At 56.6% G+C, this 42003-nt stretch carries 39 protein-coding genes and 1 pseudogene; 21 read left to right on the plus strand and 19 right to left on the minus strand.

The features are described from left to right. Window positions 1-26: 26 nt before the first annotated feature. A complete protein-coding gene (chaA, locus tag GS12_RS12630) occupies window positions 27-1115 on the minus strand; it encodes a sodium-potassium/proton antiporter ChaA (RefSeq protein ID WP_034947515.1) in 1089 nt (362 codons plus the stop codon). A 382-nt stretch (window positions 1116-1497) separates the two neighbouring features. On the opposite strand from chaA, the gene chaB reads away from it, so the two are divergent. Together chaB and GS12_RS12640 are read left to right on the plus strand one after the other, a co-directional pair. Beyond that, window positions 1498-1725: a putative cation transport regulator ChaB gene (gene chaB / locus GS12_RS12635; RefSeq protein WP_034914354.1), complete on the plus strand. Its 228-nt coding sequence runs from the start codon at window positions 1498-1500 to the stop codon at window positions 1723-1725. A gap of 273 nt (window positions 1726-1998) precedes the next feature. Then, window positions 1999-2676, plus strand: coding sequence for a gamma-glutamylcyclotransferase (locus GS12_RS12640; RefSeq protein WP_034914357.1), 678 nt, complete (start codon window positions 1999-2001; stop codon window positions 2674-2676). A gap of 14 nt (window positions 2677-2690) precedes the next feature. Here GS12_RS12640 and GS12_RS12645 read toward each other — a convergent pair whose 3' ends face one another. From GS12_RS12645 to GS12_RS12685, 9 genes are all read right to left on the minus strand, one after another. Beyond that, window positions 2691-4112: a serine/threonine protein kinase gene (locus GS12_RS12645; protein WP_034947518.1), complete on the minus strand. Its 1422-nt coding sequence runs from the start codon at window positions 4110-4112 to the stop codon at window positions 2691-2693. Between the two features lie 24 nt (window positions 4113-4136). Continuing rightward, entirely contained in the window at window positions 4137-5087 is a 951-nt protein-coding gene (locus tag GS12_RS12650) for a hypothetical protein (protein ID WP_034947520.1), read from the minus strand. A 14-nt stretch (window positions 5088-5101) separates the two neighbouring features. After that, a complete protein-coding gene (locus GS12_RS12655) occupies window positions 5102-5878 on the minus strand; it encodes a PP2C family protein-serine/threonine phosphatase (protein ID WP_034947522.1) in 777 nt (258 codons plus the stop codon). Next, window positions 5875-7026, minus strand: coding sequence for a type VI secretion system-associated FHA domain protein TagH (gene tagH, locus GS12_RS12660; protein WP_034947525.1), 1152 nt, complete (start codon window positions 7024-7026; stop codon window positions 5875-5877). The genes GS12_RS12655 and tagH overlap by 4 nt, the downstream gene beginning before the upstream one ends. Before the next feature lie 44 nt (window positions 7027-7070). Continuing rightward, window positions 7071-7769 (minus strand): type VI secretion system-associated protein TagF, encoded by a 699-nt coding sequence (gene tagF, locus GS12_RS12665; protein ID WP_034947528.1) that lies wholly within the window; start codon window positions 7767-7769, stop codon window positions 7071-7073. Between the two features lie 47 nt (window positions 7770-7816). Then, entirely contained in the window at window positions 7817-9880 is a 2064-nt protein-coding gene (tssM, locus tag GS12_RS12670) for a type VI secretion system membrane subunit TssM (RefSeq protein ID WP_052118447.1), read from the minus strand. Then, window positions 9880-11100: a type IVB secretion system protein IcmH/DotU gene (icmH, locus tag GS12_RS12675; protein ID WP_034947530.1), complete on the minus strand. Its 1221-nt coding sequence runs from the start codon at window positions 11098-11100 to the stop codon at window positions 9880-9882. The genes tssM and icmH overlap by 1 nt, the downstream gene beginning before the upstream one ends. A 102-nt stretch (window positions 11101-11202) precedes the next feature. Next, the gene (locus tag GS12_RS12680) at window positions 11203-11715 is read right to left on the minus strand and encodes an SH3 domain-containing protein (protein WP_034947533.1); all 513 of its coding nucleotides are present in this window, start codon (window positions 11713-11715) and stop codon (window positions 11203-11205) included. Window positions 11716-12086: 371 nt separating this feature from the next. Then, window positions 12087-12881, minus strand: a complete 795-nt coding sequence (locus tag GS12_RS12685) for a DeoR/GlpR family DNA-binding transcription regulator (protein ID WP_034947535.1) — start codon at window positions 12879-12881, stop codon at window positions 12087-12089. A gap of 358 nt (window positions 12882-13239) precedes the next feature. Here GS12_RS12685 and GS12_RS12690 point away from each other — a divergent pair, with 358 nt between their 5' ends. Genes GS12_RS12690 through GS12_RS12730 form a run of 9 tightly spaced genes read left to right on the plus strand, consistent with a single transcriptional unit; the run spans window position 13240 to window position 22386 of the window. Then, window positions 13240-14049: a transketolase gene (locus GS12_RS12690; RefSeq protein WP_034947592.1), complete on the plus strand. Its 810-nt coding sequence runs from the start codon at window positions 13240-13242 to the stop codon at window positions 14047-14049. Beyond that, the gene (locus tag GS12_RS12695) at window positions 14046-14963 is read left to right on the plus strand and encodes a transketolase family protein (protein WP_034914375.1); all 918 of its coding nucleotides are present in this window, start codon (window positions 14046-14048) and stop codon (window positions 14961-14963) included. Before GS12_RS12690 ends, GS12_RS12695 begins: the two co-directional genes overlap by 4 nt. 10 nt (window positions 14964-14973) lie before the next feature. Beyond that, window positions 14974-15771, plus strand: a complete 798-nt coding sequence (locus GS12_RS12700; RefSeq protein ID WP_034947538.1) for a GolD/DthD family dehydrogenase — start codon at window positions 14974-14976, stop codon at window positions 15769-15771. Window positions 15772-15817: 46 nt separating this feature from the next. Beyond that, entirely contained in the window at window positions 15818-16753 is a 936-nt protein-coding gene (locus GS12_RS12705) for a D-ribose ABC transporter substrate-binding protein (RefSeq protein ID WP_034947541.1), read from the plus strand. Window positions 16754-16797: 44 nt separating this feature from the next. Further along, the gene (locus GS12_RS12710; RefSeq protein ID WP_034947544.1) at window positions 16798-17409 is read left to right on the plus strand and encodes a DUF2291 family protein; all 612 of its coding nucleotides are present in this window, start codon (window positions 16798-16800) and stop codon (window positions 17407-17409) included. Between the two features lie 12 nt (window positions 17410-17421). Then, window positions 17422-18969 (plus strand): sugar ABC transporter ATP-binding protein, encoded by a 1548-nt coding sequence (locus GS12_RS12715; RefSeq protein ID WP_235421152.1) that lies wholly within the window; start codon window positions 17422-17424, stop codon window positions 18967-18969. Window positions 18970-19004: 35 nt separating this feature from the next. Further along, entirely contained in the window at window positions 19005-20072 is a 1068-nt protein-coding gene (locus GS12_RS12720) for an ABC transporter permease (RefSeq protein ID WP_034947547.1), read from the plus strand. Next, window positions 20065-21567, plus strand: a complete 1503-nt coding sequence (locus GS12_RS12725; protein WP_034947550.1) for an FGGY family carbohydrate kinase — start codon at window positions 20065-20067, stop codon at window positions 21565-21567. The genes GS12_RS12720 and GS12_RS12725 overlap by 8 nt, the downstream gene beginning before the upstream one ends. Window positions 21568-21588: 21 nt before the next feature. Next, complete coding sequence (locus GS12_RS12730) at window positions 21589-22386, plus strand: glucose 1-dehydrogenase (RefSeq protein ID WP_034947553.1); 798 nt, start codon at window positions 21589-21591, stop codon at window positions 22384-22386. Here GS12_RS12730 and GS12_RS12735 read toward each other — a convergent pair. Then, the gene (locus GS12_RS12735; RefSeq protein ID WP_034914390.1) at window positions 22383-22925 is read right to left on the minus strand and encodes a YbhB/YbcL family Raf kinase inhibitor-like protein; all 543 of its coding nucleotides are present in this window, start codon (window positions 22923-22925) and stop codon (window positions 22383-22385) included. The two genes, GS12_RS12730 and GS12_RS12735, sit on opposite strands and share 4 nt — an antisense overlap. 213 nt (window positions 22926-23138) lie before the next feature. Here GS12_RS12735 and GS12_RS12740 point away from each other — a divergent pair, with 213 nt between their 5' ends. Continuing rightward, on the plus strand, window positions 23139-24542 hold the full coding sequence (locus GS12_RS12740; RefSeq protein ID WP_052118448.1) for a YchO/YchP family invasin: 1404 nt from the start codon (window positions 23139-23141) through the stop codon (window positions 24540-24542). A gap of 97 nt (window positions 24543-24639) precedes the next feature. Here GS12_RS12740 and GS12_RS12745 read toward each other — a convergent pair whose 3' ends face one another. Both GS12_RS12745 and GS12_RS12750 read right to left on the minus strand, forming a co-directional pair. Continuing rightward, the gene (locus GS12_RS12745; protein ID WP_034914394.1) at window positions 24640-25719 is read right to left on the minus strand and encodes a porin; all 1080 of its coding nucleotides are present in this window, start codon (window positions 25717-25719) and stop codon (window positions 24640-24642) included. Between the two features lie 449 nt (window positions 25720-26168). Then, window positions 26169-27065 carry a LysR family transcriptional regulator gene (locus tag GS12_RS12750; RefSeq protein ID WP_034947556.1) on the minus strand — a complete coding sequence of 299 codons (897 nt, stop codon included), beginning with the start codon at window positions 27063-27065 and terminating at the stop codon, window positions 26169-26171. Between the two features lie 101 nt (window positions 27066-27166). Here GS12_RS12750 and GS12_RS12755 point away from each other — a divergent pair, with 101 nt between their 5' ends. The 7 genes from GS12_RS12755 (at window position 27167) to spy (ending at window position 34760) form a co-directional block, all read left to right on the plus strand. Continuing rightward, a complete protein-coding gene (locus GS12_RS12755; RefSeq protein ID WP_034947559.1) occupies window positions 27167-27496 on the plus strand; it encodes a YciI family protein in 330 nt (109 codons plus the stop codon). A 412-nt stretch (window positions 27497-27908) separates the two neighbouring features. Further along, window positions 27909-29129 (plus strand): aspartate aminotransferase family protein, encoded by a 1221-nt coding sequence (locus GS12_RS12760; RefSeq protein WP_034947561.1) that lies wholly within the window; start codon window positions 27909-27911, stop codon window positions 29127-29129. Continuing rightward, window positions 29126-30157 carry an arginine N-succinyltransferase gene (astA, locus tag GS12_RS12765; protein WP_034914404.1) on the plus strand — a complete coding sequence of 344 codons (1032 nt, stop codon included), beginning with the start codon at window positions 29126-29128 and terminating at the stop codon, window positions 30155-30157. The genes GS12_RS12760 and astA overlap by 4 nt, the downstream gene beginning before the upstream one ends. Further along, entirely contained in the window at window positions 30154-31623 is a 1470-nt protein-coding gene (gene astD / locus GS12_RS12770) for a succinylglutamate-semialdehyde dehydrogenase (RefSeq protein WP_034947563.1), read from the plus strand. The genes astA and astD overlap by 4 nt, the downstream gene beginning before the upstream one ends. Continuing rightward, window positions 31620-32948 (plus strand): N-succinylarginine dihydrolase, encoded by a 1329-nt coding sequence (gene astB, locus GS12_RS12775; protein ID WP_034947566.1) that lies wholly within the window; start codon window positions 31620-31622, stop codon window positions 32946-32948. The genes astD and astB overlap by 4 nt, the downstream gene beginning before the upstream one ends. A gap of 75 nt (window positions 32949-33023) precedes the next feature. Next, window positions 33024-34016 (plus strand): succinylglutamate desuccinylase, encoded by a 993-nt coding sequence (gene astE / locus GS12_RS12780; protein ID WP_034947569.1) that lies wholly within the window; start codon window positions 33024-33026, stop codon window positions 34014-34016. 255 nt (window positions 34017-34271) lie between these two features. Further along, a complete protein-coding gene (gene spy, locus GS12_RS12785) occupies window positions 34272-34760 on the plus strand; it encodes an ATP-independent periplasmic protein-refolding chaperone Spy (RefSeq protein WP_034947572.1) in 489 nt (162 codons plus the stop codon). Between the two features lie 69 nt (window positions 34761-34829). Here the strand turns inward: spy and cho are convergent, their stop codons facing one another. From cho to GS12_RS12800, 3 genes are all read right to left on the minus strand, one after another. Continuing rightward, on the minus strand, window positions 34830-35693 hold the full coding sequence (gene cho / locus GS12_RS12790; RefSeq protein WP_034947574.1) for an excinuclease Cho: 864 nt from the start codon (window positions 35691-35693) through the stop codon (window positions 34830-34832). A gap of 139 nt (window positions 35694-35832) precedes the next feature. Next, window positions 35833-36660: an ammonia-dependent NAD(+) synthetase gene (nadE, locus tag GS12_RS12795; protein ID WP_034914418.1), complete on the minus strand. Its 828-nt coding sequence runs from the start codon at window positions 36658-36660 to the stop codon at window positions 35833-35835. A gap of 185 nt (window positions 36661-36845) precedes the next feature. Further along, entirely contained in the window at window positions 36846-37616 is a 771-nt protein-coding gene (locus tag GS12_RS12800) for a helix-turn-helix transcriptional regulator (RefSeq protein ID WP_034947577.1), read from the minus strand. Window positions 37617-37710: 94 nt separating this feature from the next. Between GS12_RS12800 and GS12_RS12805 the strand changes: the two genes are divergently transcribed. Both GS12_RS12805 and osmE read left to right on the plus strand, forming a co-directional pair. Then, window positions 37711-38103, plus strand: a complete 393-nt coding sequence (locus GS12_RS12805; RefSeq protein WP_034947580.1) for a hypothetical protein — start codon at window positions 37711-37713, stop codon at window positions 38101-38103. A gap of 179 nt (window positions 38104-38282) precedes the next feature. Then, a complete protein-coding gene (gene osmE / locus GS12_RS12810; protein WP_034914428.1) occupies window positions 38283-38618 on the plus strand; it encodes an osmotically-inducible lipoprotein OsmE in 336 nt (111 codons plus the stop codon). 50 nt (window positions 38619-38668) lie between these two features. Here osmE and GS12_RS12815 read toward each other — a convergent pair. The 3 genes and pseudogenes from GS12_RS12815 to GS12_RS12825 form a co-directional block, all read right to left on the minus strand. After that, window positions 38669-39068 (minus strand): annotated as a pseudogene (locus GS12_RS12815) (DUF6515 family protein). A 184-nt stretch (window positions 39069-39252) separates the two neighbouring features. After that, on the minus strand, window positions 39253-41517 hold the full coding sequence (katE, locus tag GS12_RS12820; RefSeq protein WP_034947583.1) for a catalase HPII: 2265 nt from the start codon (window positions 41515-41517) through the stop codon (window positions 39253-39255). A 166-nt stretch (window positions 41518-41683) separates the two neighbouring features. Further along, window positions 41684-42003 (minus strand): cation:dicarboxylate symporter family transporter (locus GS12_RS12825; protein WP_152601406.1); only part of this gene is annotated, 320 nt, incomplete at its 5' end.

Genomic DNA, 42003 nt, shown 5'->3' on the forward strand with positions numbered 1-42003 from the left:
TTTCCCTTTCTGCACGATACCCTTCGCTACAGCATAATTGTCATCAGATAACCGATAAACAGCGCCAGATGCGCTGCGCCATTCAGCACGTTGGTTCTGCCCGTTGAGAAGGAGATCTGACACAGCAACAGCGCGGCGAGCATCACCACCATCTGCGGCGGCTCAAGACCAAAAATGAGCTGCTGACCGGTGAGGGTGGCGATAAGGGTAACGGCAGGCACGGTCAGCGAGATGGTGGCCAGCACCGAGCCAAAAAAGAGGTTCATTGCGCGCTGGACCTGATTGGCGAGCACTGCCTTAATGGCGCCCAGCCCTTCAGGGGAGAGAATGAGCAGCGCCACCAGGAAACCGGTAAACTGCGCGGGCGCATTCAGCTCGGTCAGCAGCGATTCCAGCGTCACAGCGTTCATTTTTGTCACGGCAATCACCGCAATCAGATGCACCAGCAGCCAGAGGGTGTGCCGCAGGCTGGAGTGCGCAGAGGGTTTGCCATGATGCGGATCGTCGCCATCGTCTTCATGCTCATAGACAAACAGGCTCTGATGGGTTTTGGTTTGGATCAACAGGAAAACGCCATACATCGCCGCCGAAATGGCGGAAATCAGCAGCGCCTGCATGGTGGTGAAGTTGCCGCCTGGCAATGCATTGGGGAAGATAAGCACCAGCACGCCCAGGGGAAATATCGCGATCAGATATTGCTTAACGCCCGCCAGGTTGACGTACTGCGTGGCAAACTTCTGGCCGCCCATCAGCAATGCCGCGCCCACCAGACCGCAGGTCACAATCATGATAATGGAGTACAGCGTGTCGCGCATCAGCGCGGGAGCGGCGTCGCCCGTTGCCATCAGCGCTGAAATCAGGCTGACTTCAAGAATGACAACCGAAAGACTTAAAATCAGAGAACCGTAAGGCTCGCCTAAACGATGGGCCAGCACGTCCGCATGACGCACCACGCTGAATGCGCTGCTCAGGATCGCCACCAGCGCCAGCAGGTTAATGCTGATGATGACCGGAAAAGAGCCGGAAGCGCCCCAGAACCACAGAATAGCCAGTGCGGCAAGGGGCAAAAAGAGAGAATACTCGGTGTGGCGCGTTTTGCCACCTTCATGCGTCATGGCGTATTTCCTTCTGTAGGGTCATCAGGTTGAGCGAAGCGATATTTACGTCCTGTAATAAAAGATAACAGTCGAATCGAATAAGGCATCTTACGGAAAGTCGTAAACAAATTCATTCATTTTTACGTAATTTTACGGCTTGGTTATTTTTCTTCTTCGAAAAGTGTTTAAATCACTTATTGTTATTTATATTATTGATTTTTAAGTTATTTATTAATATTTATTCATAATCAATACTGCTTTTATCAACTTTAAAATCCCTGAGAACGTGGTGAAATCAGCGTTATCACGATTTTTTTCACTGGAGTCCGGGTAAGGGATCGTTGGCGAACCAGGCATTTTTGCACCATGCTTTTATAAAGTCATTAATCCGGAGGTCACTATGCCGTACCGTTCCCGTTCATCCTTACCTGACAGCGTCACTAACGTCCTTCCCGCTCACGCGCAGGATATTTATAAAGAAGCGTTTAACAGCGCCTGGGATGAGTATAAAGAGAAGAAAGACCGCCGTGGCGATGAGTCACGAGAAGAAGTCGCCCACAAAGTTGCCTGGTCAGCGGTAAAAAGTAAATACCAGAAGGGCGACGACGACAAATGGCACCAAAAATAACGGATTAATGGGGCGCGTGGTGCGCCCTGTCAGACCATTTCTATACCCGCCTTGTGCGTTTACCTGCTTCTGCCTCCACACTCCCTGAAGTTTTCTCCAACGCTGCCGATGATCAATTAAGTAAAATTTTTACTTTTGTGACGCGTATCAAACTTGATTGACGGCCCGCGATCGCATAGGGTCGTTATTGATAACGAAGCGATAAATGTCATGCATTGATTACAGGGATGGGGAGTTTTGTCAGGGAACGCAGTGGGTAACGGGGGAAGGTCTATGTTGACACGAGATTTCTTATTAAAGGCGGACTGTAAAACGGCATTCGGCGCTATTGAGGAATCGTTGCTGTGGACCTGTGAACAACGCGCGGCTTCGCTGGCCGCAACGCTTGCCTGTCGTCCCGATAACAGTCCTGTATGGGTTTTTGGCTACGGTTCCCTGATGTGGAATCCCGTTTTTGAATCAGAAGAGGTGGCGGAAGGGACGCTGGATGGCTGGCACCGCGCATTTTGTCTGCGGCTGACAGCCGGACGCGGCACCGCGACCCGGCCGGGAAGAATGCTGGCGCTGAAAGAGGGCGGTAAAACCACCGGGTTGGCTTTCCGCCTTCCGGAAGCGCAGCTGTATGAAGAGCTGGAGCTTTTGTGGAAGCGGGAGATGGTCACCGGCTGCTACCTGCCGACGTGGTGCGATCTGGCGCTGGCCGATGGTCGAACGGTAACGGCGATGGTATTTGTGATGGACCCGCGTCATCCGCTCTATGAAGCCGATTCCTGCCCGAATACCATTGCGCCGCTGATTGCCCAGGCGAGTGGGCCGCTCGGCACCAATGCACATTATCTGTTTGCGCTGGAGCAGGCATTGCAGAAACGTGGACTGTATGACGACTGCCTGACCGATCTGGTGCAGCGCGTACGCGATCTTCAGCAGTGTCATAACGGCATGGTGGGATAGCCTCCCACTTTATATTACAGCCCCGGATTAATCAGCCAGGTGCCGGGTTTATTGATCTCCAGCTGCTGGCTGTAAATATCATTACCGGACTGTACCGCAATCTTGTAACTTCCCGCCGCCAGGTTCAGTGACGCATAGCCGCTGTTATTCGGTTTGACGTCTACCGGCGTGCCGTTGAGCAGCACCGTTTCTTCGTTAGTCAGTTTGAGATAAACCGTGGCCATCATGGGCGCAGTGCTGGTGGCGGGAGCCACCTCCGCCTGGCCGGAAGCGGCAGCGGGCGCCGTATCGGCAGACTGCTGCGCGTCCCGCTGGTTCAGTATCACCACCAGGCCAATAATGGCCAGCACGGCGATGCCGCTCAACAGCGCTAAAGGCATCGACAGCCTGCGCGCGCGGCGCGGCGTGACGAGTTCAGCGGTGCCCGCAGCGGGATTAACCGCCAGCGCAACCGGCTCATCAGGTTCGGGCGCGGGTTCCGGCACCTCTTCCCTGTGCAGCATGGCTGTGGTGCCAACCACCAGTTCCTCCACCGTTGAAACCGGCAGATCGATAAGGGCGGCGAGTTCATCAATGGACTGCGGACGATCGTGCGGCTTCATCATCAGCGACCGATCGATAGCGTTAAGCAGCGACAGCGAAAAGCCTTCCGGCCGAAGCTGGGTCAGCGGCTGATAGCGATCTTCGATACAGCGCACCACGCTCACCGGCGGCGGGCTGCCGGTGACCAGCGTATGCAGAACGGCACCCAGCGCATAGATGTCCGTCCACGGCCCCTGTTCGCTGTCGCTCTCTTCGCTGTACTGCTCAATGGGCGCATAGCCGGGCTTGAGCATGATTTCCGTTTGATCGGAAAGGTTGCCAATCTCTTTGCGTGCCGAGCCGAAATCCAGCAGCACCGGTAGCTGGTTCTCCTGAATCTGGATGTTGTCCAGCGAAATGTCCCGGTGCAGGTAGCCAGCCTGATGAATGGTGCCAATCGCGCCGAACAGCGGCGGCAGCAGCTGGCGGATCCAGGCGTCGTCAATCGGCTGCGCGCTGTTCTGTTGCCACTCTTTAAGCGTCATGCCGCTGTAATAGAGCGTACCCATGTACGCCGTGCCGTTCTCTTCCCAAAAACGCAGGACGTGCAGCAGACCGGGATGCGTGAAACGGGCCAGCAGGCGCGCCTCTTTAATAAAGCTGTTTTTGCCTGCGGAGAAGAGCCGCTGGTGACGTTCGCTTCGCAGCGTTATCGACATATCCTCCGCCCGCGAGGCCAGCGACACGGGAAGATATTCCTTGATGGCGATGGTGCGTTCGAGAAGGTGATCCCATGCGCGATAGACGATGCCAAAACCGCCACCGCCAATGACTTCTTTTATCTCAAACTCGTTAAAGCGATAGCCTGCCGGAAGGGTATTGGGCAGATTTTTTGCGTTGTCATTTGCCGACATAATAACCACTCTCTGTATGCAGGGCTAGTTAACGGTGCGCCAGGCGCCAATTGCCGGATCGGCCAAATCTTCATGAAGATCGTCTACCAGCAGCACGGTAATTTTTATTTGTGGGCTGACAACCGCAGACCAGACATTTCTCAGCGCTTCAATGCGGTTTTTTAGCGCGTCGGCGTCGGCGGCTTCGCTGCGGCTCATTTTCACCAGTAGCGTACCGTCAAAAGACCACACGTGCAGCGACGCGTTGAAGGGCAACACCAGCCAGCTCTCTTTGGCATCCGCTTTGGTCACCACAAGACGCTGATTATTCGCGGTGACGATCTCCAGCGCACCGGCTACCTGCTTAATATTGCGCAGTGGGTAGCCTTCGTAAAATTGTACCGCGACCGGCTGCGCTTTACCGTCCGTTGAGAGCGTCAATTCGGTGCTGCCTTCCAGCCAGCCTTCGGTAGAACAGCTCAGGCCTTTGCCTTCCGGAATAAACAGCGACTGGCCGTTTTTGTCCCACCAGGTGCGGAAATGGCAACCGCCCGGCAGGTCGAAATGCTGTAAAGGATCGCTGTTGGCCGGTTGAGAGAGGTCGAGAGGGGCCGCGTTGCTTTCCGTGGCGGCTGCCGTTGAGTCAGCGATAACAATCGGATGCCAGCGCTGCTCTTTGGCGGCGGTGCCCGTTGCCAGCACCGTTCCCTGGTCGTTGGTCATCTGCCAGGGAAGCTCCACCAGCTTACCGCACTGATTCAGGAGCAAATTGCCCACGCGAGGCAGGAAAGAGACCAGCACGCTGGACTCTTTACTTTTGCCGGAGACAATGCGCAGATGAATATTTTCCTGACACCAATCCTGCGGCGCTTTACTGCTGACGCCATCAATGAACACTTCCAGCGCCAGGCTGGGAGAGTAAACCACGCGATAATCTTCCGCCTGAACGGCAGAAGCAAACATCATGAGTGCAGTGGCGGGCAACCAGTATTTCATAAGGTTCCTTGGCGTTAATCCCGCGGCGGCAAAAAGCGAGCCGAATCCGCTGTGGATTGAAACAGAGTGGTCTCCTGTGGCGAGCCTACCCAAACCGCCACAGCACTTAAATTATCTTTTTTATCGCTACGATCGATCGCGTCCTGCATCAGCGCCAGCCACTCCTGCGGCGAGTTGACCATGCGCAGCGCCTGCTCCATCTCCTGCTCGCTGAGGCTGGACCAGAAGCCGTCGGTACAGACCAGAAAAGCGTCGCCGTCTTCCAGTTGAACCACGTCGCTGTAGCTGACGGACTGGCTTCCTTCCGCGCCGAGAGCAGTATAAAGTAAATTACTGTTAATTCCGGTATTTTCATATCCCGCATCGCGCATCTGCTGAGCAAGACTGTGGTCGCGGGTGACGGCATGAATAAACCCGCGGCGGAAGTGATAAACGCGGCTATCGCCAGCGTGGGCCCACCATGAGCGCTGTTCGTTGCGGTCAATAAACAGCGCCGCCAGGGTGGTGCTCATGCGCTTCAAATTCAGATTATTCCTCTGCATGTCACGGATGGCATTTTCCGCCACGGCGATCCATTTTGCCGTTTCGCCAGGTTCAATGGGCATATCGTCGTGCAGTTCGGCGAGCAGCGCATCGCGGGCAAGCTGGGCGGCCATGTCACCGCCGGCATCGCCCGCCACGCCGTCACACACCAGAAAACAGGCGCTGGCGTTGCCCAGCAGAGTACCGGTTCTGTCCTGATTACTTTCGCGCGCGCCAATTTGCGACGTTGAAGCAAAATTTATATTCATTCTTCATCCGGCCTGATTTGTGAGTCTTTGTACTGATGAACTTCCATATCGTAAGCCTTCAAAAAGGCCTCGCCGAAGAGCGTATGAAAATCGTCTTCAATTTCACCAGAGGTCTGCTGATAATGGCGCAAAAAATAGTCCCACAGCGCGGCCTTTTTACCCGCGCTGAACGCAAAACGCGGCAGAATTCCGTCACGCTTTGCGTTATCTTCCAGGCGCTGCGGGTTAAAAGATTGCAGCATGGCGGCGATAATGGCGCGAATACCGGCGATCATGCCTAACTGGTGCGCCTGCAAATCGACCATCGCGTCCCTGACAGCCTGTTCGGCAGGCATAAAACCAGGCATCTGGCTTTGATAGATCTGCATCAGCACCGTCTTGCCTGACGGTAATATTTTGAAGGGATTATTGGCCTCGTTCAGAATCATTGTCATTTCGGCTTTAACGCCGCGCTTCAGTATGGAGCGTGAAGAGAGCAGCGCGACGGTACCCTGTGAAAACAGGCTCAGCATGCGTCCGGTCATGCGCATTTGCTCTTCAGTCAGCGCGACGCCGCCATGTTCAAGGCCCATACCTTCCACCAGCGCCGCAATAAGACGGTGTTCATTTCCCTGTACCGCGACGCTATTCACGGTGGACACCTCAGAGTCGACAGGATCGATGCCCAGCCTGGCTTCATTTTGCCTGGCGGTACGCGCCTGCTGTTGCTCCGCGCTTACGCTCTCCATCGGCTGCACCAGGATTGGCGCCTCCTCGGTGAGAATGCCTAACGGATCGTTCAGGCCAGGATCAAAAAGGGCCAGCGGATCGAGCGTCTCTTCAGGCGCGGCTTGTGCAACGAGTGGATCGCTGACCGCAATGCGATACTCGCCAATACCGAGCACGTCGCCATGACGTAATATCGTCTGGTTGCCGCGTGTCAGCGCAACCCCGTTATGGATAACGGCGCTGACGCTGCCCTGGTTGGTGAGTCGGCATTCGCCGTTACCGGCAATATGCACCACGGCCTGCAACCGGGAAATCGCCCGATCTTCATCGGGCAGGACAAGGTTATTGTCAACGCTACGGCCAATGGTGCCGCCGGGAGCGACAAATTCACAGACGGTATCAGGTGCTTCGGTTTTGCTTTCAACAATGGTAAATCGCATGCGCTTTTCCTGAAGCCAGGGCCTGAAATTCAGGCCGAAAAACTCTATTCAAACATGGGCGGATAGAGTCCGTGACGACCCGACTGCGAGACGGCAGCGGGATCGAACAACTGGGAAAATAAATGAGCAGTTAAATTGCCGCTGTGCTTATGGCTGGCCAGCGGATAGCCATCACTTTGATTTGTCCACCAGTAGCTGGTGTACTGGGTGGGATCGAAGCGGACGGCGACCTCGCGCCACGCCAGCGTGCAGGGCAGATCCTGATAACCGATGATATCCATGATGTCTGACTGCCCGGTATCCGGCAGCGCCAGCGGCGTGAGCGCCTTCAGCGCGCTGTCAAGCTCTTCCGCCGTACAGGTAAGCTGAGTGGCCTGGCAGAGCACGTCGCCGAGCTGGCGAAACCACTCTCCTGACACGGCCAGCTGAGCGGGATGCCAGTGGCTTACCGGCACGCTCTGTAGGGCAATCAACGGCCAGGCACGGCCCACGCGATCCCGTGAAGGCAGCATGCAGCCGATCTGCACACGCTGAACGCCAAGCGTCGCCGGTAGCGCAAAGTTCCACACCGGTGCACGGCTGAACTCAACGCTGATGCCGTCGCTGTGATGATGCCAGTGGGTAAGACCCAACTGGAACCAGTTAAACCAGCTGGCGACAATATTTTCTGGCAGCCGACGCTGCAAAAAATCACCCGTCCCTGGCAACTTGCCATACCATCCCAGGTCATTTTTCTCTGCCATCGTGATGACCTTATCGGTGAGTAAATGATATGAGTGCCCTGAAATTATTATCGCTGAGAGGCAGGTTGCTGGCCCGCGTTCGTAGACAGCTTTTTCACCACCAGCCCATTGTCCCGTGCAAAGGGCGAGGTCTGAATCTGACGATCCAACAACTGGCTCAGATGCCAGTCGAGCTGCTGAAGCTGGCTGGTTGTTACGCTGGCGGGCAGGGAACGCTGGAGATTTTGCATCACCCAACCACGTAAAAATTCGCCGTCATAGCTCCGCGGCTGGTAAAGCATTTGATAGGCGCGTAGTGCGTTACGACTGAATTCACTGTCGCTGCCGTTATCATTTCGTAGCGTAGCGGTAATAGTTTGCGCCACGCGCGGTAATAACAGCGATTTCAACGCGTTCTGATAAAAACTCCATGCGGCGCCACCTATCTGTTCGCCCCGATACAGCCCCGCTCGCATGGTGATCGGCGGCGCGTCAAGCGTGAAGCCGTTACTCTGCGGCAGAGCCACCAGGCTATTCAGAAAGGGTAGCAGATCCAGGATGTTTCCGGTGTTATTACGCGTCAACAGGCGCGCCTGCTGCTCAACGGGCGGCAGTCTGGTCGCCACCTGTTGCAGATAGCGCTGATTTTTAAAATAGCTCGTCGTCCACAGCCCTGCTGCGGTAAGCAGCGTGATGCCGAGGATGCCATAGCCTGTCCAGTGAATCAGCCGGTTGCGGTGTTCCCACGAGCGGTCGCTGCCCGCCAGGTTGCGCTCGGCGAAAATCATATCGCTCAGCAGGGCACGAATAAAATAGCTGTGGCCTCTGTTCGCCGGGATGGGGGCATTGCGGTGAACGCTGTCCCAGCTGGCAATGGTGTGGTTTGCCTGCTGCGGCAGCTGGAGCTTACGCGTCAGATCTCCCATGATACGGTCAAACGGCAGGCCTTCCTGAGTGCCGCTGGTGAAGAACAGCCCGCGAGGCGCCCAGGGCATTTCACCGTTTTCCGGAGAGAAAACGATGTCGAGATACTCCGCCAACAGGGGGCGAAGCGACGCAAACTCCTGCGGGAAAAGGAAGCAGTCCGCGCGCAGGCTCAAATCGCTTTCTTTGGTCATCCGCTCCGGCAGATCATCCATCAGGCTGGCCGACAGCGCGCGAAACTGCTGCTCAAACAGCGCGTGGAGATCCTGTCCGCTCTGTAATTTGTTGTGCCACGGAAAGCTGAAACCCCAAATTTTGTCGCGCTGAGCTTTATCCAGCGACCCGAAATAGCTCATAAAGCCTTTCAGCAGATCGGTTTTGGTCACCATCACATAGACGGGAAAATGGATACCGGTTTGCTGATGCAGTTCCGCCATGCGCTGGCGCAGGGAACGCGCCTGCGCAATGCGCACCTCGGCGGAGTCGCTAAGCAGGTCGGCTACGCTTATCGTCATTATCACGCCGTTAATAGGCTGACGGGTGCGATAGCGCTTCAGCAGATTAATAAACATGTGCCACTCGCCGGCGTCGCGTGCGCGCTGGCTCTCCTGAAGCGTGTACCGTCCCGCCGTATCCAACAGTACCGCCTCATCGGTAAACCACCAGTCGCAATGGCGCGTCCCGCCAATGCCGCGCAGCGCAGTTTTCCCCAGCGTTTCGCTCAGGGGAAACTCCAGCCCTGAGTTGATCAGCGCCGTGGTTTTCCCGGCACCGGGCGCGCCCACAATCATGTACCAGGGCAGCTGATAGAGATACTGTGCCGTAAATCGCTGCAACCATCCGTTTCTCTTTCTGCCGCGCGCAGGGAAATGGCGTTTTTTCAGCATCATCGCCGCATCGGTAAAGCGGGAGGTCAGCAGATCTTCCGTTGCGGCCTGCTCGGCGTGGTCAACGCCGCTGGTTTGCAGGTTAGTGAGCAGTTTGCTGTTGAACCAGGCGCGGTAAAGCTGCGGGATAAGCTGGAAACAGATCCACACAAAGTAGCAAATGCCAATGGCGATCTGTCGGTTGAGCCTGCTTTCAAGCCAGTGAACGCCCTCAAGCGAAAACAGCGGCCCCAGAAGCCAGACCAGTGCCGACAGGGCAGTAACGCCCACAAATCCCCACAGAAGGCGATTGAAAAACAGATTATAAAAAGTGGAGGGCATCAGGATTTCCCCGCGTGACTGTCATCGATTACCGGGGCCGGTGACAGAATGATTTCTACCCGGCGGTTTTGCGCCCGGTTCTCTGCACTGTCGTCAGGCAGCAGGGGATTGCTGTCGCCGCGTCCTTCGCTTCTGAACAGATGGCCCGGCATCGCCATCTGCTCGCGCATTTGCAGCGTGACCGCACGGGCCCGCGCCAGTGAATACTCAAAATTCGAGGCAAAGTTATTGTCAGGCACCGGCTGATTATCGGTATAGACGCTGACCTGAATCGTCCCTTTGCTGTCATCCATCGCGGCGGCAACGCGGTTAATAATCGTCTTGCCCTGCGGCGACAGATCGCTTCTGTTGCTGGCATAGAGGGCATCAGCCTGAATGATCACCTTGCTGCCGTTTGTGCCGTCAGCCACGTCAAGCTGACGCGAAGCGATGAGATCGCCTAGCCGACGACGCAGGTCGAGCAGCGCCTGGCTGGCGTTGGTTCGGACGGCGATTTCAGTTTTCGGCAGCGGCATCTGCCAGATAGCGCGCAGCAGCGGTTCGGTGGCATTCCCTAACCGCCAGTTCAGACCGGAATAGAGAAGAGCGGCAACGAATGCCGTCACCGCAAAGCAGGCCCAGAGAGGAGCAGGCGGACGCCAGAGGGTATTTTGCAGCGTGTCATGAAGCGGCTCCACTGCCGTTTCGCGCAGCGGCGCGCCGCGCGTTTCAGCAATGAGCTGAGTGAGTCGATTCCGCAGCGCGTCGCGCTGAATACGGCCCTGATCCATTCCACGATAGCGGCCTTCATAGCCGAGCAGAAGGCAGTAATGAATAATTTCAAGCAGCCAAAGATGCTGGTCTGGCGTTTGCGAAACGCGCGACAGGAGCTGAAACACTTTTTCGCCGCCCCAGCTTTCATTATGAAAGGTGACCAGCAGGCCATTTCCTGACCAGATGCCGCGCGTTCCCCACGGCGTTTGCGCGGCGGCTTCATCCAGCACGCTACACAGGCAGTAGCGCGCGCCGATGATCGTATCAAACGGCAGACCGGCCTGCTTGCAGCGCGCTTCAAACTGGCGCATCTCATCGACAAGCTGCTGGCGCAGCCCGGCAGGGTCGTCATGCGTCACGGCCAGGCGGATCTGCACAATGGCATTCAGCAAAGGCGCGGCGGCAGTCAGTAGCGGGTTGTCATGGCTGACGGAGCGAGGCGCGTCAGCGGCGTTTTCCAGCGTCATCAGGCTATTTTGAGTTCCGCTTCAGTGCAGTAGTGATACTGCTATGTCCATACCGTTGGCGAAGCATGCCCGCCATCCCGGAACGGGAAGGGCGGGAAAACGCTACTCCAAAATCCAGGTTGCGGTGTCGCTGTTACGGCAGGCTTTACTTTTATCGCCCACGTCAACGCACACTTTTTTAACGCTCTTGCGCGGACGAGGGCGATCGTTGCGCACCGTCGCGTCATAGAGGTCTTCTTTTACGCCTGCCTTGAAGGGCACATAGCCGATGAGTTCCTGCTGATCCGTTTCGGCCACGGCCAGCCAGTGGTTTTCCACTTCACCCAATACGGTAAAGGGCTTACCGTTCTCCAGATAACGGACAACGTTGCCGCTGAAATCCGGACGGGTCATCACCGACGCATTGTAGAGCGCACGATAGGTTTCATTTACAGGAGAGAAAGTCTGTGGCGCCTGAACCGCATGACGATGCGTAAGCGTAACGCCATCGACTTCACTGGTCACGACGGTATCATCAGTCACCGGCGGCGGCGGTGCCTTACATCCGGCCAGAGTCAACACGGCCAGCAGGGTTAACGCGATGCTCGTTTTCACATTGATCCTCGTGAATTTCATCAGTGAGTCTTATTGTCCAAGGCGAAACCCTGATATTTTGCCGCCGCCCGGCAGAGTAACAGGGCGGCGACATTAAAATTATTCAGGTTTACAAAAAGATAAAACCATAGCTAGTTTACATTACGTATTTGAGATTGGGAACCATTGCAGGCAGACGGATTCCATGTTAATAGCCCGCATTCAGGCGCTTTAAGACCCTTCAGGGCAACGCGTGCGACGATTTGATTAAGAAGCATAATCTATTAGCGGTTTCGTTAACAGGAAATGGAGACATCGCGCGGATCAGAGAACGAAAAATCAGAAAAAAACTGTAATAAAATTCATGAGTAACGCAGCGAAAATAATTTTATTTTGCCGCGTTGACTTGCGGTTCACCCACCGGCAACCAGCACATTGACGCCAAGGGCTTCAAACGCGGCCACCGACTCCGGTGTGATGCCATTATCGGTGATGAGATAGTGAATATTGCTCCAGTCGCACGGCAGCGCGAACATGGACACCTTATCTATTTTGCTGGAATCCGCCACCACATATACCGTTCGCGCTGACCTGATCATCGCGCTTTTCACTTTAATATCGGTTTCGCTTGGAAAGCTCAGCCCCAGGCGGGGCGAGATACAGGCGGTGGCGAGGAACAGCTTCTCCGCCAGCACGTTTTCAAAAAAGCTGGCCGCCTTTTCTCCGGAGGTGGAAAGCGTGGGAAATTTAAACGTGCCGCCGGTCAGCAAAATGTTGATGCCGGGCTCGCCGCCAAGCATCAGTGCGATATTGACCGCCGTAGTGACAACCGACAATTTGCGAATGTGGCCGATCTGTTGCGCAATAGCGGTAGTGGTGGTGCCTGAATCGAAAATCACCGTGTCGCCATTTTCGATATGCTGTGCAGCCAGTCTGCCGATAGCCTGCTTCTCATCAAGGTGAGTTTGCCGTTCAAGCAGTAATGCGCCGGTATTCTGTTTGCCGGTAGACAGCGTTGCGCCGCCGTGATAACGCTGAACATACCCCTCTTTTTGCAGATTCCGCAGGTCGGTTCTGATCGTTGCTTCCGTCAGACCAAATGCTGCGGTAAGCATCTTAACGGTGACGGTTCCGTCCTCACGAATCATCTCCAGAATCTTTTCCCGCCGCTGTTGCATATCCGCAAACTGCTCGTTTTTGTTTTTCAACCGAAATACTCCCTCTGCCCGGCTGCGGCCGGGAACGTCACACGCCCACTTTCTGAGACAAATATTACTCTGCGGCGTGCCGGAAAGCGAATTGAAACGAAAATGGCATTTACTTTCGAATGAAAATATAAACTGGTCAGAACAGGCTTTTTCAGAACGTAATCAGGCGATAATTCAATCAATTATAAAGAATATTATTTTTTATATAACAATTTCAGCGTGTTAAATAAATACGATCTCTTTTGTCCGAAATTTGATCTTCCCCACAAATAAGTGGAAAGCGATAGCGTATATTTTTATTCGAAAATTAAATGCAGTTTGCTACCCGCTCGACGGCTCTTCAGACAAAGAGGTAATGATGGACTCTCAGACAATCAGACAGACGGCGCGGCAGGCACGGCGCTACGTGCTGCAAATGAATCATCGGGCAGGTAAAGGCCACACGGGCGCAGATCTGTCTGAAGTGGATATTATTTGCACGCTGTTTATGGCAGTGATGGATCGGCAGGCCGCACGACCGGATCAGGATCGCTTCATCCTGTCGAAAGGTCACGGCGCAGGCGGGCTTTACTGTAGCGCGGCGGCGATGGGGCTGATCGCGCCGGAAGTGCTCGATCAGTTTATGGGCGACGACACGCTGCTGGCAGGGCATCCGATTCGACAGAAGCTGCCGGAACTGGTGGAGATCAACTCCGGCGGATTGGGGCATGGGCTGCCGATTGGCGTTGGGCTGGCGCTGGGAAACAAGCTTTCCGGCCTGGGCCATCGCCGGGCGTTTGTGCTGTTGGGCGACGGTGAACTGGCAGAAGGGTCCAACTGGGAAGCGGCCATGTCGGCCAGCAAGTTTCGTCTTGATAATCTCATCGCCATCGTCGATCGGAACCGTCTGCAACTGGCGGGCAAAACCGAAGAGATCATGCCGCTTGAGCCGCTGGCCGACAAATGGCTGGCGTTTGGCTTTGAGGTGATTGAGTGCGACGGCCACGATCCCGACGCCATTCTTGCCGCCGTGAACCGGCCTTCTGCGGGCAAACCGCGAGTGATCCTTGCCAACACCGAAAAAGGGCACGGCATCTCATTTATGGCCAATGTGCCGGCCTGGCACCACGGGGTGCCCGACGATGAACAGCTGGCGATTGGGCTGGCAGAGCTGGAGGAACAGCAATGAAAGATTTACGCGACGCCGTTATCGCCACGCTGCTGGAGGCGCAGCAGAATGGCGCAAACCTCAGCGTGATGGTGGCGGATTCCACTTCCACGTCAAAAATCGCGCCCTTTGAAAAAGCCTTTCCGGATCGGGTGATTAACGTCGGCATTGCCGAGCAGAACATGGTGGGTATGGCCGCTGGCGTGGCGCTCAGCGGGCGCACCGTGTTCACCGCCAATGCGGCACCGTTTCTTTTTGCCCGCTCAAATGAGCAGGTTAAAAATGACATCTGCTATACCGAAACCAACGTCAAAATGCTCGGGCTTAACGCCGGCTTCGCCTACGGGCCGCTGGGCGCAACGCATCACTGCACCAACGACATTGCTAACGCCCGCACCTTTGGCAACCTGCAAATTTTCGCCCCGGCGGACGCCGTCCAGGCCAGCGCCATCACGCGCTACGCCATTCAGCACAACGGCCCGGTCTATATCCGTATGGACAGCGACAAACTGCCGGTGCTGCACGATGACAGCTGGCAGTTTGTACCGGGCAAGCCGGAAGTGTTACAGACGGGAGAAGAGACGATTGTGTTCTGCCTGGGCACGCTGGCGCATGAGGCACTGGCGGCAGAGGAGCAGGGCATCACTATTGTCTCGCTGCCGTCGCTCTGGCCGCTGGACGAAACGGCAGTGGTCAAACTGATTGCCGCGCACCGCCAGGTCATCGTGATGGAAGAGCATTCGCTGAGCGGCGGCCTCAGCAGCATCATTGGCGAACTGCTGCACAAACACGGTCTGCGTCAGCGTTTTATCCCGCTGGGCATCCCGGCGTATGAATTTACCCACAGCAGCAGTCGCGAAACGCTTCGCGGTCAGTTCCGCATTGATGCGGCAGGCCTGCGCGTCACGCTGCGCGGCATCGCCGCCGCCGCATAAGGAGCCCGAAATGAGTCAAGAATACGATGTCAGTCTGCGTTACGGCGTGGACAGCGGACAGGATCTGAGCGGCAAGGTTGCGGTGGTGACCGGCGGGCTGGGCGGCATCGCTATGGCCAGCAACGACATGCTGCTGGCGAAAGGCGTGCGACTGGCGCTGCTCTATCCCGCTTTTGAGCAAGCGAAGGCTGATGAAGCGGCAACGCGTTTTGATGCGGAGCGCGTGCAGTTTGTTCAGTGCGATGTCACCGATCCGACCTCGGTGGAACAGGCGATTGCCGCCGTTGAGCACCGCTACGGGCAGATCGACATTCTGATCAACTGTGCTGGCTATGTGATGCTGCAACCGGTGCTGGAAACGGATATTGACGAGTGGCATAAGCAGATCGCCGTCAACCTGACCGGGCCGTTTCTCTGTTCGCAGGCGGCGGCCAGACGGATGGTCAGCGCCGGGCGCGGCGGCAAGATCATCAACATCGCCTCCCAGGCAGCCTCAATTGCCATTGATAACCACGTTGCCTACACCTCCGCCAAGGCCGGTCTGCTGGGCATGACAAAGGTGATGGCGAAGGAATTTGCGCCGCACAAAATCAACGTGAATACGCTCTCGCCCACGGTGGTGCTGACGCCAATGGGCGAAAAAGCCTGGCGCGGTGAAAAAGGCGAAGCGATGAAGCAGCTGATCCCGCTGGGACGCTTTGCTTATACCGATGAAATTGCCGCTGCCGTACTGTTCTTTTGCAGCAATGGCAGCGACATGATCACCGGTGCCGACCTGATGATCGACGGAGGTTTCACTATCTGGTAACCCGAACACCCTGTACCCACACAATAACAACAGTGAGAGAACCTCTATGAAAACGCGTTTAACGCTATCAGCCGTTGCTGCGGTGTGTGCCCTCTCGCACGCCGCTATCGCCGCTGAAAAGGGCACCATTATGATCCTCGTTAACTCGCTGGATAACCCGTATTACGCTTCCGAAGCGAAAGGGGCCAACGTCAAGGCGCAGGAGCTGGGCTACAAAACCACCGTCCTTTCTCACGGCGAGGACGTCAAAAAACAGAGCGAACTGATCGACGCGGCTATTGGTAAAAAGGTGCAGGGCATCGTGCTTGATAACGCCGACTCCTCCGCCAGCGTCGCCGCCATTAAAAAGGCCAAAGACGCGGGCATCCCGGTGGTGCTGATCAACCGGGAAATCCCGGTGGATGACGTGGCGCTTGAGCAGATCACCCACAACAACTTCCAGGCCGGCTCGGACGTTGCCAACGTCTTCGTGGAAAAGATGGGCGAGAAGGGCAAATACGCCGAGCTGACCTGTAACCTGGCGGATAACAACTGCGTGACCCGTTCCAAATCCTTCCATCAGGTACTGGATCAGTATCCGGATATGCAGAGCGTGGCGAAGCAGGACGCCAAAGGCACGCTGATTGATGGCAAACGCATCATGGACAGCATTTTACAGGCGCACCCGGATGTGAAAGGGGTGATCTGCGGTAATGGCCCGGTCGCGCTGGGCGCGATTGCGGCGCTGAAGGCGGCGGGACGGAGCGATGTGACGGTTGTCGGGATTGACGGCAGCAACGACGAGCGCGATGCGGTGAAAGCCGGCACGCTGAAGGCCACGGTGATGCTTCAGGCGCAGGCGATTGCGGCGCAGGGCGTGATCGATCTCGATAACTTTATTCAGAAGGGCGCTAAGCCGCAGAAGCAGCGCGTAATGTTCCGCGGCATTCTGATTGACCAGGAAAACGCCGGCAAGGTACAGGATTTTAACTTCAAATCGTAATCGGGCCGAGCAGCGCCCCTGCCGGGGCGCAAAGGAGAAAACCTATGTCCATGCGAGTCTGGCTGGCAATGGCCGCGCTGCTGCTCGGCGGCTGTCGCATCGTTTCACAGCAGGAGTTAGCCGAACTGAAAAACCCGCCCAATCCCAACATGGCCAATATCAACGCCACCTGGTCGCAAAAAATTGTGCCGCAGGTGCAGCAGGAGGCCAGGCCGCTGGGCGAGCTGATGAAGAATCTCGCCGATGCGAAGGATTTCGACAGCGCCTGCCAGCAGTACGGTCACCGCAGCCAGGCTGAAAACCCCTGCGTCTTCGCGGTAAAGATCAGCGGCAGCGTCACGGCGGTGAATGCCACCTCGCGCAGCGGCAAAATGACCGTGCAGGATCAAAGCGGCCAGCGCGTGGTGGTGCAGACCGGGCCGATTATACGCGGCACGGCGCTGCGCGACGTTTACAAAGGCGCGAGCTATCAGGACTTTAACGATCAGGTGCTGTTTGGCGATTACGGCAAGGCGATCAACACCCTGGCGGCCAGTGACATGAAAAAACTTCAGCCGAAATCGGGCGATAACGTGGAAGTGGATGGCGTGTTCAGCAGTTGGGACGTGCCGAAGAGCGTACCGGATATCACGCCCGCGCGCGTGGTGCGTCAGTAAGGAGTGAAAACAGTGCAGAGCGAAGCTGAACACCTGACGCCGGTCGCCGACGGTCATGAAGTGATTATTGAAACCCGCAACGTCTCGCGCATCTATCCGGGCGTTACCGCGCTGGACAGCGTCAGCTACCGCGTCTGGCGTAACCAGGTCAACGTGCTGATTGGTGAAAACGGCGCGGGCAAGTCCACCATGATGAAGATGCTGGCGGGTGTGGAAACACCGTCCTCGGGCCAGATCCTGCTGGACGGCAAGCCGGTGACGCTGACCTCCACTCAGCAGGCGGAAAAGCACGGCATCAGCATTATTTTCCAGGAGCTAAATCTTTTTCCGAACATGAATGTGATGGACAACATTTTCATCGGTAACGAGTTTTTCCAGCACGGGGTGATTAACGAAAAATATCAGTATCAGTTAGCGAAGGCGCTGCTTGAGCGGCTGGAACTGGATGTCGATCCGCTGGCGCCGCTTGGCGAACTGGGCATTGGTCATCAGCAACTGGTTGAGATTGCGCGGGCGCTGTCAAAGGACACCCGCGTGCTGATTATGGACGAGCCGACCTCAGCGCTCAGTCAGTCGGAGGTGAAGGTGCTGTTCACTATTATCGGCGCGCTGAAGCGGCGCGGCGTCACCATTATCTATATCTCTCACCGGCTGGAGGAGCTGATGGAAATTGGCGATCGCATCACCATTTTTCGCGACGGGCGACGCATCGCCGAGCGGGAAGTGCGCGACGCCAGCGTACCCTGGATTATTGAGCAGATGGTGGGCGATAAGAAAAAACACTTTGACTATCAGCCTGCCGAACAGCGCGAAACCGTCCTTCAGGTCAACGGGCTGACCGCGCTGGCGCAGAACGGCGGCTACACGCTCAACGATGTCAGCTTTGCGCTGCGTAAGGGCGAAGTGATTGGCGTTTACGGCCTGCTGGGGGCCGGCCGAACCGAACTGTTCAAAGGGATCATTGGCCTGATGCACTGCGAGCGCGGCAGCGTGCTGCTGAACGGCGAAAGCCTTGAACGCTGCGGCTTCCAGCGTCGCCTGAAAAAGGGCATTGCGCTGGTGCCGGAGGATCGCAAAGGCGAAGGGATGGTGGAGATGATGTCCATTAAAAGCAATATGACGCTCAGCGACCTCAGCCTGAAGGGCTTTCGCCGGGCGCTGGCGCGGCTGAATCCGCAAAAGGAGACCGCGCGCGTGGACGAGATGATCGCCCGGCTGGCGATCAAGGTCAGCGATGCCGAACTGCCGGTGACCTCGCTGAGCGGCGGAAATCAGCAGAAGGTGGTGCTGGGAAAAGCGCTGATGACCGCGCCTGAGGTGGTGCTGCTTGATGAACCGACCCGCGGCATTGACGTGGGCGCAAAAACCGATGTTTACCACCTGATTGGTTCAATGGCGCAGGCAGGGCTGGCGGTGATGTTCTCCTCATCGGAACTGGACGAGGTGATGTCGTTGGCCGATCGCATTCTGGTGATGGCCGATGGAAAAATCACCGCCGACCTGACCCGCGCAGAAGCCACGCGCGAAAAGCTGATCGCCGCATCCACGCCACACGACTAATCGCGCCAGCCACCGGCGGGCAGTGAGGAAAAAACATGAATCAGAAATACCTGCTCTATATGTATCTGCTCAAGGCGCGCACCTTTATTGCGCTGCTCATCGTGATCGGCTTTTTCAGCGTCATGGTGCCGAACTTTCTGACGCCATCAAACCTGCTGATCATGACGCAGCATGTTGCCATTACCGGCCTGCTGGCCATCGGTATGACGCTGGTGATCCTTACCGGCGGGATCGACCTCTCGGTGGGTGCGGTGGCGGGCATCTGCGGCATGGTGGCCGGTGCGCTACTGACCAACGGCCTGCCCATCTGGGGTGACCAACTGCTCTTTCTGAACGTGCCGGAAGTGATCCTGGTGGTGACGCTGTGTGGAGTGGTGATTGGCCTGATCAACGGCGCGGTAATCACGCGTCTCGGCGTCGCGCCCTTTATCTGCACGCTGGGCATGATGTACGTCGCGCGCGGCGCGGCGCTGCTGTTCAATGACGGCGGCACCTATGCCAATCTGGTGGGCTTCGCGCCGCTCGGCAACACCGGTTTCGCTTTTCTCGGCGCCGGGAGGCTGCTGGGCGTCTATCTCCCCATCTGGCTGATGGTCGGCTTTCTGCTGCTCGGCCTCTATATCACCCGTAAAACGCCGCTGGGACGCTATATCTACGCCAGCGGCGGTAATGAATCCGCCGCGCGACTGGCGGGCGTGCCGATTGTTAAAGTGAAAATGTTTGTCTACGCCTTCTCCGGCCTCTGTGCCGGGCTGGTCGGGCTGGTGGTGGCCTCGCAGTTGCAAACCGCGCACCCGATGACCGGCAACATGTTTGAAATGGACGCCATCGGTGCGACCGTGCTCGGCGGCACGGCGCTGGCGGGCGGACGCGGGCGGGTCTCCGGTTCGATTATCGGAGCCTTTGTGATTGTGTTCCTCGCCGACGGCATGGTGATGATGGGCGTCAGCGACTTCTGGCAGATGGTCATCAAAGGGGTGGTTATTGTTACCGCCGTGGTGATCGACCAGTTCCAGCAGCGTCTGCAAAGTAAAGTGGTGCTGATGCGTCGCCACGAAAAAAAGCAGGCCGCCACACCGTTGTCTGAGGTCAGTCATGGCTAGAGATCTGATTATTGCTCTGGACGAGGGCACCAGCAATGTGAAGGCGGTGGCGATTGACGGGCGCGGTGCGGTGCTGACAAAAGCCTCGCGGCCGCTGTCGGTTTCCACGCCGCAGCCGGGGTGGGTGGAACAGGAGGGCATGACGCTGTTGAACATGTCGCTGACCGTGCTGCGCGAGGTGATTCAGAATGTCGGTGAAAACCGCGTTGCCTGCCTTGCCATCAGTAACCAGCGCGAAACGGCGATCGGCTGGTACCGCGCCAGCTCCGCTCCGCTCGGCCCGGCGCTGAGCTGGCAGTGCGCCCGTTCGGCTGCGCTGTGCGAACAGCTTCGACACGATCGACAGGAAGCGCGGATTCGCGCCATTACCGGGCTGCCGGTAGCACCGCTGTTTTCCGCGTCGAAAATGCGCTGGCTGCTGGACAGCCTCCCCGACGGTTATGCGCGTGCGGCCAGCGGCGAAATCTGTCTGGGCACCCTTGACGCCTGGCTGCTGTGGCACTTGACCGGCGGCAAACAGTTTCGCTGCGATACCTCTAACGCCTCCCGCACCCAGCTCCTGAACCTGCAAACCGGCGACTGGGACGACGAGATGCTGGCGCTGTTTGGTCTGCCGCGCGCCGCGCTGCCGCAAATCCTGCCGTCCGCCGGGCTGTTTGGCGTTACCTCAGGGCTGAGCGGCATTCCTGACGGCCTGCCGATCATGGCGATGATCGGCGATTCCCACGCGGCGCTGTACGGCCACGGGCTGGGTCTGCCCGGCGCGGTAAAAACCACCTATGGCACCGGCTCATCGGTGATGGCGCCGCTGCTGACGCCCGACACCTCATTGACGCAGCTTGCCACCACCGTTGCCTGGCGCGACGGCGAGCGCATCACCTGGGGGCTGGAGGGCAACATTCCGCACACCGGCGACGGCGTTGCCTGGATGGCGCAGGCGACCGGGCTGACCGACGGGAAAGGACAGGTGCTGAGCCGCGCCCTGCACGAGCTGCCCGCCAGCGTGGAGTCAACGCTTGGCACCTATTTTGTTCCCGCACTGACCGGCTTAGGCGCGCCATGGTGGGACGATCGCGCGCGCGGCGTTATTTGTGGATTGAGCCGGGGCGTGACGCCTGCGCACCTGATCCGCGCGGCACTGGAGGCGATTGCCTATCAAATCGCCGATGTGATTGAGGCGATGCGTCAGCATCCTGATTTTCATCTTGACCGGCTGATGGTGGACGGCGGCCCGACGCAAAACGCCTGGCTGATGCAGTTTCAGGCCGACCTGCTTGGGTGCCCGGTCGCCCGCAGCGCCACGCCGGAGCTCTCCGCGCTGGGCGCTGGCCTGCTGGCGCGCCGTGCGCTTGAACACCTGACCGACAATCAACTGAGGCTGCTGCTCCCTGAGCACGACAGCTGGCTTCCTGAGGCAGAGCGTCATCATCAACTGCAACAGACCTGGCAGGGCTGGCGTGACGCTGTCACGCGTGCGCGCTGGCAGCCCGTCTGATCATTAAATAAGGAGAGAGTGATGGAGCGTAATTTTAGGGGAAAAACCGTGGTGATCACCGGCGCCTGTCGCGGTATTGGCGCGGGTATCGCCGCACGGTTCGCCCGCGACGGTGCAAACCTGGTGATGGTGTCCAATGCGGCGCGCGTTCATGCGACCGCAGAGCAGCTGCGCGGCGACTATGGCGGCGAAATCCTTTCGCTGGAGGCAGACGTGACGGATGAAGCGCAGGTACAGGATCTCTACCGGCAGAGCGCAGAACGCTTTGGCAGCGTTGACGTCTCTGTGCAAAATGCAGGGGTGATCACCATTGATACGTTTGAACGGATGCCGAAAGCCGATTTTGAGAAAATCCTGGCGGTTAACACCACCGGCGTCTGGCTCTGCTGCCGGGAAGCGGCGAAATATATGGTTAAGCAGCGCGCTGGCAGCCTGATCAATACCTCTTCCGGTCAGGGGCGGCAGGGATTTATCTATACGCCGCACTACGCCGCCAGCAAAATGGGCGTGATCGGCATCACGCAGAGCCTGGCGCACGAGCTGGCGCCGTGGAACATCACCGTCAACGCGTTTTGCCCCGGTATTATTGAAAGCGAAATGTGGGATTATAACGACCGCGTCTGGGGCGAGATGCTCAGCAGCGAAGGGAAACAGTACGGCAAGGGCGAACTGATGGCGGAATGGGTTCAGGGCATTCCGCTGAAGCGCGCAGGGCAGCCGCAGGACGTGGCGGGACTGGTGGCCTTTTTAGCGTCCGATGATGCACGCTACATCACCGGACAGACCATGAACGTCGACGGCGGTCTGATTATGTCTTAATCATTACCGAATCGTCCCACCAGGCCCGCCGCGCCCAGCGCATGGCCCTTAAGCTTGCCGATTAGCTCTTCACGCGTCAGCCCCTGCGGCAGAGCATCTGGCGCCAGGTCGGTAGCGATCAGCGTAAAGATATAGTGATGCGCTCCGCTGCCAGACGGCGGGCAGGGGCCATAATAGTGAAGCGTGCCGGGGGTATTTTTACCGCCGGTATAGTCTTTGCCCTTCGTCAGTTCTCCCCGGGCGAACATACTGCGTTGGGCCGGGATGTTATAAGCCACCATATGGTTAACCCCAATGCCTTTGGCGCCGACCGTATCCACCAACGTCAGCGCGTAGCTTTTGGTGCCAGCAGGCGGATTGCTCCAGCTCAGCGCGGGCGAAATCCCCTCGCCGGTACAGGCGGGTTTACCCTCTGCATTCCCCGCAAACTTCTTATCCAGCAGTGCGTTATCGCTGAAGTCGGGCGAGCTGAGCGTAAATACCTCCGCCGCGCTGGCGGTCATCGTGCAGAACATCAGGCCGAGCGCTACTCTTTTCATGTCATAACTCCCTGATAAAAGTCTCGTGCAAAGTCTGGTTGATATTTCGCCACTTTACCAGTGTGCTGTCGCTTCGTTTTCCTGCTTACCCGCCCGGGGTGGGACGTTACCTTTCCTGACAAAAACTGTGTTAAGGTGGTTATTCAGCAAATTTGTGAGCTATCCGACACTTTGGTTTAAAAATCGTCTTGATTTACAGCAAATAATGAGGTTATGAGCAAACTCAATCCACTGCGTTTTTCGCTTTACGCGTCGTTGGTGACGCTCCTCACGTTTACTGCCGTCCGCGCGGAGACCGTATCGGACGCGCCTTTCAGCGATCCCGATCGTTTTTCACAGCTTCCCGATCTGGGGAGCGCCAGTGCAGGAGACGCCGCGCTGGCCAAACGCATCGCCGAAGCGATGAAGAGCATCGGTCAGGCCAGCATGGACAGCAGTGACGATACGTCGCTGAGCACTCAGGCTGGCCAGTGGGCGTTTAACCATTTTCGCGATGAAGCCGCCCGACGCGTTGAAAACGAAGGAAAGAGCATGCTTTCTCCGTACGGACGCGCCGATCTGTCGCTAAAGGTGGATGAAGACGGCAGCTTTAACGGCACCTCCGCACAGCTTATTACGCCGTGGCAGGACAACTACCAGTATCTTACTTTCAGCCAGCTTGGGGTTGAGCAGAGCGATTACGGCCTGGTCGGCAATGCGGGGCTGGGGCAACGCTGGCTGGCGGGCGACTGGCGGTTGGGCTATAACGCCTTTGTCGATCAGCTTTTTGAGTCCGATCTCCGTCGCGGCTCCCTGGGTGCGGAAGCGTGGGGCGATTTCCTGCGGCTTTCCGCCAACTATTATCAGCCGCTGTCAGGCTGGCGCGAGCGCAGCGCGGTCTCTGAAATGAGAATGGCGCGCGGTTACGATATCACCACGCAGGGCTATCTGCCGTTTTATCGGCAACTGGGCGTATCGCTCAGCTATGAACAGTACCTTGGCGATAACGTGGACCTGTTTAATAGCGGCACCACCGGCAGCAATCCCTCCGCCGTTAAGGTTGGCGTGAGCTATACGCCGGTGCCGCTTTTTACGCTTACCGCGTCACATAAAACGGCAGATACCGGCGAATCTCAGGATCAGTTCGGCCTGAAAATGAACTATCAGATCGGCGTGGCGCTGAGCAAACAGCTTTCTGCCGATAACGTGGCGGCGGCGCGTTCACTCAGTGGCAGCCGCTACGATGCGGTTGCGCGCAACAATACGCCGGTCATGGAGTTTCGCCAGCGCAAAACGCTGACGGTATTTCTTGCCACGCCGCCGTGGCAGGTGCAGCCAGGCGAGACGCTGCCGCTGAAATTGCAGATCCGCAATGCGAATCCGATCAAAGGGGTAAGCTGGCAGGGCGATACGCAGCAGCTCAGCCTGACGCCGCCGGCAAACAACGCCGATCCGCAGGGCTGGAGCATTATTATCCCGTCATGGGACAGTTCACCCGGGGCCAGCAACGAATACCATCTTTCGGTGACGGTTGAAGACAGCAAACAGCAGCGCGTCACATCCAACTGGATCACCCTGAAGCTGGTGGCGCCGGTAACGCTGCAAAGCACGGACGCTCTGGATTTGATGGCACCATAAACGAGTGCCGAAAAAAACAGGGGCAGATGCCCCTGTCCGGAGGGAAGCGCTTTCAACTTCTGAAAGCGATCGGTACAACATCCATGCGGCAAAGCGGTCAGAACTGGTAAACCATCCCCACGCCGGTAATGTCGTCAGTAGAGAGGCCCAGCTTGTTGTCGTCTTCAAGCAGGTTGATGCGGTAATCCGCATAGAGCGACATATTGCTGTTCAGGTAGTACTTTGCTCCCACGCTGGCGTACTTGATGATATCGGCATCGCCAATCTGCTCAATGTCTTTACCGCGCGAGGCGACATAGGCCAGAGAGGGGCGGAAGCCGTTCAGGAACTGGTACTGCGCCACAATCTCAATGAGCTGCGCCTTATTGGCGTACCCGTTGCCGCCGGGTATCCAGGCCGCGTTGCGCGTTTCGCCGTACATCGCGGCAAGATAAAGCTGGTTCGCGTCATACTTCAGCGCCGCAGACCACAGTTCCGCACGGTCGCCTTTGCCCAGTTCAACGGCGTTCTGCGCCTCAGTACGCCCGACGCTGGCCCACGCGGCAACGGCGCCAATGCCGGAATCATCCACATACTGAATGGACGCGGCGTAGCCTTCACGGTTTGCACGTCGAACGGCCTCATCGCCAGTGCGCTCATTTTTACCCTGATACTGTGCCGCAATGCTCAGGCCATCCACCAGACCGAAGAAATTGCTGGTACGCCAGGTTGCCACGCCGGTTGCGCGACTGGTGAGGAAAAGATCGCTGCCTGCGGAATCACCGCCGAACTTCGGCAGCATATCGGTGTAGGCCAGTACGTCGTAGATCAGCCCGATGTTGCGGCCATAATCAAAGGAACCGAAATCGCCAAATTTCAGGCCAGCATAGCCAAGGCGGGTGCGATTGTTCCTGTGTGCGCCTGCGGCCGCATCTTCACTGTTGTTCAGCTGAAACTGATACTGCCAGACACCGTAGCCGGTGATCCGCTCAGAAATCTGCGTTTCACCGATAAATCCGAAACGGGCATAGCTGTCATCACCCTCTTTATTTTTATCGGAGGAGATGAGCCGGCTGACGTCAACCTTTCCGGTAAGATCCAGCTTGTTTCCGTCTTTATTATAAACGTCTGCGGCGTTGACACTGCTTATTCCAAGAAGGGCAGGGATGGCCCATGCCAGTAATTTACGCTTTATCATATTGAACACCCTGTTCGTTTTATTATTTGACGTCCGTTTGCGTCATGGAGAAATTACACAGCAAGGTGAGATGAGAGAAATAATTACATGTAACTAAATGTAAAATCAGGACGGCGATCGCGTATTTTGCCGTAAAGCATAATAAATTGAGCATCATTGTGAAGAATATTTTAGTTAATTATTTGAAAATAATGATTTATTTATCATTATAATAACAATTTAAAATCAAAGAAATAACGCAATGCCATTGATGGGCGTGAAGTATAAAGAATTATTCAGTACCATATAAATAGCATTCTATTTTATTTGTAAAACTTAAGTGTTTCGATGTTATCGATTAACGTAATGCAATAGTCGCCGGTTTTTTATGGCGCCTGTTTTGCGCTGCACACGGCAGCGCTTATTTAACGCGATAACGCGCGCTTTCTTGTTGAGGCTTTCGATACGCTTTATTCGTTAAAATAGTCACACAATTCATCAATAAAAATCTTATAGCGGGTTTCGTTTGCCCGCGAAGCGTCATATAACACGTTCATCACCCGTTCGGGAATTTTATAGTCTTCCAACAGGGTAACGAGTTGTCCCTTTTTAACCGGTTGTTCAAGTCCCTTTTCATAACCCATCAGCACGCCCGCGCCTTTTAATGCCGCTTCGAGTATTGCCCCCCAATCGTTAATTGCCAGTCGGGAAGTTACCGTCACTTCTGTAAGCCCCTCGCTGCTGGTGAAGGGCCATTGACAGGTTAACCCCGCCGGCCACGGGGCAAAACCAAGGCACTCGTGATGCTCCAGGTCTGAGGGATGCGTCGGCCAGCCATGACTTGCGAGATACTGAGGGGCAGCACAGACAATAAGCCGGTAAGGCAACAACGGTTTCGCTGCAAGCCTGAGATTTTTATCGGGTTCGCCAATGCGGATGACCATATCAAAATCCTCAGAGGCCGGATTGATAACCTCATCGGACAGGGTGAGTTCAATACTCATTAGCGGATAACGCCCGAGAAACTGGCTCAAAAATTCCGCTAAGGCATAACGCCCGAACGTCACCGGCGCATTCAGCCGCAGCGTACCTGAAGGGATTTCGGCAGCGCCGCTTGCTTCTCTGTCGGCATTATCAATCGCCTGCAAAATGGCTTCGCACCGGCTGAAGTACAGAGAGCCGGTAGGGGTGAGGCTTTGCCTGCGTGTCGTTCTGTTGAGCAGGCGGGTTGCCAGCGTCTTCTCCAGCGCCGCTATATGGCGCGCCACCATTTGAGGAGACATGCTCAGCCTGGCGGCGGCAGCAACAAACGAACCTGTTTGTACCGCAGCAACAAAGGTTCGCATGCCTGTCAGTTTATCAAGCATTAACAACTCCGGGTTGTTTCAGAACGCCATACGGGTTCGTTTTAAAAACTGTGGGTACGCATTATGCTTGTTTTTTACTTAATCTACAGGTCGGAGAATTGATGAGCATCTATATCGTAAGAATGGATCATCCGGAAGGTATCGAGTGGAATACCGTTGTTCGTGAACATGTGCTTTACCTGAAAGAGCTGATCAAACAGGGAAAACTGTTAGCATCCGGCCCGCTAAAGAACACACCGCTGCGGGCTGGCTTTCTTATTTTCAGGGCTGAAACACGGGATGAGGTTCAGATGATGGTCAAGGCAGATCCGTTTGCTCGTGAAAATCTCATTGCACACCTGGATATTCAGGAATGGGATCCGTTATTCGGCCAGCTCAGCGCGCTGTCGAGCCATCTCACTGTCGATGAGTTGCAGGACCTGGTTGACTGATAAAGGCGCCATTAACTGTTTGCTCCCGCCGCCACCCCAGCCGCCTCGCAAGCGCTGTTTCCCTGCCCGCAAATCGTGCAGATGGGCAACAAGGGTGCATTAAGCGCACCCTTTTGAACAACAATGCTGCCAGCGATCACAAAAGCGATATTTTATTTTATAAATGCATAATTCATCTCTTTTCAATCTGGTGTTCCTGTCGCCATCAGACACTTATTCACTAATTATGCAAATTACCTGAATATAGATCGAACGTAACCTGTTGATATTCCGTTGTTGAAATCGATTTATGCATTTTTACCACTGGCTGGCATGAAGCATGCAATTTACAGTGAGAGCGCAATGAATCATTTCATTAACACTATCAATACTTTTCGTTCACCTTCCGGTGAGCGGTCAAACAGAGGCCGCCATGCAATCATCCGTATCACGTAATGATTTCGACCAATGGATTGTTCCAACTTATGCACCTGCCAGCTTTGTACCCGTTCGTGCGCAGGGCTCGACGCTCTGGGATCAACAAGGGAAATCCTATATCGATTTTGCCGGCGGCATCGCAGTCAACGCATTAGGACACGCCCATCCCGACTTGCAACAGGCGCTCACAGAGCAGGCGACGCGTCTCTGGCACACCGGCAATGGTTATACCAATGAGCCCGTACTGCGTCTGGCGAAAAGGCTGATCGACGCAACCTTTGCCGATCGCGTTTTCTTCTGCAATTCAGGCGCAGAGGCTAATGAAGCCGCGTTGAAGCTGGCGCGTAAGGTGGCGCACGATCGGGCAGGGGAAGAGAAAAGCGGCATTGTGGCGTTTAACAATGCGTTTCATGGCCGTACGTTATTTACCGTTTCAGCGGGCGGTCAGCCCGCCTATTCAAAAGATTTTGCTCCGCTGCCCGGTAATATTCAGCATGCCGTTTATAACGACCTTGCTTCTGCGGCAGCGTTGATTAACGACCAGACCTGCGCGGTGATCGTCGAACCGATTCAGGGCGAAGGCGGCGTGGTGCCTGCTGAACCTGCTTTCCTGCGCGGCCTGCGTGAACTTTGCGATAAACATCAGGCGCTGCTGATCTTTGATGAAGTGCAAACCGGCGTCGGTCGCACGGGCTGGCTCTATGCCTATATGCATTACAACGTCACGCCTGACGTGCTGACCACGGCAAAAGCGCTGGGCGGCGGTTTTCCTATTGGCGCGATGCTGACCACCGAGCCGCTGGCAAAGGCGCTCAGCGTGGGTACCCACGGCACCACCTACGGCGGCAATCCGCTGGCAGGCGCGGTGGGCGGTAAAGTGATGGAGCTGATCAACCGACCGGAGGTCATGGCGGGCGTGGCGGAGCGACATCGCTGGTTTGTGGAGGCGCTGAACGACATCAATCAACGCCTGCACCTGTTCAGCGACATTCGCGGGCTGGGGCTGCTGATTGGCTGCGTGCTTAATCAGGACTTCAGCGGCAAAGCGAAACTGTTTAATCAGGCCGCCGCCGCTGAGGGCGTGATGGTGCTGATCGCCGGCGCCAGCGTGATCCGCTTCGCGCCCTCGCTGATCATCACTGAGCAGGAGGTGAAAGAAGGGCTGGCGCGGTTCGAACGAGCCTGCCGCGCGGTGGTTGAAGGAGCGGGATCATGATGGTGATCCGCCCCGTTGAGCGGGACGATCTTGCGCAGCTGCTGACGCTTGCCGGTAAAACCGGCGGCGGCCTGACCTCACTGCCAGCGGACAGCGACACGCTCTCCGCGCGCATCGAGCGCTCGCTGCAAACCTGGCAGGGTACGCTGCCGCGTGCCGAGCAGGGTTATGTGTTTGTACTGGAAGAGAGCGAGAGCAGGAAGGCCGTAGGCATCTGCGCGATCGAGGTGGCGGTGGGGTTGCAGGAGCCGTGGTACAACTTTCGCGTGGGGACGCAGGTGCACGCCTCACGCGAACTGAACGTCTATAACGTGCTGCCAACGCTGTCGCTCAGCAATGACCATACCGGCAGCAGCGAGCTCTGCACGCTGTTTCTTGATGCTGACTATCGCAACGGCAAAAACGGCTATCTGCTTTCCAAATCACGCTTTATGTTTATGGCGGCTTTTCGCGATCGCTTTATGCAGAAGGTGGTGGCGGAAATGCGCGGCGTCATCGACGAAAATGGCCATTCGCCGTTCTGGGAAAGCGTCGGCAGCCGTTTTTTTTCCATGTCCTTCAGCGAGGCGGACTATCTTTGCGGCACCGGGCAAAAAACGTTTATTGCCGAACTGATGCCGAAACACCCGCTCTACATTGACTATTTGTCCCCTGACGCGCAGGCGGTAATTGGCGAAACGCATCCGCACACCGCGCCTGCCCGCGCGGTGCTTGAAGCGGAAGGATTTCGCTACCTTCATTACATCGATATTTTCGACGGCGGCCCGACGCTGGAGTGCGAGATTGATCGGGTTCGCGCCATCCGAAAAAGCCGCGTGGTAAAAGCGACGCGGGGCGAGCCAGATGAGACGCAGCCGCTCTGCCTGGTGGCGAACGAACGCTATCACGATTTCCGCGTCACCTTATTGAATGCCGATCCCAGGGCGGAAACCCTGCCGTTAACAGAGGAGCAGGCAGCTATTTTACGCTGTGAAACGGGCGACGCGCTGCGCGTTGTAACATTGAGCCGGGAGGAAAAAACAGCATGACGCACTTTATTCATGGAGAATGGATTATCGGAGAAAGTGACAATGTCACGAAGTATCAGCCGGTGACCGGCGAGCTGCTCTGGCAGGGCAATGCCGCCAGCCCGCAGCAGGTTGCAGCAGCGTGCCTGGCCGCGCGCAAAGCATTTACCGGCTGGGCGCGACAGCCGTTCAGCTTTCGTCAGGGAATTGCTGAAAAATTTGCCGCGCTGCTGGAGCAAAACAAAGCCCGGCTGGCAGAGGTTATTGCTAAAGAAACCGGCAAGCCGCGCTGGGAAGCGCAGACCGAAGTGCAGGCGATGATCAACAAGATTGCCATTTCCGTTAAGGCTTATCATGAGCGAACGGGCGAAGCCGCCGGCGGCGAATCGTCGCTGCGCCATCGTCCGCACGGCGTGATGGCGGTGTTCGGCCCTTACAATTTTCCGGCCCATCTGCCAAATGGCCACATCGTGCCTGCGTTGCTGGCGGGTAACACCGTGGTATTTAAACCCAGCGAGCTGACCCCACTGACGGCAGAGCACACCGTGGCGCTGTGGAAAGAGGCGGGATTACCGGACGGCGTGCTGAATATGTTGCAGGGCGGCCGCGAGTGCGGCCAGGCGCTGGCCGCACAGTCAGACATCGATGGCGTCCTCTTTACCGGCAGTGCGGCAACAGGCTATCAGCTTCATCGTCAGTTTGCCGGACAGCCGGATAAGATGCTGGCGCTGGAGATGGGCGGCAACAATGCGCTGATCGTCGAAGATTTTCAGGATATCGACGCGGCGGTCAACATCGCCATACAGTCGGCGTTTATCAGCGCAGGACAGCGCTGTACCTGCGCGCGCCGCATGCTGGTCAGGCGTGGCGCAGACGGCGATGCCTTTCTTGCCCGGCTGGTGGACGTGGCGGGCAGGCTTCAGGTCGGCGGCTGGGACGAGGAGCCACAGCCGTTTATGGGCAGCGTTATCTCGATTGCGGCGGCGGAACGGGTTTTTGCCGGATGGCAGGCGCGCGTCGATGCCGGTGGGGCGGTTTTGCTGGCGATGCGTTGGCCCGATCGCCGCAGCGCGATCCTGACGCCGGGCATCATCGATATCACCTCGCTGGAAAACGTGCCGGATGAAGAGGTCTTTGGCCCGCTGCTGGCGGTGATCCGCTATGACGATATCGATGAGGCAATAACACGCGCTAATGCCACGCGCTACGGGCTCTCCTGCGGGTTGATTTCGCCGCAGCGTGCGCTGTTTGAAAAGCTGTTGATCGAGGCGCGCGCCGGTATCGTCAACTGGAATAAACCGCTGACCGGCGCCGCCAGCAGCGCGCCTTTCGGCGGCGTGGGCGCCTCCGGAAACCATCGCGCCAGCGCATACTATGCGGCGGACTACTGCGCGTGGCCGATGGCGTCGCTTGAGTCGCCGGATCTGCAACTGCCTGCCGCGCTGTCGCCCGGTCTTGATTTCAGCCAGAAAGGAGGTGCGAAGTGAGCGCGCGTGAAGCCAATTTCGACGGCCTGCCGGGGCTGACGCATCACTACGCTGGCCTCTCCTTTGGTAACGAGGCGTCAACGCGTCATCAGCATCAGTTGTCTAATCCGAAACTGGCGGCAAAGCAGGGGCTGATGAAAATGAAGGCGCTGGCCGATATGGGCTTTGTGCAGGGAGTGATCCCGCCGCACGAGCGCCCGAATATCGCCGCGCTGCGGCAGATAGGGTTTGGCGGCAGCGATGCGCAGGTGGTGGAAAAAGCGGCCCGCCAGGCGCCGCACTTCCTTTCCGCCGCCAGTTCCGCGTCAGCTATGTGGGTCGCTAACGCCGCCACCGTGTCGCCCTCTGCCGACAGCGCCGACAGGCGCGTGCACCTGACGGTCGCTAACCTCAATAATAAATTTCACCGTGCAATGGAAGCGCCGACCACCGGCGCGCTGCTGCGGGCAATTTTCCGCGATGCGCAGCATTTTACGGTTCACGACGCGCTGCCGCAGGTGTCAATGTTTGGCGATGAAGGCGCGGCAAATCACAATCGCTTAAGTACGGCCTACGGCGAACCCGGCGTGCAGCTCTTTGTGTTTGGCCGCGAAGAGGGCAACGGCGGGCTGGTGCCGGCGCGCTATCCGGCGCGGCAGACGCGAGAAGCCAGCGAAGCGGTCGCCAGATTGCATCAGCTTGATGAGGCGCGGACGGTGTTTGCGCAGCAGAATCCGGCGGTTATCGACCAGGGCGTATTTCACAACGATGTGATCGCCGTCAGTAATCAGCAGGTACTGTTCTGTCATCAGCAGGCGTTTTTGCATCAGGAAGCGCTGCTGGAAAGGCTGCGCGAAAAAGTGCCCGGCTTTGTCGCCATTGAGGTACCTGAGGCGCGCGTCAGCGTGGGGGATGCCGTGGCGACCTATCTGTTCAACAGCCAGTTACTCAGCAAAGCGGACGGTAAAATGATGCTGGTGCTGCCGGAAGAGGCGCGTCAGCAGGCGGGCGTGTGGCGCTATCTGTGCGAGCTGGTTGAGCGCGGCGGGCCAGTCGACCAGCTTCAGGTTTTCGACCTGCGCGAGAGCATGTGTAACGGCGGCGGCCCGGCCTGTCTGCGGCTGCGCGTGGTGCTGGATGACGCGCAGCAGGCGGCGGTCAACCCGGCGGTGATGATGAACGATCGCCTGTTTGTCACGCTGAACGACTGGGTCGATCGTCATTACCGCGATCGCCTTTCTCAGCAGGATCTGGCCGATCCGCAGTTGCTGACCGAAGGACGTGAGGCACTTGATGAACTGACAAGGCTGCTAGACTTAGGAAATGTTTATCCTTTTCAGCAGTAGTCATGGTCGACAATGCGCGTCGGAGACGGCGCGCCACAGCGCAGGGAGGGCGAAAAACAGATAACAAGGAGACTTATGCAGGACTTTTTAGCACAGACATTAAGCGGTGGCGCGCCCACCCAACGCGCCGGTCGCAGCGATCATCTTAGCTGGCGCTGGCTCGACGAAGGCATTCTGGAAATAACACCGCACGCCGATGCGGCGCAGGCGGTGGTTGTGTCTGCCGGCCTGCACGGCAATGAAACCGCACCGGTGGAGATCCTGAATGCGCTGGTCAGTGAGTTGCTGTTGGGCAACCGGCCACTCGCTGTCCGACTGCTGGTGATTTACGGCAATCCGCCCGCGCTACGCGCTGGCAAACGCTATCTGCGCTGCGATATCAATCGGCTGTTCGGCGGTCGCTGGCAGCAGTATGAGGACTGCCCGGAAGCGCGTCGCGCCTGGCGTCTTGAGCAGGCGATGGAGACATTCTGGCAGGCGGGCGGCGGCGAAGAAGTGCGCTGGCACCTTGATTTGCATACCGCGATCCGCGGCTCTTACCATCCGCGCTTCGGTGTGTTGCCGCTACGCAGGTCGCCGTGGCCGGATGATTTTATGCACTGGCTGAGCGCCGCAGGGCTGGAAGCGCTGGTGTTTCATCGCGCGCCGGGCGGCACCTTCAGCCACTACAGTTGCCAACATTTCAGCGCTGCAAGCTGCACGCTTGAACTGGGCAAAGCGCGGCCGTTCGGCACTAACGATCTCAGTCAGTTCGATGCCGCCCGGCAGGCGCTGGCGGTATTGCTCAGCGGCGAACCGCTGCCTGCGGTAGCCAGCGCGCCGCAGCGCTATCGGGTTTCGCAGCAGATCACCCGCGATGCGGAAAGCTTCACGCTGCATATGAGCGGCGACACGCTGAACTTCACCGCCTTCCCGCAGGGAACGTTGCTGGCCGAGGCGGGCGAAAAGCGGTATTTCGTGCAGCAGGCGCGTGAATACGTGATGTTTCCCAATCCTGACGTGGCAATCGGCCAGCGCGCCGGGCTGATGCTGGTTGAGGATAACGCGCATAATGAAAAACTAAGCTGATACGTTTTCGCCGCACGGAAGCGGCGGATGTTTTATAGTATCTTCCTCCTTACTTTCTGCTTTTTTACGTTGAAATTCATATCTGTTAGCAATTTCTCACGCAAATCTTCCTTTTTCCTCCACGATCGCTGCGCAATTATCTTTTACGCTTTCAGGGCTTTACTCAGCCTCTGAATTATTGACGTTCAGCGCAGTAAACTTCTCTTCGACAACGCGACATTGCGTCGCCCCAAAAGCAAAGTAAGGAATATAATGATGCGTAAATTAACTTCTCTTGTTGTGGCTGTGACACTGGCGATGGGCGCGGCAAATATTGTGCATGCAGCAGCGGATAACCTGACTCCTGCACCGGCAGAAAAAACCACCCTCCCGATGCACAAGCCGATGCGTCACGGCGGCATGCATGACATGTTTAAAGGCCTTAACCTGACCGATGCTCAGAAAGAGCAGATGCGCACTATTATGAAAGAGGCGCACAAAGATATGCCGCGTCCTTCACTGGAAGAGCGCCGCGCGATGCATGATGTGATTGCCTCAGACAGCTTCGATCGGGCGAAAGCCGATGCGCAGGCCACGAAGATGACGGCAGACAGTAAAGACCGCGCGCTGAAAATGATGGAGACGCAGAACAAGCTCTATAACATCCTGACGCCGGAGCAGAAAAAACAGTTTAATCAAAACTTTGAAAAGCGCCTGACCGAAAAACCAAAGCATGAAGGCAAGCTGCTTACACCAGCAAGTTAATCGTTTTTCTCGTCTCATGAAACCGCCGACGTTGCCCACCTTAAACCGTGGGCAGCATCGGCGGTTTTTTTATGACAACGGAATTATGGGAAATTTGCCGCCGATCACCGGTTTACACAATATTTTATAGCCGTCGCTGTCGAAACCCCGCGGCGTGGAGGTCAGGGCGCTCGCCTGCGACAGATCCTCAACCGATCCCAGGTAAAACCAGTTGTTGATAACGTGAATTTGCGTATGCGTGACGCCTTCTTCAATGACGGCGACGGCGCCCTCCCACGGCCAGCACTGTACCCGAACCCGCTCCAGCGACGTCAGCAGACGCGCATGATGCGCCTCCGGCGTTTCTTTTCCGCAGCAGGCACCCGCGCAGCGCCCAAGGCTGGCGCGAAAGCAGGCGCGGTGCCTGGAGACGTTTTCCAGCCCCAGCAGGCCCAGACAGAGGCGCTGCTCGTCGGCGATTTTTTGCAGCGTCTCAAGCGCCGCCCGGCGGCTTGAAAAGAGGCCAAACAGGTCAGGCGTATGGGAAAAATCCACCTCTTTCGCGTAGACCACGCTCGGCTTGTCCTGCGAAATGCGTAGCGAGCAGAGCTGACGGTTTTTGCGCAGTCGTTTATTAAACAGCGGCTGCTGCACCTTAATCATTTGCGCTTCAAGCAGCAGCGCGCCAAGCTCGCCTGCGGTGGTGATATAGCTCACGCGCCGCGACTGTCGCAGCATCTTCGCCTCACCGGCGGTACGGAAATGGGACATCACCCGGCTGCGAATATTCACGCTTTTGCCGATATAGAGCGGCATGGTTTCGCTTTCACCGTGAAAAATATACACCCCTGGCAGCGAAGGTAAGCCTTCCAGCGAGTGTCGTAAGTGTTCGGGATACTGATAGATGGCCGCCGGTTCAAACTCCAGGCGATGGCTTGTTACACGTCTGCCCACATTGCACTCCGGTTACTGGTTACTTGTACAGTGTAACAGGCAAGCGGCGGAGAAAAAAGCAGCGCGTTATTCTTCGAAGGGCGCTGAATAGCTACGATAAAGTGGTAAGAAGAGGGCGGCTGTACGCCGCCCGGCCAGATTACTTCTTCCAGAAATCGTCGAACACCGTCACAGGCGGACGGCGTTTGTGTTCCGTTTTCAGATACCAGTTTTCGATGATCTTCGCCGCATCCGCATCAATCGTTTTCCCTTCCAGATAGCGGTCGATCATTTCATAGGTGACACCCAGCGCCACCTCATCTTTCAAACCGGGACGATCGTCTTCAAGATCGGCAGTGGGGTGTTTCAGATAGAGATGTTCCGGGCAGCCGAGCGCTTTAAGTAATTGTTTACCCTGGCCTTTATTCAGGCGGAAAATCGGGTTGATATCGGTGCCGCCATCGCCGTATTTGGTGAAGAAACCGGTTACCGCTTCCGCCGCATGATCGGTGCCGACTACCACTCCGGCGGTCATACCGGCAATGCTGTACTGCGCCTTCATACGCTCGCGGGCCTTCTCGTTACCGCGTACGAAATCGGACAGCGTAATGCCCGCGTCGCGCAGCGCTTTTTCGCTGGCGGCGATCGCTTCTTTGATGTTAACGGTCAGCACGCGGTCAGGCCTGATAAAATTGATTGCGTCCTGGCAATCCTTCTCATCGGCCTGCACGCCGTGCGGCAGGCGAACGGCGATGAACTGATAATCAGCGCTGCCGGTCTCTTCGCGCAGTTCGGTAATCGCCATCTGGCTGAGTTTGCCGGTCAGGGTCGAGTCCTGGCCGCCGCTGATACCCAGCACCAGCGATTTAATAAACGGAAAGGTTTTGAGGTAGGACTTTAAAAAGTCTACGCTGGTGCGGATCTCGCGATCGACATCGATTTCAGGCTTAACGCCCAGCGCGGTAATAATTTCCTGTTGCAGAGCCATTGACTTCTCCTCTGGTGAAGCGCCGCCGTTGGGCGCCAGGGTCTTAACTGTTTGCATTAAAATTAACGTGCCTGATGTAAAACAACAACACCGGGTGCGTTTTTCAGGTCGTTACGATTGCCATGAAGGTGCGGCGCAGGGCCAATCCGGGTTCATTAACAATAGCTTAATGCACTATTATTCAATTATATCTCATTGTTATGCTTCCTGATCTTCGCCTGTTCAGCAGGGGATTTACCGTTCATAAACTGCCCCGGCGTTTTACCGAAACGCTGCCGAAAAACCTCGATATAAGCGCTGACGTTGCTGTAACCGCTAAGCGATGCCACTTCTCCGACGGGGATGCCGGCATACAGCCACTGGAGAGAGACAACCACCTTTGCCTGTTGCCGCCACTGGCTGAAACTGAGCCCGGTTTGTTGACGAAATAAGCGGCTCAGACTCCTGACACTCAGACCTGCCTGCTGCGCCAGCTGCGCCTGATCCAGCATGCAGTCGGGGTTTTTCATTAATGTGTTCGCGACGCTTCGTGCCCGGCGATCTACCGGCAGGATTAACTGAAGCGGCAGCTCCGCCAGGTGCTCTGTTTCGTGGCGTAATACTGTCAGAAGCGTGTTCTGATACTCCACTGTGGAAGGCGCGGGAGCGTTGGTGAAGAGGCGTTCCAGAACGGCCAGGAAAAAAGCATCCATTCCATAGATCGCGGGCTGAGAAGGGAAAGGGATACGGCTCAACGGATTGAGATAGAGACTCTTACCGCTGACATGCGTCGGCACCCAGGCCCGGTGACGCAGACCCGCCGGAAACCACCCCACGGAACCTGGCGTGACAGCCCATTGCGCCAGCGCAGTTTCAATAATGATTATGCCACGACTCAGCCAGTAAAACTGGCCTGATTCATGTTGGTGCCAGGCGGTGGCATGTAGCGCTTCATATTCAAATATGGCGGTTTTCATCGCAATGGCCGATTAGCCGTATATCTTGTCCGAATAAGGATAATACACCGCGCAGAAGTTTATGTAATGTTGATGCTTTACATGAGGAGACAAGATGAACGGTAGCAAAGAAATCATTACCGCTATGTTGCAGGATATCATTTGCCATCCTGTCCATGACGAGCAACTCATTGCCCGCTATTTCGACCCGACGTATCAACAGTGCGTTGATGGCAAGTGGCTTGAGTACCGGGATTTTGTGAAACATATGGCGGTTCTTAAGACGCATGCAAAGGATATGGCGGTTGTCGTCAGGTCTGTTGTGGGTGAGGATGACACGGTTTTTACCCACCATTATGTCACCGTGGAAAACAGGCAGGGCGTCAACAGCGAATTTGAGGTGCTGGCCTGCTTTACGCTCTCATCAGAAAAAATTGTACGCTGCGAAGAGTTAACCCGAATGATCGGTGGAAGTCATGATGACCATGACCTTGGCAGCAGAGTGTAAATCAGTGGTAAAAGACGTGCGTTTGACGGTGGAAAATTTTCCGTGCCAGCCAGATATGAGGCGCAGACGGCAGAATGTTAAAGAGTCTGAAACGTTTTTTTTCTGCGCCATAAAGTTGATAAATCAGTAGTTATGTTCCAGGCTTTATGTCACATGGATAATAAACGAGGAATAAGAATATGAATAAAGTAACAGGATTTATTGGTGCTGCTGTGGCTCTGGCCGTTCTGTCTGGCTGTACGGCATACGACCGTGCCGAAAGCTATGTGACTAAGCCCGTTGTTCAGGATGTTAAGAAAGGAATGACGCGTCAGCAGGTTCGCGATGTTGCCGGCCCTGCCTCGACTGAAATCACCATGGTTCACGCGCGCGGTACCTGCCAGACTTACGTACTGGGCGAACGTGACGGTAAGCCGCAAACCTATTTCGTAAGCTATAACGACACCGGTCGCGTCATGAACTACGGCTTCCAGAGCTGTAAAGAGTACGATACCGATCCGCAGGCAAACCAGTAAGGGTTGCGCGGACAGAGTGAATAAAAACGGCCACCCAGGTGGCCGTTTTTTTATAACCCCGGTGGACGCGGCACTTCCAGATAGCGCCCTGAAATATCGCGCCGGATAGTAGTGACCATCCTGCACGTAAAAACGCTCACCGTTATAGTCCAGCGCCTGCATCGAGCCTGAATATCGTTCGACGGGTGGCTCAACCATCACATAGCCATTATTGTTTTGCCGTTGGTAATAGCTGCCGTTCAGCACGTAATAGGTCAGTCCGCCAATCAGCACGGCCGCCGCCGCATCCGGCAGGAAGCTGTAATGACGCGGTCCGCCGCCCCAGCCCGGCCCGCCGCCCTGATGCCAGCCAGGCCCGCCCGGGCCGCCTGGTCCTCCACCCGGATGAGCAAAAACCAGCGTGGGCGAGACCAGCGTTAAGGCGATAAGCGTATTGATCACCTTTTTCATGACGTTTCTCCTGTTATGACTGTACTCAGCATCAGGCTGCCGCGATGAAAACGCAAGCGTCTCAACGTCGCTATTGGCAGCTGCTTACAGCGCTTAACGCATTCTTAACGCTCCCTCCATGAAGTGACAAAAAAAGGCAGCCGTTGAAGCGGCTGCCTGGGATTTATGACCCCGTTAAAAAGGGTTAAGCAGGGACGCTTAGCGCCTTCTGACTGCGCGACCAGACGCGGTGGGCAGCCATTGCAGCGATAAACTCGCTCATCAGCACGCCCTCGGCTTTGCTGTCCGTCAGCAGGCCGTCTTCCTCTTCTTTATCGCCCAGGCCGAACTGGGGTTTGAAGCGACGCGCGTCGCCGCTCAGGCCGATAACCTTCAGATGCTTATAGGCTTCCAGCAGGAAGTAACGCGCGTCACCGCTCAGCAGCAGGGCGTCGATATTACCATCCGGCACGATAACCGCATCGAAGGTGAGCGACGGCAGACCGCTGAAGGTCGCGTCAACGGGAAGGTTAGAACCATCGTCCGCACGAACCTGGCCCATATGCGGCGCCAGCAACTTCGCGTGAACGCCTTCGGCTTTCAGCGCTTGCAGGATCGCCAGAACATCGGCGGCAACCACGCCGTCGCTGATTAACAGTGCGACCTGGCGTCCTTTGATCGAGCCGCTTGGAACGGCATAGAGGCTCAGGCTCGCATCTTTCTTCAGACCGTTGACGTCTTTCGGCGGTGCGGTGTGCATCTTCTCATCAGAGAGCGCAATGCCCAGATTCTCCGCCACGCCGTTCGCCAGCGACACGTCGATATGAACCAGGTGATCGACCACGCGCTCACGGATGTAAGGGCGGGCAACTTTGCTCAGCTCAAACGAGAAGGCATCCACAATGTGCTGCTGCTCAATCGGAGTCTGGCTGTTCCAGAACAGACGCGGCTGCGAGTAATACTCACCGAAGGACGGGCTGCGCTCGCGCACCTTGTGGCCCTCAATGCGTTCCTGGTGGCTCTCAAAACCACCACGGTGCGGCGCCGGCGGCGTTTCACGCGGCCAGTTGTCGTTGATTGAGTTAGGCTCGTAATTGGCCGGGTTGGTATCGATATCCATCCGGTGCATGCCCTGCCGCTGGAAGTTGTGGTACGGGCAGGTTGGACGGTTAATCGGAATTTCGTGGAAGTTAGGCCCGCCAAGACGGCTGATCTGCGTATCCGTGTAGGAGAAAAGGCGGCCCTGAAGCAGCGGATCGTTAGTAAAATCCAGCCCGGGAACGATATGGCCAGGGTGGAATGCGACCTGTTCCGTTTCAGCGAAGAAGTTGTCCGGATTGCGATTCAGCACCATTTTACCAATCAGCTCAACCGGCACCAGCTCTTCCGGGATCAGCTTGGTGGCATCGAGCAGATCAAAATCAAATTTAAACTCATCCTCTTCAGGAATGAGCTGCACGCCCAGCTCATATTCGGGGAAGTCTCCGGCTTCAATCGCTTCCCACAGATCGCGGCGATGGAAGTCCGGGTCACGGCCGGTCAGTTTTTGCGACTCATCCCACAGCAGCGACGCCTTGCCCGCGACCGGTTTCCAGTGGAAACGCACAAAAGTGGCTTTGCCTTCGGTATTGATAAAGCGGAAGGTATGAATACCAAAGCCTTCCATCGTGCGGTAGCTGCGTGGAATGCCGCGATCGGACATGGCCCAGATCACGTTATGCAGCGTTTCCGGCTGAAGAGAAACGTAGTCCCAGAAGGTGTCGTGAGCTGACTGACCCTGTGGAATTTCATTATGCGGCTCAGGTTTTACCGCGTGAACGAAATCCGGGAACTTGTGCGCATCCTGAATAAAGAACACTGGCGTGTTATTGCCTACAAGGTCGAAAACACCTTCATCGGTATAGAATTTCGTGGCGAAGCCGCGAATATCACGCACGGTATCCGCCGATCCCGCGCCGCCCTGCACGGTGGAGAAGCGGACAAACACCGGCGTCGCCTGCTCAGGATTGCGCAGGAAATCGGCTTTGGTGATGTCGCTCAGATCGCGATAGGGCTGGAAGTAACCGTGGGCAGCAGAGCCACGTGCGTGAACAATACGCTCAGGGATGCGCTCATGATCGAAATGGGTGATTTTTTCGCGCAGAATAAAATCTTCAAGCAGCGTCGGGCCGCGTGTGCCAGCGCGCAGTGAATTCTGGTCGTCAGCAATGCGTGTGCCCTGATTGGTGGTCAGAGGGAAATTTTCACCGCCTTTACGGAAGGTTTCCAGCGCATCGATTTTAGCATTATGGGTGTCGGGCGTTTTCAAACTGCCGGGTGCGGTGGGCTGTTTTCCAGGAGGAGTGGGACGCGCATCGGGCTTGTGGGAACCATCTGAGGGCGCAAGAGAATCCATTCCCGGTTTTGCAGAGTCCGGCCCGGTCATCGGGGCATTGTGACTCAGCTCCTTATTATCGGTTTCTTTCGACATGCTTACTTGCTCCTGTAGTTATCGTATCTGACGCAGTTAACTATAGAACAGCACGTCGGATACGCCTGAGAAGCGCAGGGTTTTATCGTAAGAAAAGGCCAATAATTGGAAAAGGCTGCGGCAATTGATAAATAAACGGGCTGAAGACGATCAGCCCGCAGGATAATTAACGTTGTGCCAGTTCGAAATCGCGCCCGGCGTCACTGTTAAGTAACGATTTGTCAGTCTGCTTTAACCACTGGCTGGTAAGCGTGCCGGCAGTGATTGAACCGTTTACGTTCAGCGCGGTACGACCCATATCAATCAGCGGTTCGATAGAGATCAGCAGCGCAACCAGCGTCACCGGCAGCCCCAGCGTCGGCAGCACGATCAGCGCGGCAAAGGTAGCGCCGCCGCCGACGCCGGCCACGCCGGCAGAACTGAGGGTGACGATACCGACCAGCGTGGCAATCCACATTGGATCGAACGGATTGATCCCCACGGTCG

The organism is Erwinia oleae (assembly GCF_000770305.1).
GTDB lineage: Bacteria > Pseudomonadota > Gammaproteobacteria > Enterobacterales > Enterobacteriaceae > Erwinia > Erwinia oleae.

Bases quoted from the DNA above. Each gene is read 5' to 3' on its own strand.
- chaA (WP_034947515.1), bottom strand. From the start codon at position 1,115: ATGACGCATGAAGGTGGCAAAACGCGCCACACCGAGTATTCTCTCTTT.
- chaB (WP_034914354.1), top strand. From the start codon at position 1,498: ATGCCGTACCGTTCCCGTTCATCCTTACCTGACAGCGTCACTAACGTC.
- GS12_RS12640 (WP_034914357.1), top strand. From the start codon at position 1,999: ATGTTGACACGAGATTTCTTATTAAAGGCGGACTGTAAAACGGCATTC.
- GS12_RS12645 (WP_034947518.1), bottom strand. From the start codon at position 4,112: ATGTCGGCAAATGACAACGCAAAAAATCTGCCCAATACCCTTCCGGCA.
- GS12_RS12650 (WP_034947520.1), bottom strand. From the start codon at position 5,087: ATGAAATACTGGTTGCCCGCCACTGCACTCATGATGTTTGCTTCTGCC.
- GS12_RS12655 (WP_034947522.1), bottom strand. From the start codon at position 5,878: ATGAATATAAATTTTGCTTCAACGTCGCAAATTGGCGCGCGCGAAAGT.
- tagH (WP_034947525.1), bottom strand. From the start codon at position 7,026: ATGCGATTTACCATTGTTGAAAGCAAAACCGAAGCACCTGATACCGTC.
- tagF (WP_034947528.1), bottom strand. From the start codon at position 7,769: ATGGCAGAGAAAAATGACCTGGGATGGTATGGCAAGTTGCCAGGGACG.
- tssM (WP_052118447.1), bottom strand. From the start codon at position 9,880: ATGCCCTCCACTTTTTATAATCTGTTTTTCAATCGCCTTCTGTGGGGA.
- icmH (WP_034947530.1), bottom strand. From the start codon at position 11,100: ATGACGCTGGAAAACGCCGCTGACGCGCCTCGCTCCGTCAGCCATGAC.
- GS12_RS12680 (WP_034947533.1), bottom strand. From the start codon at position 11,715: ATGAAATTCACGAGGATCAATGTGAAAACGAGCATCGCGTTAACCCTG.
- GS12_RS12690 (WP_034947592.1), top strand. From the start codon at position 13,240: ATGGACTCTCAGACAATCAGACAGACGGCGCGGCAGGCACGGCGCTAC.
- GS12_RS12695 (WP_034914375.1), top strand. From the start codon at position 14,046: ATGAAAGATTTACGCGACGCCGTTATCGCCACGCTGCTGGAGGCGCAG.
- GS12_RS12700 (WP_034947538.1), top strand. From the start codon at position 14,974: ATGAGTCAAGAATACGATGTCAGTCTGCGTTACGGCGTGGACAGCGGA.
- GS12_RS12705 (WP_034947541.1), top strand. From the start codon at position 15,818: ATGAAAACGCGTTTAACGCTATCAGCCGTTGCTGCGGTGTGTGCCCTC.
- GS12_RS12710 (WP_034947544.1), top strand. From the start codon at position 16,798: ATGTCCATGCGAGTCTGGCTGGCAATGGCCGCGCTGCTGCTCGGCGGC.
- GS12_RS12720 (WP_034947547.1), top strand. From the start codon at position 19,005: ATGAATCAGAAATACCTGCTCTATATGTATCTGCTCAAGGCGCGCACC.
- GS12_RS12725 (WP_034947550.1), top strand. From the start codon at position 20,065: ATGGCTAGAGATCTGATTATTGCTCTGGACGAGGGCACCAGCAATGTG.
- GS12_RS12730 (WP_034947553.1), top strand. From the start codon at position 21,589: ATGGAGCGTAATTTTAGGGGAAAAACCGTGGTGATCACCGGCGCCTGT.
- GS12_RS12735 (WP_034914390.1), bottom strand. From the start codon at position 22,925: ATGAAAAGAGTAGCGCTCGGCCTGATGTTCTGCACGATGACCGCCAGC.
- GS12_RS12740 (WP_052118448.1), top strand. From the start codon at position 23,139: ATGAGCAAACTCAATCCACTGCGTTTTTCGCTTTACGCGTCGTTGGTG.
- GS12_RS12745 (WP_034914394.1), bottom strand. From the start codon at position 25,719: ATGATAAAGCGTAAATTACTGGCATGGGCCATCCCTGCCCTTCTTGGA.
- GS12_RS12750 (WP_034947556.1), bottom strand. From the start codon at position 27,065: ATGCTTGATAAACTGACAGGCATGCGAACCTTTGTTGCTGCGGTACAA.
- GS12_RS12755 (WP_034947559.1), top strand. From the start codon at position 27,167: ATGAGCATCTATATCGTAAGAATGGATCATCCGGAAGGTATCGAGTGG.
- GS12_RS12760 (WP_034947561.1), top strand. From the start codon at position 27,909: ATGCAATCATCCGTATCACGTAATGATTTCGACCAATGGATTGTTCCA.
- astA (WP_034914404.1), top strand. From the start codon at position 29,126: ATGATGGTGATCCGCCCCGTTGAGCGGGACGATCTTGCGCAGCTGCTG.
- astD (WP_034947563.1), top strand. From the start codon at position 30,154: ATGACGCACTTTATTCATGGAGAATGGATTATCGGAGAAAGTGACAAT.
- astE (WP_034947569.1), top strand. From the start codon at position 33,024: ATGCAGGACTTTTTAGCACAGACATTAAGCGGTGGCGCGCCCACCCAA.
- spy (WP_034947572.1), top strand. From the start codon at position 34,272: ATGCGTAAATTAACTTCTCTTGTTGTGGCTGTGACACTGGCGATGGGC.
- nadE (WP_034914418.1), bottom strand. From the start codon at position 36,660: ATGGCTCTGCAACAGGAAATTATTACCGCGCTGGGCGTTAAGCCTGAA.
- GS12_RS12800 (WP_034947577.1), bottom strand. From the start codon at position 37,616: ATGAAAACCGCCATATTTGAATATGAAGCGCTACATGCCACCGCCTGG.
- GS12_RS12805 (WP_034947580.1), top strand. From the start codon at position 37,711: ATGAACGGTAGCAAAGAAATCATTACCGCTATGTTGCAGGATATCATT.
- osmE (WP_034914428.1), top strand. From the start codon at position 38,283: ATGAATAAAGTAACAGGATTTATTGGTGCTGCTGTGGCTCTGGCCGTT.
- katE (WP_034947583.1), bottom strand. From the start codon at position 41,517: ATGTCGAAAGAAACCGATAATAAGGAGCTGAGTCACAATGCCCCGATG.